The sequence below is a fragment of the Bradyrhizobium sp. AUGA SZCCT0222 genome (assembly GCF_018130205.1).
Lineage (GTDB): Bacteria > Pseudomonadota > Alphaproteobacteria > Rhizobiales > Xanthobacteraceae > Bradyrhizobium.
Genome location: NZ_JAFCLX010000044.1, coordinates 1 through 57,209 on the forward strand (window position 1 = coordinate 1; position 57,209 = coordinate 57,209).

General features: G+C 62.7%; 52 protein-coding genes. 13 read left to right on the forward strand and 39 right to left on the reverse strand.

Annotated elements, in window-relative coordinates; translation table 11 throughout:
• Nucleotides 1–110: 110 nt before the first annotated feature.
• On the reverse strand, nt 111–1,394 hold the full coding sequence (ispG, locus tag JQ629_RS28675; RefSeq protein WP_212415466.1) for a flavodoxin-dependent (E)-4-hydroxy-3-methylbut-2-enyl-diphosphate synthase: 1,284 nt from the start codon (nt 1,392–1,394) through the stop codon (nt 111–113).
• 327 nt (nt 1,395–1,721) lie between these two features.
• On the opposite strand from ispG, the gene JQ629_RS28680 reads away from it, so the two are divergent.
• Nucleotides 1,722–2,588 (forward strand): sulfurtransferase, encoded by an 867-nt coding sequence (locus tag JQ629_RS28680; protein ID WP_212415467.1) that lies wholly within the window; start codon nt 1,722–1,724, stop codon nt 2,586–2,588.
• 161 nt (nt 2,589–2,749) lie between these two features.
• Here the strand turns inward: JQ629_RS28680 and JQ629_RS28685 are convergent, their stop codons facing one another.
• Entirely contained in the window at nt 2,750–3,691 is a 942-nt protein-coding gene (locus JQ629_RS28685; protein ID WP_212415468.1) for a DMT family transporter, read from the reverse strand.
• A gap of 32 nt (nt 3,692–3,723) precedes the next feature.
• Nucleotides 3,724–4,209: a Fur family transcriptional regulator gene (locus tag JQ629_RS28690; RefSeq protein WP_212268782.1), complete on the reverse strand. Its 486-nt coding sequence runs from the start codon at nt 4,207–4,209 to the stop codon at nt 3,724–3,726.
• A 153-nt stretch (nt 4,210–4,362) separates the two neighbouring features.
• Here JQ629_RS28690 and JQ629_RS28695 point away from each other — a divergent pair, with 153 nt between their 5' ends.
• Genes JQ629_RS28695 through JQ629_RS28705 form a run of 3 tightly spaced genes read left to right on the forward strand, consistent with a single transcriptional unit; the run spans nt 4,363 to nt 7,584 of the window.
• Nucleotides 4,363–4,842: a MarR family winged helix-turn-helix transcriptional regulator gene (locus JQ629_RS28695; protein WP_212268781.1), complete on the forward strand. Its 480-nt coding sequence runs from the start codon at nt 4,363–4,365 to the stop codon at nt 4,840–4,842.
• Nucleotides 4,835–6,022: an HlyD family secretion protein gene (locus tag JQ629_RS28700; RefSeq protein WP_212415469.1), complete on the forward strand. Its 1,188-nt coding sequence runs from the start codon at nt 4,835–4,837 to the stop codon at nt 6,020–6,022. Before JQ629_RS28695 ends, JQ629_RS28700 begins: the two co-directional genes overlap by 8 nt.
• A gap of 2 nt (nt 6,023–6,024) precedes the next feature.
• Nucleotides 6,025–7,584 carry an MDR family MFS transporter gene (locus JQ629_RS28705; RefSeq protein WP_212415470.1) on the forward strand — a complete coding sequence of 520 codons (1,560 nt, stop codon included), beginning with the start codon at nt 6,025–6,027 and terminating at the stop codon, nt 7,582–7,584.
• A 3-nt stretch (nt 7,585–7,587) separates the two neighbouring features.
• On the opposite strand, the gene JQ629_RS28710 is transcribed toward JQ629_RS28705, so the two are convergent.
• The 15 genes from JQ629_RS28710 to JQ629_RS28780 all read right to left on the reverse strand — a co-directional run bounded on the left by JQ629_RS28710 (nt 7,588) and on the right by JQ629_RS28780 (nt 22,100).
• Complete coding sequence (locus JQ629_RS28710; protein WP_212415471.1) at nt 7,588–8,511, reverse strand: DMT family transporter; 924 nt, start codon at nt 8,509–8,511, stop codon at nt 7,588–7,590.
• 79 nt (nt 8,512–8,590) lie between these two features.
• Nucleotides 8,591–10,420 (reverse strand): tannase/feruloyl esterase family alpha/beta hydrolase, encoded by a 1,830-nt coding sequence (locus JQ629_RS28715; protein WP_212415472.1) that lies wholly within the window; start codon nt 10,418–10,420, stop codon nt 8,591–8,593.
• A 37-nt stretch (nt 10,421–10,457) separates the two neighbouring features.
• Nucleotides 10,458–11,198: an ABC transporter ATP-binding protein gene (locus JQ629_RS28720; RefSeq protein ID WP_212415473.1), complete on the reverse strand. Its 741-nt coding sequence runs from the start codon at nt 11,196–11,198 to the stop codon at nt 10,458–10,460.
• A gap of 22 nt (nt 11,199–11,220) precedes the next feature.
• Nucleotides 11,221–11,964: an ABC transporter ATP-binding protein gene (locus tag JQ629_RS28725; RefSeq protein ID WP_192736421.1), complete on the reverse strand. Its 744-nt coding sequence runs from the start codon at nt 11,962–11,964 to the stop codon at nt 11,221–11,223.
• Complete coding sequence (locus JQ629_RS28730; RefSeq protein WP_212415474.1) at nt 11,961–12,959, reverse strand: branched-chain amino acid ABC transporter permease; 999 nt, start codon at nt 12,957–12,959, stop codon at nt 11,961–11,963. Before JQ629_RS28730 ends, JQ629_RS28725 begins: the two co-directional genes overlap by 4 nt.
• On the reverse strand, nt 12,956–13,831 hold the full coding sequence (locus tag JQ629_RS28735) for a branched-chain amino acid ABC transporter permease (RefSeq protein ID WP_212268771.1): 876 nt from the start codon (nt 13,829–13,831) through the stop codon (nt 12,956–12,958). The genes JQ629_RS28730 and JQ629_RS28735 overlap by 4 nt, the downstream gene beginning before the upstream one ends.
• Nucleotides 13,832–14,007: 176 nt before the next feature.
• On the reverse strand, nt 14,008–15,147 hold the full coding sequence (locus tag JQ629_RS28740; protein WP_212415475.1) for an ABC transporter substrate-binding protein: 1,140 nt from the start codon (nt 15,145–15,147) through the stop codon (nt 14,008–14,010).
• 56 nt (nt 15,148–15,203) lie between these two features.
• A complete protein-coding gene (locus tag JQ629_RS28745; protein WP_349631335.1) occupies nt 15,204–16,085 on the reverse strand; it encodes a shikimate dehydrogenase in 882 nt (293 codons plus the stop codon).
• Between the two features lie 122 nt (nt 16,086–16,207).
• The gene (locus JQ629_RS28750; RefSeq protein WP_212415477.1) at nt 16,208–17,146 is read right to left on the reverse strand and encodes a LysR family transcriptional regulator; all 939 of its coding nucleotides are present in this window, start codon (nt 17,144–17,146) and stop codon (nt 16,208–16,210) included.
• Nucleotides 17,147–17,222: 76 nt separating this feature from the next.
• On the reverse strand, nt 17,223–18,032 hold the full coding sequence (locus tag JQ629_RS28755; protein WP_212415478.1) for a sugar phosphate isomerase/epimerase family protein: 810 nt from the start codon (nt 18,030–18,032) through the stop codon (nt 17,223–17,225).
• A complete protein-coding gene (locus JQ629_RS28760) occupies nt 18,032–18,685 on the reverse strand; it encodes a hypothetical protein (protein WP_212415479.1) in 654 nt (217 codons plus the stop codon). The genes JQ629_RS28755 and JQ629_RS28760 overlap by 1 nt, the downstream gene beginning before the upstream one ends.
• A 3-nt stretch (nt 18,686–18,688) precedes the next feature.
• Entirely contained in the window at nt 18,689–19,174 is a 486-nt protein-coding gene (locus tag JQ629_RS28765) for a type II 3-dehydroquinate dehydratase (RefSeq protein WP_212415480.1), read from the reverse strand.
• Between the two features lie 26 nt (nt 19,175–19,200).
• Nucleotides 19,201–20,481 carry a TRAP transporter large permease subunit gene (locus JQ629_RS28770; protein WP_212415481.1) on the reverse strand — a complete coding sequence of 427 codons (1,281 nt, stop codon included), beginning with the start codon at nt 20,479–20,481 and terminating at the stop codon, nt 19,201–19,203.
• Nucleotides 20,482–20,503: 22 nt separating this feature from the next.
• The gene (locus JQ629_RS28775) at nt 20,504–21,010 is read right to left on the reverse strand and encodes a TRAP transporter small permease (protein ID WP_212035857.1); all 507 of its coding nucleotides are present in this window, start codon (nt 21,008–21,010) and stop codon (nt 20,504–20,506) included.
• Between the two features lie 73 nt (nt 21,011–21,083).
• Nucleotides 21,084–22,100, reverse strand: coding sequence for a TRAP transporter substrate-binding protein (locus tag JQ629_RS28780; RefSeq protein ID WP_212415482.1), 1,017 nt, complete (start codon nt 22,098–22,100; stop codon nt 21,084–21,086).
• A gap of 250 nt (nt 22,101–22,350) precedes the next feature.
• On the opposite strand from JQ629_RS28780, the gene JQ629_RS28785 reads away from it, so the two are divergent.
• Both JQ629_RS28785 and JQ629_RS28790 read left to right on the forward strand, forming a co-directional pair.
• The gene (locus tag JQ629_RS28785; RefSeq protein WP_249135342.1) at nt 22,351–23,007 is read left to right on the forward strand and encodes a GntR family transcriptional regulator; all 657 of its coding nucleotides are present in this window, start codon (nt 22,351–22,353) and stop codon (nt 23,005–23,007) included.
• A 19-nt stretch (nt 23,008–23,026) separates the two neighbouring features.
• Complete coding sequence (locus JQ629_RS28790; protein WP_349631336.1) at nt 23,027–24,754, forward strand: FAD-dependent oxidoreductase; 1,728 nt, start codon at nt 23,027–23,029, stop codon at nt 24,752–24,754.
• On the opposite strand, the gene JQ629_RS28795 is transcribed toward JQ629_RS28790, so the two are convergent.
• The 4 genes from JQ629_RS28795 to pcaF form a co-directional block, all read right to left on the reverse strand.
• Nucleotides 24,747–25,640 (reverse strand): dioxygenase family protein, encoded by an 894-nt coding sequence (locus JQ629_RS28795; RefSeq protein WP_212415483.1) that lies wholly within the window; start codon nt 25,638–25,640, stop codon nt 24,747–24,749. The genes JQ629_RS28790 and JQ629_RS28795 overlap by 8 nt on opposite strands.
• A 33-nt stretch (nt 25,641–25,673) precedes the next feature.
• The gene (gene pcaG, locus JQ629_RS28800) at nt 25,674–26,285 is read right to left on the reverse strand and encodes a protocatechuate 3,4-dioxygenase subunit alpha (RefSeq protein ID WP_212415484.1); all 612 of its coding nucleotides are present in this window, start codon (nt 26,283–26,285) and stop codon (nt 25,674–25,676) included.
• Nucleotides 26,286–26,987, reverse strand: a complete 702-nt coding sequence (gene pcaH / locus JQ629_RS28805) for a protocatechuate 3,4-dioxygenase subunit beta (protein ID WP_212415485.1) — start codon at nt 26,985–26,987, stop codon at nt 26,286–26,288.
• 102 nt (nt 26,988–27,089) lie between these two features.
• Nucleotides 27,090–28,298, reverse strand: coding sequence for a 3-oxoadipyl-CoA thiolase (gene pcaF, locus JQ629_RS28810; RefSeq protein WP_212415486.1), 1,209 nt, complete (start codon nt 28,296–28,298; stop codon nt 27,090–27,092).
• A gap of 306 nt (nt 28,299–28,604) precedes the next feature.
• Between pcaF and mutS the strand changes: the two genes are divergently transcribed.
• Nucleotides 28,605–31,346: a DNA mismatch repair protein MutS gene (gene mutS, locus JQ629_RS28815; protein WP_212415487.1), complete on the forward strand. Its 2,742-nt coding sequence runs from the start codon at nt 28,605–28,607 to the stop codon at nt 31,344–31,346.
• Entirely contained in the window at nt 31,343–31,636 is a 294-nt protein-coding gene (locus tag JQ629_RS28820; RefSeq protein WP_212415488.1) for a hypothetical protein, read from the forward strand. The genes mutS and JQ629_RS28820 overlap by 4 nt, the downstream gene beginning before the upstream one ends.
• Here JQ629_RS28820 and JQ629_RS28825 read toward each other — a convergent pair.
• The 7 genes from JQ629_RS28825 to JQ629_RS28855 form a co-directional block, all read right to left on the reverse strand.
• Complete coding sequence (locus JQ629_RS28825; RefSeq protein WP_212415489.1) at nt 31,633–32,349, reverse strand: GrlR family regulatory protein; 717 nt, start codon at nt 32,347–32,349, stop codon at nt 31,633–31,635. The genes JQ629_RS28820 and JQ629_RS28825 overlap by 4 nt on opposite strands.
• A gap of 98 nt (nt 32,350–32,447) precedes the next feature.
• Nucleotides 32,448–33,380: a type I pantothenate kinase gene (coaA, locus tag JQ629_RS28830; RefSeq protein ID WP_212268756.1), complete on the reverse strand. Its 933-nt coding sequence runs from the start codon at nt 33,378–33,380 to the stop codon at nt 32,448–32,450.
• A gap of 85 nt (nt 33,381–33,465) precedes the next feature.
• Nucleotides 33,466–34,260 (reverse strand): hypothetical protein, encoded by a 795-nt coding sequence (locus JQ629_RS28835; RefSeq protein WP_212415490.1) that lies wholly within the window; start codon nt 34,258–34,260, stop codon nt 33,466–33,468.
• A 135-nt stretch (nt 34,261–34,395) separates the two neighbouring features.
• Nucleotides 34,396–34,905, reverse strand: a complete 510-nt coding sequence (locus JQ629_RS28840; RefSeq protein WP_192736401.1) for an OsmC family protein — start codon at nt 34,903–34,905, stop codon at nt 34,396–34,398.
• A 66-nt stretch (nt 34,906–34,971) separates the two neighbouring features.
• Entirely contained in the window at nt 34,972–35,757 is a 786-nt protein-coding gene (locus JQ629_RS28845) for an ABC transporter ATP-binding protein (protein ID WP_212415491.1), read from the reverse strand.
• Complete coding sequence (locus tag JQ629_RS28850) at nt 35,757–36,608, reverse strand: ABC transporter permease (protein ID WP_212268753.1); 852 nt, start codon at nt 36,606–36,608, stop codon at nt 35,757–35,759. The genes JQ629_RS28845 and JQ629_RS28850 overlap by 1 nt, the downstream gene beginning before the upstream one ends.
• A 191-nt stretch (nt 36,609–36,799) precedes the next feature.
• Nucleotides 36,800–37,774 carry an aliphatic sulfonate ABC transporter substrate-binding protein gene (locus JQ629_RS28855; RefSeq protein WP_212415492.1) on the reverse strand — a complete coding sequence of 325 codons (975 nt, stop codon included), beginning with the start codon at nt 37,772–37,774 and terminating at the stop codon, nt 36,800–36,802.
• Between the two features lie 197 nt (nt 37,775–37,971).
• Here JQ629_RS28855 and JQ629_RS28860 point away from each other — a divergent pair, with 197 nt between their 5' ends.
• Nucleotides 37,972–40,767, forward strand: coding sequence for a [protein-PII] uridylyltransferase (locus JQ629_RS28860; RefSeq protein WP_212415493.1), 2,796 nt, complete (start codon nt 37,972–37,974; stop codon nt 40,765–40,767).
• 114 nt (nt 40,768–40,881) lie between these two features.
• On the opposite strand, the gene JQ629_RS28865 is transcribed toward JQ629_RS28860, so the two are convergent.
• The 4 genes from JQ629_RS28865 to JQ629_RS28885 form a co-directional block, all read right to left on the reverse strand.
• Nucleotides 40,882–41,286 (reverse strand): nuclear transport factor 2 family protein, encoded by a 405-nt coding sequence (locus JQ629_RS28865; RefSeq protein ID WP_212415494.1) that lies wholly within the window; start codon nt 41,284–41,286, stop codon nt 40,882–40,884.
• Between the two features lie 175 nt (nt 41,287–41,461).
• A complete protein-coding gene (locus JQ629_RS28870; RefSeq protein ID WP_212415495.1) occupies nt 41,462–41,989 on the reverse strand; it encodes a methylated-DNA--[protein]-cysteine S-methyltransferase in 528 nt (175 codons plus the stop codon).
• A complete protein-coding gene (locus JQ629_RS37800) occupies nt 41,970–43,469 on the reverse strand; it encodes an AlkA N-terminal domain-containing protein (RefSeq protein WP_349631337.1) in 1,500 nt (499 codons plus the stop codon). Before JQ629_RS37800 ends, JQ629_RS28870 begins: the two co-directional genes overlap by 20 nt.
• 59 nt (nt 43,470–43,528) lie before the next feature.
• The gene (locus JQ629_RS28885) at nt 43,529–44,002 is read right to left on the reverse strand and encodes a PaaI family thioesterase (protein WP_212268749.1); all 474 of its coding nucleotides are present in this window, start codon (nt 44,000–44,002) and stop codon (nt 43,529–43,531) included.
• Nucleotides 44,003–44,177: 175 nt separating this feature from the next.
• On the opposite strand from JQ629_RS28885, the gene JQ629_RS28890 reads away from it, so the two are divergent.
• Nucleotides 44,178–44,540, forward strand: coding sequence for a DUF1304 domain-containing protein (locus tag JQ629_RS28890; protein ID WP_212415496.1), 363 nt, complete (start codon nt 44,178–44,180; stop codon nt 44,538–44,540).
• A gap of 349 nt (nt 44,541–44,889) precedes the next feature.
• Nucleotides 44,890–46,116, forward strand: a complete 1,227-nt coding sequence (locus JQ629_RS28895) for an ABC transporter substrate-binding protein (protein WP_212415497.1) — start codon at nt 44,890–44,892, stop codon at nt 46,114–46,116.
• 165 nt (nt 46,117–46,281) lie between these two features.
• Here the strand turns inward: JQ629_RS28895 and JQ629_RS28900 are convergent, their stop codons facing one another.
• Nucleotides 46,282–46,707, reverse strand: coding sequence for a DUF1330 domain-containing protein (locus JQ629_RS28900; protein WP_212415508.1), 426 nt, complete (start codon nt 46,705–46,707; stop codon nt 46,282–46,284).
• A 139-nt stretch (nt 46,708–46,846) separates the two neighbouring features.
• On the opposite strand from JQ629_RS28900, the gene JQ629_RS28905 reads away from it, so the two are divergent.
• Nucleotides 46,847–49,105, forward strand: coding sequence for a transglycosylase domain-containing protein (locus JQ629_RS28905; protein WP_212415509.1), 2,259 nt, complete (start codon nt 46,847–46,849; stop codon nt 49,103–49,105).
• 419 nt (nt 49,106–49,524) lie between these two features.
• On the opposite strand, the gene JQ629_RS28910 is transcribed toward JQ629_RS28905, so the two are convergent.
• The 5 genes from JQ629_RS28910 to JQ629_RS28930 all read right to left on the reverse strand — a co-directional run bounded on the left by JQ629_RS28910 (nt 49,525) and on the right by JQ629_RS28930 (nt 55,621).
• Nucleotides 49,525–51,342: a DUF262 domain-containing protein gene (locus JQ629_RS28910; RefSeq protein ID WP_249135339.1), complete on the reverse strand. Its 1,818-nt coding sequence runs from the start codon at nt 51,340–51,342 to the stop codon at nt 49,525–49,527.
• 147 nt (nt 51,343–51,489) lie between these two features.
• A complete protein-coding gene (locus JQ629_RS28915; RefSeq protein WP_212415499.1) occupies nt 51,490–52,341 on the reverse strand; it encodes a M48 family metallopeptidase in 852 nt (283 codons plus the stop codon).
• A gap of 197 nt (nt 52,342–52,538) precedes the next feature.
• Entirely contained in the window at nt 52,539–53,888 is a 1,350-nt protein-coding gene (locus JQ629_RS28920) for a polyhydroxyalkanoate depolymerase (protein WP_212415500.1), read from the reverse strand.
• Between the two features lie 126 nt (nt 53,889–54,014).
• Nucleotides 54,015–54,833 (reverse strand): ABC transporter permease, encoded by an 819-nt coding sequence (locus JQ629_RS28925; RefSeq protein ID WP_212415501.1) that lies wholly within the window; start codon nt 54,831–54,833, stop codon nt 54,015–54,017.
• Nucleotides 54,830–55,621: an ABC transporter ATP-binding protein gene (locus JQ629_RS28930; protein ID WP_212415502.1), complete on the reverse strand. Its 792-nt coding sequence runs from the start codon at nt 55,619–55,621 to the stop codon at nt 54,830–54,832. Before JQ629_RS28930 ends, JQ629_RS28925 begins: the two co-directional genes overlap by 4 nt.
• A gap of 160 nt (nt 55,622–55,781) precedes the next feature.
• Between JQ629_RS28930 and JQ629_RS28935 the strand changes: the two genes are divergently transcribed.
• Entirely contained in the window at nt 55,782–57,131 is a 1,350-nt protein-coding gene (locus JQ629_RS28935; RefSeq protein ID WP_212415503.1) for an ActS/PrrB/RegB family redox-sensitive histidine kinase, read from the forward strand.
• Nucleotides 57,132–57,209: the final 78 nt, after the last annotated feature.

The window sequence follows — 57,209 nt, forward strand, 5'->3', positions numbered from 1 at the left end:
GCCTCGAATACTTCCACGCCGCCGCCGCTGGATGGTGCCTTAGAGATGTGTGCATGCCCTAGGGCGTTCGCCGGGACGACGGAGAGGGTGGGACGACGTGTGGAGAGAGTTTACTCCGCCGCCGTCACCGGCGCCTTGGCATTCGCTCCATAACGCTGATCGATGTAATCGATCACCAGCGCCTTGAAGTCGGCGGCGATGGAGGGGCCGCGCAGGGTGCGGAACTTCTTGCCATCGACGAACACCGGGGCGGCCGGGGCTTCGCCGGTGCCGGGCAGCGAGATGCCGATATTGGCGTGCTTGGATTCGCCGGGGCCGTTGACGATGCAGCCCATGACCGCGACGTTCAACGCTTCGACGCCGGGATATTGCGTTTTCCAGCCCGGCATCTCTTCCCTGATGAAATCCTGGATCGAGCGCGCCAGTTCCTGGAATGTGGTGGAGGTGGTGCGGCCGCAGCCGGGGCATGCCGCGACCAGCGGCACGAAGGTTCGAAAACCCATGGTCTGCAGCAGTTCTTGCGCAACCTGGACTTCCAGCGTGCGATCGCCGCCGGGTTCGGGCGTCAGCGAAATGCGGATGGTGTCGCCGATGCCTTGCTGCAACAGGATGCCGAGCGCCGCGGATGACGCCACGATGCCCTTTGATCCCATGCCGGCCTCGGTGAGGCCGAGATGGATCGCGTAATCCGAACGCTCCGCGAGTACCTCGTAGACCGCGATCAGATCCTGCACGGCGGAAACCTTCGCCGACAGGATCATCTTGTTCTTGGGCATGCCCAGTTCCTGGGCGCGGGCCGCCGACAGCAGCGCCGACTGCACCATGGCTTCGCGCATCACCGCCCGCGCATCGCGCGGGTTCGGCAAGAGCATGTTCTCGTCCATCAGCTTGGTGAGCAGTTCCTGATCGAGCGAACCCCAGTTGGCGCCGATGCGGACCGCCTTGTCGTTCTTGTTGGCGATCTCGATGATGTCGGCAAACTGGGTGTCGCGCTTGTTCTTGAAGCCGACATTGCCGGGATTGATGCGGTATTTGTCGAGCGCTTCGGCGCAGGCCGGATAATCCGCCAGCAGCTTGTGGCCGATGTAATGGAAATCGCCGATCAGGGGCGTGGTGATGCCGCGCTTGCGCAGGCCGTCGCGAATGTGCGGAACGGCGGCGGCGGCCTCGTCACGGTCTACCGTGATGCGGACCATCTCGGAGCCGGCGCGCGACAGAGCGGCAACCTGGGCGATGGTGCCGTCGATATCGGCGGTGTCGGTGTTGGTCATCGACTGCACGACGATCGGCGCACCGCCGCCGACGGCGACATTGCCGACCATGACCTGGGTGGTTTTATGCCGGGCGCTGGGGCCGGCGATGTCGTCTTGCGGCGGTTTTTCGGGCTTGTTCATGGCGTCTCGAATATCAGGTTTTGGTGACATTCACCAAGGGGACGGGAATGGGCCAGCCGGCCGCACCCGAATTTGACTTTTATCTCTGTATTTTCAATGACTTAATCCGGCCATTGCGGTTCGAGGTGGGCGATCAACACTCGGCCTCCCCTGTCAGCTATATTGGACAGGAATCGCCGGATTGAAAGGGCTGCTTGCGCCGGGCAGGGCGGCTTTTCATGTGACGTCGGAGACCCTCTTTTTGTTCAAGCGAGATCTTTTCGGAGAACCGGTTCCCACTTTTCCGGATCCTGCTCTACCATCATTCAAATAACGGGAGGTTTAGGCATGTCGGAGCTGATCAGTACGACGGAACTTGCCGGCATCCTCGACCGGCCCAACCTGCGGCTGTTCGATTGCACGACCTATCTCGAACCGGCGCCCGAAGGCAACAACGCGCCCTATATCGCGGTGCCCGGCGACCAGACCTTCGCGGCCGGCCACATTCCCGGCGCGGATTTTCTCGACCTGCAGGGCGAATTCTCCCAACAGGGCATCGAGCTTCGCTTCATGATGCCTGATATCACGCAGCTCGAGGCGGCGTTCGGGCGGCACGGCGTCAGTGCGGACAGCCGCGTCGTGCTCTATTCGATCGGCACGCCGATGTGGGCGACGCGGTTCTGGTGGATGCTGAGATCGCTCGGCTTTGACAATGTCGCTGTTCTCGATGGCTGCTTCGACAAATGGAAGGCCGAGGAGCGGGAGATCGAGACCGGGCCCGCGAAGGGATATAAGAAGGCCAAGTTCAAGGCAAAGCCGAGACCCGGCTTTTTCGTCGGCAAGGACGAGGTGCTCGCTGCTGTCCGCGATCACAGCGCCGTCGTCGTCAATGCGCTCGGCCCGCAATTCCACCGGGGACTGGAGCCGAGCCGCTATGGCCGGCCCGGACGGATTCCCGGCAGCTGCAACGTATCGGCGGCAACCTTGCTCGATCCCTCGACGCGCGTTTTCGTGCTGCTTGCGGACGCCGAAGCGAAATTCGCGACGCAAGGCCTGCGCAAGGACAAGCAGGTGATCGCCTATTGCGGCGGCGGCATCTCGGCGACCATCGACCTGTTCCTGCTGCACCGGCTTGGTTACGACAACCTCACGCTCTACGACGCCTCGATGGGCGAATGGGCCAAGGACGAGGCGCTGCCGATCGAGACGGATTAGGGATCAGCGATTCTACGTAGTAGCCACGCTCTATCCCCGTCATCCTGAGGTGCGCGCTCTTGCGCGCCTCGAAGGACGACGGCCCGTCTGTGGCCGATTCATCCTTCGAGGCTCGCTACGCTCGCACCTCAGGATGACGGGGATAGAGATTCGTCACCCCATCACACATTAGGATCCGGCGCTACTTCCGCCCTCGCCGCTTCCGGCCGGTTGACGAGATAGAGCCCGGCGATGACCAGCAGCGCTGCGACGCCAAACGCGATCGTCAGCGTGTCGTGCAGGATGAAATACGCGGCCACCACGCCGAACAGCGGCGTGATGAAGGTGAAGGCCGACAATTTGCTGGCCGAATAGGTTTTCACCAGCGCAAACCACAGCAGGAACGTCAGGCCGACCACCCAGAACGCCTGATAGGCCAGCAGCGCCAGCGACAGCGGTCCGGGAACGTGCGTGATGGTTTCGCCTGAAATCCACGCCGCAGCAGCGAGAATCGGGATCGAGATCGCCACCTGATAGCCGAGCCCCTTTTCCGCCGGCGCCTTGATCAGCGCGGTGGCCTTGACGATCAGCGTCGTGGTCGCCCACAGCGCGCCGCCCACGACGATCAGCAGATCGCCCATCAACACATTGGCATCGACATTGGCCTGGGGCACGCCGATCGCCAGCGCCACGCCGGCAAAACTCAAAGCGAGCCCGCCCCATTGCGAGGCGCGCAGCCGTTCGCCGAGAAAGACATAGGAGCCGAGGGCGACGAAGAACGGCGCCGTGTACAGGAACACCGCGGCCCGCGACGCCGACGTCAGCAGCAGGCCGCGATAGATCAGCACGAATTCAATGCCGAAGATCATTCCCGCAATCACGCCCGGCCACAGCGTGCCGTCGCGCTCGAAGAATCTGACGCCGCGAAACCAGCCGATGATCAGCAACACCGGCAACGCGCCAAGCGAGCGGACCAGGGCCTGCAGCATCGGCGGCACATCAGGCAATACCAGCTTCACCGCGATCTGATTGAAACCCCAGCTCAGGCACAGCATCAGCATCAAGGCGATAGCGCCCGGGGTGAGGGCACGCCCGGCGGCAGAGATCACAGGATTGGACGACATTTATCCTCGTAGCCCGGCTTGGCGCCGCGTTCTTATTTCTGACAATGCGCGCAGGTGCCGGCAATCTCGACGACGGAAAGCTTTGGCGCAAAACCGGACGCGCGCGCCGCCGCATTGAGGCTCTGCGCGACCGGGGCCGCGGGAATTTCACCGACCGAGCCGCAATGGTCGCAGATCAGGAACGCCACCATCGCGGTCGCGTCATGGTCGTGCGCGCAGGCGAGAAAGGCGTTGCGGCTTTCGATGCGGTGGACGAGGCCGTTTTCCATCAGGAAATCCAGCGCGCGGTAGACCGTGATCGGCGCCGGCCGCGGCATCGTCTTGGCGAGTTCGTCGATCACCTCATAGGCCCCGAGCGGACGGTGGCTGGACAGCAGCGCCAGCAGCACCTGACGCCGGATCGGAGTGAATTTCTGCGCCCGCTTGGCGCAAACCTGTTCGGCATGCGCGATCGCGTCCGCGGCGCAGCGGCCGTGATCGTGGTCGGGTGCGGGAAAGGTAGGTTTTGCCAGGGTCATTGCGTCAGGTTTGTAGCATTTTGGCGTCCAATCCCAAAGCCCGGTGGTTCCGCAGACACCAGCCATGTTCTGAGGGCGGAGCTGGTAACACTTAACCCGGCATGCGGAATTCATAAGCAAGCTTATAATATCCAAAGCTTATGGAGGCTGGCGATGCGCGGTTCCGTGGATATGAACTTCCTGTTTACGCTCGGCGAGGTGCAGCGGATGATGCGCGCCTATGCCGACAAGCAGGCGGCGCGCTATGGCATCACCCGCGCGCAATGGGCGGTTTTGGCCAAGGTCGAACGATCCGAAGGCCTGAAGCAGACGGAACTCGCCGAACTGATGGAAATGCAGCCGATCACGCTGACGCGATTGATCGACAAGCTCTGCGACAATGGCTGGATCGAGCGCCGCGGCGACGAGACCGACCGCCGCGTCAACCGGCTTTACCTGAAGAAGGCCGCGCGGCCGCTGCTCGGCAAGCTAGCCGGGTTGCGCTCCGAACTCACCGCGACCGCGCTCGAAGGCATCAATCCCGCCGATGCCCACCGCCTGCTGTCGCAACTCGATCTGATCAAGGAAAACGTTCGCAACGCGGTCCAGAATCCGCCCAGCGAACCGCCCAGGAAGGAACAGCGCTATGGCTGATCCCGTGCTCAAATTTCCCCCCGAGCAGAAGGCTGCCGAACAGAAGGGCAGTCCGGATTCGCCGACGCCGCGCCCGAAACTGGCCGCGGAGCCGCGCCGCCGGCTGATGGCCGGCATGCGCCGCTATCGCCGTTTCCTGCTGCTGGTGGTGCTGCCGCTGGTGTCAGCGGTGGCCGGGATTACCTTTTATCTCAATGGCGGCCGCTACGTGACCACCGATGATGCCTATGTCGGCGCGCAGAAGGTGCTGATCACGTCAGACGTATCAGGCAAGATCATCAACGTGACCGTGAAGGAAGGCCAGCAGGTCTCGACCGGCGACACCCTGTTCCAGATCGACCCGGTGCCGTTCCGCCTCGCGGTAGCGCAGGCGCGCTCCAAACTCGACGACGCCAAGGTCAGCCACGACACCCTTGTCGCCAATGTGAAGCTGTACGGACAGACCATCGAACTGGTCAACGCCGGCATCGCGCTCAAGCAAAAGGACGTCGAGCGCAAGAATTCGCTGGTCAAGAGCCAGGCCGGCTCGCAGCTCGATCTCGACAACAGCGCCACGACCCTGGTCACGGCACAGGCGCAGCGCCAGCTGGTCACACAACAACGATCCAACGCCCTCAACCAGCTGCTCGGCGATCCCGAGCTGCCGCTCGAAGCGTTTCCGGCCTACATGCAGGCCAAGGCGGCGCTAGACGACGCCCAGCGTAACCTTGATTTGACCACCGTGCGCGCGCCGATGAACGGCGTCGCGACGCAGGTCGAGCAGATCCAGCTCGGCCGCTTCGTGATGGCGGGCAGCCCGGTGTTTTCCATCATCGACGTCGCCAACCCCTGGGTCGACGCCAATCCGAAGGAGTCCGACTTCACCTATGTGGCGGTCGGCCAGAGCGTCACGCTCGACGTCGACGCCTTCCCCAACCACGTGTTCAAGGGCACGGTCGGCTCGCTCTCGCCCGGCACCGGCGCGCAATTCGCGATCCTGCCGCCGCAGAACGCCACCGGCAATTTCGTCAAGGTGGTGCAGCGCGTTCCGGTGCGGATCTATTTCGACAAGAACGACAGGTTCGTCCGCAAGCTGAAGGCCGGGATGAGCGTCTATGCCAGCATCGACACCAACCATCGCCGCTCGCTCGCGCACCTGCTCGGCTTGACGCCGGCGGCGGCTAACCACGAAACCGACTGACCATGCCGGCGCCGGACTCGTCACCAGCTGCGGTTCCCGGCCTGCGCCGGAACATGGTGACGATCTGCGCCATGACGGCGACGATCATGCAGGCGCTCGACACCACCATCGCCAATGTCGCGCTGCCTTACATGCAGGGTTCGCTGTCGGCCTCGCAGGACCAGATCAACTGGGTGCTGACCTCCTATATCGTCGCGGCCGCGATCATGACCGCGCCGGTGGGATGGATCGCCAACCGCTTCGGCCGCAAGCGCATCTTCATCATCTGCTCGGGCGGCTTCACGATTGCTTCCGTGCTGTGTGGCCTCGCGCAGGACATCAACCAGATGGTGCTGTTTCGCCTGCTGCAGGGCGTGTTCGGCGCGGCCCTGGTGCCGCTGTCGCAGGCGGTGATGCTGGATTCCTACGCGCTGCATGAGCGCGCCAAGGCGATGGCGATCTGGGGCATGGGCGTGATGATGGGTCCGATCATGGGACCTTCACTGGGCGCGTGGCTGACCGAAACCTATTCCTGGCACTGGGTGTTCTTCGTCAACCTGCCGTTCGGCATCTTCACCGTGCTCGGCCTCATGATCTTCATGGACGAGACCAAAAAGGACCAGGCCTTGCGCTTCGACTGGTTCGGCTTCACGGCGCTCGCGGTCGCGATCGGATCGCTGCAGCTGGCGCTCGACCGCGGCGAGCAGCTCGGCTGGCTGGAATCCAACGAGATCATCGCCGAGTTCATCATCGCCGGCATCGGTTTCTATTATTTCCTGGCGCATTCGTTTACGACCTCGAAGCCGTTCATCCAGTTCGCGCTGTTCAAGGACAAGAATTTCGTCGGCGGCTGCGTGTTCATGGCGGTAATGGGCCTGGTGCTGTTTTCGACCATGGCGCTGTCGTCGCCGTTCCTGCAGAACGTGATCGGCTATCCCATCATCACCGCCGGCGTGCTGCTGGCGACCCGCGGCTGCGGCACTTTCGTCGCGATGATGCTGGTCGGCCGCATGATGCGCTTTGTCGAGGCGCGCAATCTGATCATCACAGGCCTCAGCATCACGGCTATTTCGCTGTTCTACATGACCGGCTGGACCGACCAGACCGGCGTCACCGAGATCGTCGTGATCAGCGTGCTGCAGGGATTCGGGTTCGGGCTGGTGTTCGTGCCGCTGTCCACCGTGGCGTTCCTCACGCTGCCCAATCATCTGCGCACCGACGGCACCTCGATGCTGACATTGATGCGCTATGTCGCGAGTTCGGTCGGCATTTCGATCGTGATCTCGCAGCTGACCGAGGGATCGCGGCGGGTCTATGCGGGGCTGTCGGAAAATATCAACCCGTTCAACCACGCCCTGCAGATGCCCAATGTGCGCGGCATGATCGATCTTGGCACCGACACCGGCCGCGCCATGGCGGACGCCATGGTCAAGGCGCAGTCGCAGATCATCGCCTTCTCGCAGGACTACCAGCTGGTGATGTTGTTCGTTCTGGTCTCGATCCCGCTGGCCATCATGATCGGTTCGACCAAGGCGACGCTGCGTGCGCAGTCGGTGGCGCCGGATCATGCTGTCATCGAGTAGAGACTATCGCGCCTCGCCCGGCTTTGACCGCAGGCACAAATACATGCCGCCAAGCGAGAGCGCGCCGCCGATCAGATGGATGATTGTCGGCGCCTCGCCGAGAAAGAGGATCGACAGCACCGCGCTGACGATCGGGCCGAGATAGAGGCTGAGCGAAGTCGATACCGCGCCGAATCGCCCCCCGAGCCAGGCATAGGCCCCGTAGGCAAACAGCCCGGGGACGAGGCCCGCAAAGAGATAGACGAGCGCGGCGCGGCCGGTGAAGGCCGCTGATGGCGTCTGCCAGATTTCATGGACCGCAAACGGCAGCGAGAACAGCGCGCCGGCCGCCGCGAACAGGCCGATCCGCGCCAAAAAGCTGACGCCCTGGCCGACGCGATTTTGCATTAAGGTGTATCCGGCCCAGCCCAGCATCGCGAGCAGCGCCAGCAGATCGCCGGTGGAGAGGCCGGTCCCGACCGAGGCCTGTCCCTTGGTGATGATCAGGAGCGCGCCGGCCAGCGCGACCGCCATGCCGATGATTTGCCTGCGGGCAATGGATTCCCGCCCCGTGGCAAAGGAGAATAGCAGCACGACGATCGGCGACAGCGCCATGATCAGCGCGAGGTTGATCGCCGACGTGGTGATCCCGGCGACATAGACCGGGCCGCCGCAGATGAACATGCCGAGAAAGCCGGCCAGCGCGATGCCCGGCCACTGCCCGCGCAACGCTGCGGGCTTCTCGCGCCGCGCCATCACGACGACCGGCAGCAGGCCGAGCGCCACGATGCTCCAGCGGAAGAACGCGATCGAGAACGGCGGAACGCTTCCGGCCACGCCGCGCGCCAGGATCATGTTGGAGACCTGGGCGGTGGCGACCAGGAGGAAGCCGAACAGGCCCAGCACTTCGTGCGTCCGCGCGCCTGTTGCCGTTTGTGGTTCGCCCATGGTCGATCGCTTCTGACATTCCCGGCGGCGCGGTCCTGCCCCGCCGCCCCTGTCAGCTAGCACATCGATCCGCGTTACTCTACCTGCAGCTGAAGCTGGTGGCCTGCGTTACCGGCCCGCTACCGTTCCAGGTCGTATGTAGCGGATAGACGCAGATCGGATAGCTGACGCTCTTGTCGCGCGAGGTCAGCAGGATGTCGCCGGGCGCTTCGCCCTTCTCGACCCAATCGACCAGCGCGGTGAAGAACTGGTCCTGCTCGCGCGTCGGCGTCTGGTTGGCATTGCCGGGCAGTTTCGGCATTGGCACGGTGTCGTTCTTGCCGCCGACCGTGTAGGCCCGGCCCTGCGAAGAGTGCGCGGCGCCCGGCACCAGATACATCCGCATGAACTTCGCCACCTCGGCGTGCCCGCCCATCGCGGCCAGCACGCGCTCATGATAGTTGATGTTGCCGGCCGGCGGGATCGCATCGTCGACGAGGCCGGTAAAGATCACCACCTTGCGGCCGAGGTCGCGCAGTTTTGTAAGATCCGCCTTGTCGGTGATGAGGTTGCTGAACTGCGTCGGCTGCAGCGCGACGTTCCTGGCGACGGCGTCGGCCAGACCGGCATAATCGAGTTCGAGCCATTTGTTGCGCACGGCCGTCGAAGCATTGCTGATCGGTATGGCCGTTGTCGCGCTGGCGTCGGCGGCATAGCTGACATCCTGCAGCGCCTGGGCCACGCTGTCAGCGCCGGCGCTCGTGATCTGGCCGCCAATCGCGGTCCCGCGGGTGAACCCCCACCAGACCTGTTTGGGGCCGAGCGACTTGCCGCTGCGGCTGTCCGGCGTCTGGGCGGCGTCGAAACTACCGTCCGGTGTGGCGCCGTACCAGATCCGGTTCAGCGCCATCGCCTCCTTTGCGCTCATGCAGGTCGCGGCATCTGGATTGCTGCCGGTCACGCCATCGCCTGTGGCACCAACACACAGCGCCGCGGCGTCACGCGCGGGATTGTAGTTGCAGGCAAAGGGATCGAGCAGGAAGCCGAGCCCGGCGGTGTCGCAGGCGGCGACGGCGCGCTGGTTGGCGGCGGCGACCTTGGCGGCAAAGGCCTTGGCCGCGTCCTTGTCCACTGACGTGAAGCCGAGCTCGGTCTTCATCACGATCTGCGGATACAATCCGGACGTTCCGAACTTTGCGATATTCGGCGCAGGCTGCGCGATCAGATAGCCGTCGTAGAGTTCAGGGTATTCCTGGAAGACCTTCATGCCCTGCCGGCCGCCCTGGGAATGGCCGTCGTAGTAGGTGTATTTGGGCGCCTTGCCGTAATAGAGGCTGGCCAGCGCCTTGGTCTTGTTGGCCTGCTCCACCATCGCGCGCACCGAGAAGTCGCGCAGCGACTCGGTATTGAGCTTGCCGTCGGAGAGGAATGTGAACGAGCCGTCCTGGTACCAGGGCTGCCCGGCATCGGTGGTGCCCGACGCATAGCCGATATTGGCGTTGACGATGGCCGGAACCTTGCTGCCGATCTGATCGGCATAGCGATGTCCGCCGCCGACCCATCCGCCGCCGCCATAATTGCGGATGCGCTCGTTCCAGTTGGCAGGCGCCGGCAGCCAGACCTCGATGCCGATGCCCTCGGAATAGGAGCGCGCGGTCTTGTCCTTTTCCGCGGTGGCGCCGGGGCCCACCAGCAGCTTCACCAGGCAGATGTCCGCCGCCGCCGTCACCGGCTGCGGCGCGTCTGGCGCCTTTAATTCCTCGCCCTTCTTCACCTGGCGAACCGCCACGACCGTGGTGTCGGCGTCGGGCTTGAAGGCCGTCTTGATGCCATCGTCGCATGGAAGTTGCTGCGCCAAGGCTGGCGTTATCTGGCCGCAGGCCGCCAGCAGCAGGACCGCCCAAATGCGCTTGCCCGGTGTGATCGACATCGTTTTCTCTCCCCGTGATTTTTGTGTCGTTATCGCTTTATGCGGATGGCTGATCGATCGCGCCGCCGAGAAAGAGCTGGCCGACGCGAGGATTGCTGAGCACCTTGTCGGCCCTGTCGACGAGGCGGGTCTGGCCGAGTTCGAGCACGATGCCGTAGTCCGAAATTTCCAGCGCCGAGCGTGCGTTCTGCTCGATCAGCAGGATGGAAACGCCGCGGTCGCGCAAATCCTGCAGGATGCCGAAGGTCTGCCGAATCATGAGCGGGGACAGCCCGATCGACGGTTCGTCGACCAGCATCAATTGCGGATTGAGCAACAGCCCGCGCGCGATTTCGAGCTGCTTCTGTTCGCCGCCCGACAGCGTGGACGCCTGCTGCGTTGCCCTCTTGCGCAGAATCGGGAATCGATCGAGCGCCGCTTCGATGCGCGACGGCAGATCGGGGATATCGCGTCCCGCGACCACGGCGCCGAGCTCGATATTGTGGCGCACGGACAGTTCCGGGAAGATGTTGCGGCCCTGCGGCACGTAGCAAATGCCTGTGGTGAGCAGTTCGCGCTGGCTGAGGCCGGTGACATCACGCCCCTTGAACGTGATCGTGCCTTCGCGCAGTTTCAGCAGGCCGAAGATCGCCTTGAACACGGTGGATTTTCCGGCGCCGTTCGGCCCGATCACCGTGGTGATGGTGCCCGCCGGCACCGAAAAACTGGTGCCGTTCAGGATGGTCATCTTGCCGTAGCCGCCGACCAGGCCTTTAACGTCGAGGATGGGTTCGCTCATCTGTGTTCCCTCATCCACCGGTTCAGTGGCCGAGATACGCGTCGATGACGGCGCTGTTGGCACGGATTTCAGCGGGCGTACCGATCGCCAGCACCTTGCCTTCCGCCATCACCACCACGCGCGAGCACAGCGACATCACGAATTCCATGTTGTGTTCGATCACGACGAAGGTGGCGCGCTTCTCGCGGTTGATCTCGGCCAGCCGCGCCTTGAGATCGCCGAGCATCGTCAGATTGACGCCGCCGGCCGGCTCGTCGAGCAGCACCAGCCGCGGCCCGCCCATGAAGGCCATGGCCGCATCGAGCAATTTCTGCTGACCGTAGGACAATCCGCCGGCCAGTTCACCGGCGAGATGGCCGAGCTTGAAAAACTCGATCATCTGATCGGCCGCCTTGCTGAGGCCCGCATCCGATGGACCCAGCAGCCGCGACAGCATGTTGCCCTGGTGCTCCTGGCCGGCGAGGATGAGGTTTTCCCGCACCGACAGTTTTGGAAACACCTGAAGCAATTGGAAGGTGCGGCTGACGCCGAGCCGGTTCAAATCCGACGGCCGAAACCCGGTAACGACCTTGCCATCGACCTTCACCTCGCCGGCGCTCGGCTGCAACTGGCCAAGAATGCAATTGAACAAGGTCGACTTGCCGCAGCCGTTCGGGCCGATCAGGCCGAGGATTTCGCCTTCCTGCACGTCGAAGCTGACGCCATCGACCGCTTTGATGCCGCCAAAATTCTTCTTGATGTCGCTGATTTCGAGAACCGCGGTCATGGCGCCGGCTCCAGTCCTGATTTCGCGACCGCGCGCAGCGCGGAGGCGGCCTTGGTGCGGCGCTCGGTCAGATAGCGATCGAGGATGCCCAGAATGCCGCTCGGCGAATAGATCAACAGCAGGATCACGGCGACCGCATAGAGCATCAGGTAATAGCCCTGGGTGAAGCGCAGCCATTCCGGCAGCAGCACCGCGATCATCGCGCCCAGGAACGGGCCGAAGAAGAACCCCGAACCGCCAACGATCACCATCATCAAGAGATCGAGCGAAAGCGACAGATTGAAAGGAACGGGATCGATGTATTGGGTCAGCGGCGCATACAGCGTGCCGGCGACGCCGCCGAGCGCCGAGCCGATCGCAAACGCCATCAAGGTGTAGCGCCGTGTATCGATGCCGAGCGAGAGCGCCCGCACCGGATTTTCGCGCAAGGCTACGAAGGCGCGGCCCCAGGGCGAACGGATCAGCCACCATGTCGCGAACGACACCAGGGCGAGCGAGCCAAGGCAGACATAATAGAATGGCAACGGCCGGTTGGTCGGATAGCCCAGGATCGTCGGGCGCGGAATGTTGCTGATGCCGTAGATGCCGTTGGTGAGCCAGCTCTCGTTGCGGAACACCAGGAAGGCGAGCGTGGAAAACGCCAGCGTCACGAAGGCAAGATAATGATGCTGCACCCGCAGCGCCGGATAGCCGAGGATCCAGCCGATCGCGAAGCAGAGGACGATGGCAACGCCGAGCCCCGCGATCAGTGGCATTCCGTTCGCGGTCATGATCGCCGCGGAATAGGCGCCGATGCCGACGAAGGCGCCCTGCGCCAGCGAGACCTGGCCGGCATAGCCCAGCGTCAGATTGAGCCCCATCGCGGCGATGGTCATGACAGCCCATTGGCTCAGGATGAACAGGCCGTAGCGATTGAGGTACATCGGCGCGATGATCAGGGCCGCGATCACGACCACACCGAGCGCGACGCGCCAATATCGATTGAGCAGGCTCATACCGTACGCTCCTCGGCGCGGCCCAGCAGTCCCTGCGGACGAAGCAGGATGATCAGGATCAAGAGCACCATCGGCACGGCCGCGCGATATTGCGTCGAAACATAGGCCGCCGCGAGATTGTCCACGACGCCGATCAGCAAGCCGCCGGCGATCGCGCCGCGCACCTGGTTGAACCCGCCGACGATTGCCGCGATGAACGCCGCCTGCCCCAGCACTTCGCCGCTGGAGAATTTGGCGAGATAGATCGGCGTGATCAGCAGCGAGGCCAGCGCTACCAGAAAAGCGTTGATCAGGAACGTCAGCAGGATCATCCGCTCGACGGGAATGCCGATGATGCGGGCGACGGTCGGATTTTGTGCGGTGGCCTGCATCTGATGGCCAATGGACGTGCGGTTCAACAGCATGGTCAATCCGACCACCGCGGCGATGGCGAGCGCGAGCACGCCGACGCTTTGCAACGCGACCTGGCGGCCGAGGATCGAGATATCACCAGCCGGCACGATGGAGGGAAACGGCGAGGCTTCGGCGCTGAAGAACTGTTTCACGGCTTCCTTGATGCCGATCGCCAGCGCCATGGTCGCGATTGCCAGCGGCAACACGCCGTGGCGTAGCATCGGGTCGACCAGCAGCATCTTGAAGCCGAGGCCGAGCAGCAGCATCGACAGCAGCATGCCGATGACGATCGCGAGCCAGAACGGCGCGCCGACGTGCATCGCCGCCAGCATCAGGAACGCCGGCAGCATGACGAATTCGCCCTGCGCGAAGTTGATGGTCTGTGACGTCTGCCACAGCAGCGTGAAGCCGACCGCGACGATGGCATAGATCGCGCCCGTCGCCAGTCCCGCTATCAGAAGATCCAGCAGATTGGACATGCCTTTACCCCGACCTTTACTCCGACCTCATCCTGAGGAGCGCGCTCCTGCGCGCGCCTCTAAGGATGGCCGCGATACCACCTTGCTATCCACCCTTCGAGACGCTTGCGGAGTTTATCATCGGGCCGCGCTTCGCGCGGACCCGGTGGCGAGCGCCTCAGGATGAGGTCCGTACCTTAGTTGAGCTTCGGCAGCACCTGCTTGATGACCTGCTTGCCATCGACGATCTCGACCAGAAAACCCTGGCGATCGATGTCGCCGTTCTTGTCGAAGGTCGCATCCATCAGGATGCCGGGCTCGCTGGCCGCCTTGATGGTGAGGCCATGGAGGTTATCGGCGAACGCCTTGGAATCGACCTTGCCCATCTTCTCGGTGGTGGCCTTGATCATGTAGATCGCCAGATAGCCCTTCAGGCCATTATGGTCAGGGACGTAATTGTACTTCTTGACGAACTTTTCCTTGAACGCCTTGATCAGGTCGACCGGGGCATCGGTGGTGAGGCCGACATGGCCGCGGGCACCGTTCGCCGCATCGCCCGCCAGTTCGACCACCTTCTGGCCGACCAGCGTGGTTTCACCGATCAGGGGCACGGTGACGCTCTGACGCTTCAGCTCTTTCAGGATGCGGGCGCTTTCCTCTTCGTTCAGATAGATGAAGACCGCGTCGGGCGCGGCGGCCTTGATCTTGCTGACGTCGGCAGCGAAATCGGCCTGACCTGCTTCGGTGGAAAGATCGGCGGCGACCTTGACGCCGAGCTTGGCGAATTCCTTGGTGATGACGTCACGTCCGCCGCGGCCGAAATCGTTGTTGACCCAGACGATCGCAACCGATTTCGCCTTCACCTCGTCGTTGATGTATTTGGCGACCTTCGGCATCGAGGATTGCTGACCGAACGAGGTGCGGAACAGGAATTTGTTGCCGCCCTGCGTCAGTTCGGCGGCTTCGCCGCCCATGATCTGGGCGATGCCGGCTTCGGCCGCGAGCGGCGCCGTGACCTTGACCGATCCGGAATAGCCGGGGCCGAGCAGGACGTAGGGCTCGCCGTCGAGCGCCTTCTGGACCTGGGCGCGCGCCACGCCGGGGTTGGATTGCGAATCGGCGTGGGTGACTTCCAGCTTGCGGCCGAGCACGCCGCCCTTGGCGTTGACTTCCTCGATCGCAAGATCGATGCCGTTCTTCCAGTTGGTGCCGACCGTGGCGCCGCCGCCGGACAGTTCGGCCACATTGGCGAGCTTGATGGGAGCACCGGACTGCGCCAACGCCGCCGCAGCCGTCATGGTCGCGAGCAGGATACCTGCCAAAATTCCTTTTTTCATTTCCATCCCCTGTTGTCGTGATCTTTTGATCTTGTCGACGCGAGCCTTGTCGTTGGCTACGCGTCCGATGTCGCAGAGTAGCGCCTTGCCATCACGGCGTCGAATGCATTCCCCATTTCGACAATCGACGGCTTCATTCCCGTGAATAATTCGAAGGCATCCGCCGCCTGATGGATCGCGAGATCGCGCCCGGTCATGACCTCGGCGCCCCTGGCTTTGGCGGCCGTCAGCAGCGGCGTCCAGAGCGGTGAATAGACCGCGTCGGCCACCCAGATGTCGCGGCGCAACAGCGCCTCCGGCACCGGCGTGCCGCGATCCGGCAGCATGCCGATCGGCGTTCCGTTGACCACGCCGACGGCACCGCGCAACGCGTCTTCCACGGTTTGCGCAATCCTCACCGGTTGGCGGCCGCGCAACTGCGCCGCAATCTGTTCGGCCTTGGCGCGGTCGGTATCGCAGATGTTGAGTTCGGCGACACCGAGCGCCGCGAGCGCATGCGCAATCGCCTTGCCGACGCCGCCGGCGCCGATCAGGGCAACGGGGCCATGACCCGATGCCTTCACAAGATTGGCGACCGCACGCTCGAACCCCGTGGCGTCGGTATTGTATCCGACCAGCCGGCTGCCGCGCACGACAACCGTATTGACCGCGCCGATCGCGCGCGCGGCCGGCGACAAATCGTCGAGCAGCGGAATCACGGCTTCCTTGTAAGGAAACGTCACGTTGACCCCGGCAAAACCAATGCGTTTGATGCTGTCGAGCAACGTGCGCAATTCAGCCGAGCCCTGGCCCGCGACCTCGATCAGTTGATAATGACACCGGATACCCAGGGCAGCGGCCGCCTCCTCGTGCATCGCCGGCGACGCCGAATGCGCAATCGGGGCCCCGATCAGGCCGGTGAGAAACTTTTGACCGATCGAAGCTGGGCGTTTGGACACGTCGCTATGGTCTCGCAGTATCAACATGGGATCGCGCGGCTTAGAGCACCAAAACCGCGCAAACGATACCGCCTTCGCCAGATAACACAATTACCCATTTATTCCACAAACATAACTTGATGTTATTTTTTTCGGCCGCGCGATGCCGCCGTCGCCGGACTTTTCCGGCTGGGCTCCAGCGCCCGCATTTCCGACCGCAGGCATTCGATGAAATGCTCGACATGCAGCGAAAGCGAGGCGCCTCTTTTCACCGCGATATACGTGTCGAACCTCGTGGGCTCCACGATCCGAAGCATTTCCACGCCGGGATAACCGCCATGCGCGACGGTAAACTGATCGATGACGGCAATTCCAAGCCCCGCCTTGACCAACGCGCAGACGGTGGTGCCGAACCGCGCCCGGATCGTGATGTCGTAGGACAATTTATTGCGCGCGAAGATCTCGGCCATGATGCGCCCGTAGGGGTCGTTGGGGTCGATGCCGATCAGGGGATAGCGGATGATCTCCGCGGCGGTGACCTGTTTTCGACCCGCCAGTTCGTGTCCCTGCGGCACGATGCAGAACAGTTCACCTGACGCCAGCGGCATGAAATCGAGACCGGGATGGTCGAGCCGATAACTCATGGCGACGCAATCGCCCTTGCCGAGCAACAGATAGTCGATCGCCTCCTCGATCTTGAGGATGTTGATGTCGATGCGCAGATCGGGGTAGCGCCGCCGGATGCGCTCAATCGCGCGCGGCACCATGATCTGGGAAATGCTCGGCACCGAGCCGATGCGCAATTCCGACAACGTGCCGCGCCCGATCTTTGAAATGGTTTCGGTGAGATCGTCGACCTTCTTGTAGACGCCATTGATCTGCTCGAAAATGTTCTGCGCTTCGGAGGTCGGGAAATAGCGCCCGTTCTGGCGCTGGAAGAAGCGGATGCCGAGCGAGCGCTCGGTATATTTCACCAGCCGGCTGATGCCCGGCGCCGACACGTTGAGCAGTTTTGCCGCCCCGCCGATCGTACCCGTGATCATCACGGCCCTGATAACCTCGACCTGGCGCAGCGTCATCATGTGCAGCAACTTTCGAAGGTGAACCTGAGAGATACTCCCATGTTCGATCGGCGCAAATGACCTTATCAACGCCTTCTCAGGGTTTGGCCGCCGCGATCACGGCCTTGGCTGCATCCAGCGCGCGCTGGGCGCGATCCTTATGGCCCATGGTCTTGGCAAGCTCGGCGGTCGGGACTTCGAGGCTGATGGTGATATCCGCCGGCATGGCACGCGCCAGCGACACGAGGTCGATGCCGCCCTCGCCCGGAAACATCCGCTCATGGCGGGCGGCATGGATCAGTTCGTCGTTCGTGGTGGGCCGCTCGGCCGGGCCGTCGCATAACTGCCAGTAATGCAGCCGGTGGACCGGCACGCGCGCAAGTTCGGCGGTTGAACTCCTCGACCGCTCGAAATGCAGCACATCGACCAGGATGCCGGCATTGGCCTGCCCCATCGGCGCGACGATGCTGTTGGCCGTCGCCAGATCCGGGACATAGGTCCAGGGCATGAATTCGAGATCGGCCGTCAGCCCATATGGGGCAGCGGCCTCGCAAAACCTCGCAAAGCTATCCCTGAACCGGGCAAGATCAGGATCGTAACCCGCGACCAGGATGTGCTTGGCGCCGAGCCGCGCACCGGTCTCGAAGAAGGCGGAGAAGCCGGCAATCCCGGTTTCGGGCCTGAGCGCGACCACTTCGAGGTCGGCTACCTTGATGCCGGTCGCGTCCAGCCGGGCCAGCGTTTCGTTCAGGCTCGCTTTGTCATCCAGCGGATAGGCAATGCCGCCGGGCATCGCGGGCAGCAGGCGAATCCCCACGGCGTCATAACCGCAGCTAGCTGCTATGTCGATCAGCGCAGGAGGCGCCAGATCGAGGACGGTCAGCGCGGCGAGCGAGAACGACGGCATTATTCAAAGTCTGCGATACGGGCGTCGAGTGCGAACATGCCCTGATAGACCTCCGGCTCACCGCCACTGAACAAGTCCGGCGCCATTTCAGTTGCTCGACGCAATGCGCCACCAAGCGCCGTCTCGTCAAGCGCCTCGATGATCAGGAGGCCGGCAAAGATGCCCTCATCCTTCCGCATGCCCTTCTCGACCGTCGGCACCGAGGTGCGGGCCAGATCGGTCACCCCGATCTGCACCGCGGCAATGCCGTCGAGCGCGACGAGGGCGTCGGCGAGTTGCCGGGGATTCTCCGGCAGACGTTCGATGCGCAGTGCGGCGATGGTCGATCCCTCGCCGCGACCCGCCCTGACAGCCAGGACGCCGCCGCCGCGAATGAAATTGCCGAGCCGGGGCATGGTGCGCTGCGACCACGGCGTCGGGGCGTTGAGCCGCGCCAGATAAGCCGGCCCGTCGAGCACCTCGGGGGCTTCCAGTTCGTAGAGAATGAAGAACCTGGCAATGTCAGTCCGTGCGGCGCGGAAAACGCGAACGCCCAAAAATCCCTTGGTCGTCACACGCTCGGTGGTGTGCTCCCGCGTCAACCAGTGCCGGTAGTCGGTGAGATGGTCGGGCTCGACATCGCTCCAGATTGCCAGAAAGCCTGCGCCGCGCATGCGCTATCTCCCCTTGAGGCCATGCAACGAGGCGGGAACGGCATCCGGCAGCTTGCCCAGCTTTTGAACGGCAGCCAGCATCGCCGCGATGTATCCGTAAGGACCAAGACCGCAGATCACGGCGGTGGACGCGCTCGACGTGATCGAATGCCGGTGCAATTCGTCCCGCGCATGAATATTGGAGATGTGAACCTCGAACTTCGGGCCCTCGAAGATCTTGAGCGCGTCGATCAGCGCGACCGACGTGAATGAATAGGCCGCCGGGTTCATGATCAGCGCATCGTAGTTTCCGTGCGCCGACTGGATCCAGTTGACCAGTTCGCCTTCGAGGTTGGACTGGTGAAACGAGACCGTGACGCCAAGGTATTTCGCCACCGCCTCGCAGCTTGCTTCAATTTCCTTCAGCGTCGTCGGGCCATAGATATGCGGCTCCCTGATCCCCAGGAAGTTCAGATTGGGCCCGTTCAGGATCATGATCTTGGTGGCCATCGTGGCTCCTTCTCTTTGTATGCGAACTAGCCGGCAAGCCACTTGGCCGGGACCGTCACCAATGCCGGGAACAGCACCAACAGAAACAGCACGATAAGCTGGGCGATCATAAACGGCCAGACGCCCTTGATGATATCTTCCATGCTGATCCTGGAGACGCCGCAAACGACGTTCAGCACGATACCGACCGGCGGCGTAATGAGGCCGATGGAATTGTTGATGATGAACATCACGCCGAAATAGACCGGGTCGATGCCGGCCGCCTTGACGATCGGCATCAGGATCGGCGTCAGGATCAGGATCGTCGGCGTCATATCGAGCGCCGTGCCGACGATGACCACGATGACCATGATCGCGAACATCAAAAGCGTCTTGTTGGCCATGAAGGGCTTCAGCAGGTCGACCACCTGGGCTGAAATCTCCGACACCGTGATCAGCCAGGAAGAGACCAGCGCCGCCGCCACCAGGAACATCACGATACTGGTGGTCAGGGCGGCGGAGACGAAGACGCCGTACAGCTGCGAGAATTTCAGCTCGCGATAAATGCAGGTGGTCACGAACAGCGAATAAACCGCGACAACAACGCCGGCCTCGGTCGGCGTAAAGATGCCGAAACGCAAGCCGACGATGATGATCGCCGGCAACATCAGCGCCCAGAAGCCGTCGATCACGGCGTGGGCAACTTCCTTGAACGATGCCCGCGGCGGCGGCGTCAGGTTTTCCTTGTGGACCACCCACCACCAGGCGACGCACAAGCCGGCACCAATCATCAGCCCCGGAAAGATACCGGCGAGAAACAGCTTGGAGATCGACACGCCGGCGGCGACGCCGAAGATGACGAAGCCGATGCTGGGAGGAATGACCGGACCGATCACGCCGCTCGCAGCCACAAGTCCTGCCGCGTAGATCTTCTTGTGTCCGGCCGCCACCATCATCGGCACCAGCACGGCTGCGAGCGCGGCGGCATCGGCCGCGGCCGATCCCGATAGCGATGAGAGGATACAGGCCGCGAGGATCGTCACATAGCCAAGGCCGCCGCGGAAATGTCCGACCGCAACGAGGGCGACATTGACGATGCGCCTGGCCAGCCCTCCCTTGTTCATGATCTCGCCGGCGAGCATGAAGAAGGGAATGGCCATCAGCGGGAAACTGTCGGCGCCATTGATGATGTTCTGCGCCACGATCTGGGAATCGAACATGTTGATCGTGCTCATCAGCGCGACCCCGCAGATGAGTAGCGCAAAGGCGATCGGCATGCCGAGCGCCATGGCGCCGAGCAACGAGAAGGTGAAGACCGCGATGGTCATGTGCGGCGCCCCCGCGATGCCATCAAATGTCCTCCTCCTTGACAGCGACCAGCTCGGATTCGCTGGCCTGGCCGGAGACGACGCGGAACAAATCATAGAGCAGCATGATTCCGACCGAGACGCCGAAGATCACGCCGACGAAATAGAAGATGCCGAGCGACAGACCGGTCGCCGGCGCGCGATCATCGATGTTGATGATGGTCTGGCGCCAGCTACCCGCCAGCAGCAGCCAGTCGGCATACAGCATCAGGCAGTAGCTGATGACGAAGCAGATGCGTTTTCCCAGGGGTCCCAGCATCCGCACCAGCGTATCGACGCCCAGATGCGAATGCTCGCGCACGGCGACGATGGCGCCCAGAAACGTCAGCCAGACCAGCATCCAGCGCGACAGTTCCTCCGAAATCGTGATGCCGGAATTGAAACCGTAGCGCAGCACGACATTGCCGAACACCAGCACCACCATGACCGCGAGGCACAGCGCGATCACGCCCTTGAGCAACGCGCAATAGAGGTCGAGTATCCGTCCCATCGGCGCCGTCTGGAGCTGGAGTTCGTGCAGGGCCGCTGGATACCGGCCCTGCTTCGCCGATATCAGCGGCGCGTCACTTGACCTCTTTGCGGACGCGATCAAGCTCCGCGTTGAACAGCTTGACCGTATCAGGCTTGAGGGCCGCAGAAATCTTGTCGACCACCGGCTGGACGGCTTTGCGCATGCGCTCCAGCTCTTCCGGCGCCACCGCGTTGTACGTCATGCCCTTGGCCTGCAATTCGGAGAGCGCCTTCTCGGTCTGCAGCCGCGTCTGCTCCTTCTGGTAGGCGCGGCTTTCGTTGTAGGCTTCCTGCATCATCTTCTGTTCGGCCGGCGACAGCTTGTCCCAGAAAATCTTGCTGACGATGATGATGTTCTCGGTGAAGGTATGGCCGGTGGCGGAGACGTATTTCTGGACCTCAAAGAACTTGTTGGACAGGATCACGGTGTAGGGATTTTCCTGGCCATCGACCGTGCGCGTTTCCAGCGCCGAGTAGAGCTCACCGAACGCCATCGGGATCGGGTTGGCCTTGAAGGCGCTGAAGGACTCCAGATAGACCGGGTTGGGGATCACGCGCAGCTTGAGGCCGGCGAAATCTTCCAGCTTGGCGATCGGATGCTTGCTGTTGGTGACGTTGCGGAAGCCGAGCCCCCAATAACCGAGCCCGACCAGTCCGCGCTGCGGCAGCGCGTCGATCATCGCCTTGCCGAATGCGCCCTGGACCAGCGCATCGGCCTGGTCGGTGGTGTTGACGATGAACGGGAAGTCGAGCAGGCCGAATTCGGGAATGACGGTCGCGAGCGAGGTCGTGGACGCCGACAGCATCTCCTGCGTACCACCGCGCAGCGCCGATTGCTGCTGCAACTCGTTGCCGAGCTGGGATGAAGCGAACTCGCGGACTTTCAGCTTGCCGCCGCTCTTGGCGAGCAGGATTTCCGCGAATTTTTGCACGCCGAAGCTGACAGGGTGATCGGTGTTGTTGAGGTGTCCCCAGCGGATGGTCCGCTCCTGGACCTCCTGCGCGGATGCGGTGCCGATCAAAAGCGCCCCGCCGAACACGGCTGCGGACAGAACTGCAAACAGCTTCATCTCATCCTCCCCTGGCAAATCCGGTGCCCAGCCGCAGCTTGTTGCTGCGATTTTTGGTGTCTGGCCGGTCCTTTTCGGTGGAAACCATATAACGAAATGATTGTCAAATGATAGTTATGGAAATATATGATGTTATGTAATTCACCATGTGATCGTAGTTTGCGGCAAGGGGCCGCCATTCGCGGCTATGCTCGCCGGCGAGTCGCGTCAGCCTTTGCAGGCCCAAAAAGCGGGATAGACATTGACGATCATGGAGCAGCAGCAGACCCCGATGTCGGCCGGCGACAGCGGCTATCACCGCATTCGCTCCGACATCATCTTCGGCGTGCTCAACCCGTCGGGACGGCTCAAGCTCGACTCGATGAAGGAGGATTACGGCCTCAGCGTTTCGACGCTGCGCGAGATTCTCAACCGGCTGGCTTCGGAAGGCTTTGTGGTTGCCGAAGGCCAGCGCGGATTCGAGGTAGCTCCCGTCTCGATCCAGAATTTGCGCGAGCTGGCGCAGCTGCGAATCCTGCTCGAACATCACGCGATGACCGAATCGTTCCGGGCCGGCGACATGGAATGGGAAGGCCGCGTGGTGTCGGCCCATCACAAGCTGGCGGCGACCGAGCGCGCGATCCTCACCGCGGGCGACGATCCCGAACTGCGCAAGCGCTATGACGGTGAATTCCACCAGGCCCTGATCTCGAGCTGCGGCTCGCGGGAGTTGATGCAGACTCACTCGGTCGTGTTCGACAAGTACTTCCGCTACGCCCTGCAATACCGCGGCAGCGCCACCATAGCGCAGCACCAGGCGCTGCTCGATTGCGCGCTGAAGCGCGATGTCGAGGGCGCAAAATCGATCCTGACCGATCATATCAACAGCTGCGTGGCACATGCGCTCGCGATCGGGACGCTGAAATGAGCCGTTCGGTCGAGTTGTTGTGACCGGCCGCCAAACAGATAACCGCCGGTGGGATGCCGAGATCGATCTATTGGTGATCGGCGCAGGTGCGGCGGGCATGACGGCAGCATTGGTCGGCGCGCTCGAAGGCCTCAAGGTTATCATCTGCGAAAAGTCCGGCATGGTCGGCGGCACCACCGCGACTTCGGCCGGAACGGTCTGGATACCCGGCAGCCGGCAGAGCGAGGCGGCCGGTGTGCCCGACAGCATCGAGGCCGCGAGAACGTACCTTGCGGCGATATTGGGCGATGACGCCAACGATGCGCGGCTCGCCGCCTTCCTCGCGACCGGGCCCGCGATGCTCGATTATCTCCAGCAAAGAACCAGCGTGGCGTTTGCGCCGCCACCGGTTCATCCCGACTATCACGCCCAGCCCGGCGCCGCGCTTGGCGGCCGGGCGCTCGGCGTCATGCCGTTCGACGGACGAAAACTCGGCGATGACTTTGCGCGGGTGCGGCCACCGCGCCGTGAATTCATGGTGCTCGGCGGCATGATGGTCGGCAAGACGGATATTCCGTCCTTGCTGCACCCGTTTCGCTCCTGGGCTAATTTTTCGAACGCGACGCGCCTGCTGACGCGGCAGGCGCTGGATCGGATCAGGCATCCGCGCGGCACCCGCCTGATCATGGGCAACGCGCTGGTGGCGCGGCTGCTCTACAGTTTAAAGCAACAGGCCATCGACATCCGTTACCAGACGCAGCTCAGCGAGCTGATCGAGGACGACGAGAGAATCGTCGGCGCGGTGTTCACGACAAACGATCGCGAGATCAGCATTCGCGCGCGACGGGGCGTCGTGCTGGCGGCCGGCGGCATTGGCTGGAGCAGCGAGTTGCGCAACCGGCTGTTTCCGGACGACACCCAGCGCTATTCGATGTCGCCGGACAGCAACACCGGCGACGGCATTCTCGCCGGCGAACGCGCGCATGGCGAGATTGCGCAGGACATCAGGAGCCCGGCATTGTGGATGCCGAGCTCGGTGATGCGGCAAGACGACGGCCACCTCTCGGTGTTTCCCCACATCATGCTCGATCGCGCCAAGCCCGGGCTGATGGCGGTCAACAGGTCAGGCGTGCGCTTCGTCAACGAAGCCAATTCGTATCATGACTTCGTCGAGGGCATGCTGCGGGCGCATCAAACAGTGCCGAGCATCCCGTCCTATTTGATCTGCGACCGGAGTTTCGTCGGGGATTACGGCCTTGGCCTGATCCATCCCGGGACCCGCGACCTCACGCGCTTCCTGAAGTCGGGCTATCTGTTCCAGGGCGACAGCATCGCGAAACTGGCGCAGGCCATCGGCGTTGATGGCGGCGCTCTGGCCGGCACCATCGAACGGTACAATCGCTTTGCCGAGACCGGTGTCGACGAGGATTTCGGCCGCGGCACCAGCGACCTCAACCGTTTCAACGGTGATCCCACGAACAAGCCAAATCCCTGCCTGCGCAAGATCGGCCCCGGTCCGTATTTCGCAGTCGCAGTCTGGCCTTCCGACCTCGCCAGCAGCGCGGGATTGCGCACGGACAGCAACGGCCGGGTGCTGACGTCTACAGGACAGCCGATTGCCGGCCTCTATGCCGCCGGCGCCGACGCCGCCTCGATTTTTCGCGGCACCTATCCCGGTCCGGGAACCATGATCGGCCCGGCCATGGTGTTTGCATGGCGCGCGGCGATGGATATCGCGGGCAAGTCGAACGAGCTGGGTGTTACTTGATCGGCGGCCGCGGTAGCACGGCCTCACCTGCTTCCATCCGGTAGACATAGTCGAGCGAATACCAGGGCGAGCCGACATCGGTTGCAGTCGGATGCGCCTCGTCATGCCGCACGAATTCGCCGATCAGCGCCTTGGTCACGCCGAACTGCACGTCGCTGTCGATATGCGGATCGGCGGGATCATAGACCTGGGAAATCAAAACCTTGAATCCTGGCTTGAAGATCAGCGCGTGCAGATGCGCCGGCCGGTAGGGATGCCGGTCCTGCGCCTTCAAGAGCCGTCCGACCACGCCATTGGTCGGGATGGGATAGCCGACCATCATCACCGAGCGAAACGCAAAGCGCCCGTCGGCGTCTGACGTGAACTTGCCGCGCAAATTCATCTCGGCCTGTTCAGGATCCTGGTTCTCGTACAAACCGACCGGCGAAGCATGCCAGATATCCACCTCGGCGTCCGCAATCGGATGGCCGGCGGGATCGACGACGCGGGCGGTGACGAACAGCGCCGCGCCCGGCGTGTCGGACCGGACGATCGAGCCGCCGTTTGCAATGCGCGGAGAATTCAGCCGCCAGAACGGCCCGAGCAGCGATTGCGCCGTCTCGGTGTTGCCCTGATCGCCATTGTTGAGCAGGCACACCAGCGAGGAAACGCCGAGCGAGCCGGCTATCAGCACGACTTCATTGTGGGTGTCGGTCGATTGCTTGCCCAGTTCGGCAAGGACGGCGGTGGCTTCGCGGAATTCGGCTTCGGTCAGCCTGACGTCACGGACAAAGCCGTGCAGATGCTTGACCAGCGACACCATGATCTCGCGCAGCCGCGGATCGGAGGTCCGCTCCATCACGGCAGACGCTGCAACCGTGACATCCTGCTCGCGCCCGATGATCATTCCGCGCTCCTTGCGGCCGCGACGGCGCCGCGCTTAGACGTCGAAGAACACGGTCTCGTCATCGCCCTGCAAATGGACGTCGAACCGATAGACTGCGCCGGGATTGCAATTCGCACGCTGGGCGATCAGCGTGGCGCGGCGGTCGATCGGCACCAGCGCCAGCACGGGATCGGCGGCATTGGCAGCCTCGCCGTCGAAATAGATCCGCGTGTAGAGATGCAGCAGCATGCCGCGCGCGAACACCGCGAGCACGAGATGCGGCGCCTGCGGCTTGCCATCGGGATCGGGCACCGTGCCCGGCTTGATGGTGTCGAAGGCATAGCCGCCGTCGGCATCGGTGCCGCAGCGGCCGAATCCCTTGAAGGATGAGTTGGGCAGCGCCCGCTTGTCCTGCGGGTCGGAGAAGCGGCCTTGCGCATCGGCCTGCCAGATCTCCAGCATGCAATCCACCATCGGCTTGCCGTCACCGTCGAACACGCGGCCCTCGACGCGGACGCGCTCGCCCGACGTATCCGCCGTCACGAGATTGCTGGAGAAGGCGTCGTTCCAGTCATACTTGCCGTTCGATGTCAGGCCATACGCGAAATACGGGCCGACGGTCTGTGACGGGGTAACGCCTTCCGGCTTGCTCTGGGCCTTGGACACTTACTTGGTCTCCATCGGCGTGGCGTTGCGCCCGCGCAGTACAATGTTGAAGCGGTAGCACAGCGCCCAATCCGGCTTGGTGTTCTCAAGATCGAAATCGGACACCATCCGGTTACGCGCCTTCTCGTCGGTCACCGAATTGAAGATCGGATCGAACGGGAATAGCGGATCGCCGGGGAAATACATCTGCGTCACCAGCCGCGAGACGAAGGAATGCCCGAATACCGAGAAATGGATATGGGCCGGGCGCCAGGCGTTGTGATGGTTGCCCCAGGGATAGGCGCCGGGCTTGATGGTGACGAAGCGGTAATAGCCTTCGCTATCCGACTGCGTGCGGCCCGCGCCGGTGAAATTCGGATCGAGCGGCGCCGGATGCTGATCGACGACGTGGACATAGCGGCCGCAGGCATTGGCCTGCCACAGTTCAACCAGCGTGTTGGGCACGCCGCGGCCGTCTTCATCGAGCACGTGGCCGTGCACGATGATGCGTTCGCCGAGCGGCTCGCCCTTGCCCTGGAGCGTGAGGTCGTTGTCGTTTTCGCGCACCGTCTCGTGGCCGTAGACCGGGCCGGTCAATTCCGACAGCGTATGCCGCATCGGGATCAGCGGCTTGGTGGGCGAGCGCTTCACCGTGCTCTTGTAACCGGGTGACAGCCGCGGCGGATGCGCCGTCAAGCTTTGCAGCGGATAGGATAATGTCATGACTTCCTCTCTGGCATCGCGATCGCAGGCTGCGCCACCGGATCATTATATGACATAACTAATTTGGGGAAGGGTCGTTTTTGACCCTCCCAAATCATTGTCCTAGTTCAACTTTTCGATCGCCATCGCGACGCCTTGGCCGACGCCGACGCACATAGTTGCCAAGGCAAGCTTGCCGCCGCGCTTCTCCATGCCGTGCACCGCCGTCATGGCCAGTCGCGCGCCGCTCATGCCGAGGGGGTGACCGAGCGCGATCGCGCCGCCATGCGGGTTGACGAAGTCGGCATCGTCCTTGACGCCGAGTTGCCTGAGAACGGCGATGCCCTGCGAGGCGAAGGCTTCATTGAGTTCGATCAGATCGAAATCGCTGATCTTGATGCCGAGCCGCTCCATCAGCTTCCTGGTCGCCGGCACCGGGCCGATGCCCATGATGCGCGGCGGTACCGCGGCCGAAGCCAGCCCAAGGATGCGCGCCCGCGGCGTCAGGCCGTGCTTCTTCACGGCAGCTTCCGAGGCGAGGATCATCGCGGCCGCGCCGTCATTGACGCCGGACGCATTGCCCGCCGTCACCGTGCCGGGATTGCGCACGATCGGCTTCAGTTTGGTGAGGCCTTCGAGCGTGGTTTCGGGACGCGGATGTTCATCCTTGTCGACGACGATCGGACCCGCCTTGCCGCCGGGCACCGACACCGGGGTGATTTCTTCGGCGAAATAGCCGGCGGCGATCGCAGCGCCCGCACGCTGCTGCGAGCGGATTGCCATCGCGTCCTGATCGGCGCGCGACACCTGGAATTCCTCGGCGACGTTCTCGCCGGTCTCCGGCATCGCATCGACGCCGTATTGCGCCTTCATCAAGGGATTGATGAAGCGCCAGCCGATCGTGGTGTCGAAAATATCGGCCGAGCGCGAAAACGCTTCCGGCGCCTTGCCCATCACGAACGGCGCGCGGGTCATCGATTCCACGCCGCCGGCAATGGCGAAATCGATCTCGCCTGCGCGGATCGCGCGGCCGCCGGCGCCGACCGCATCGAGGCCCGATGCACAAAGACGGTTGAGGGTCTGGCCGGGAACCGAGTCCGGCATGCCCGCGAGCAGCAGCGCCATGCGCGCGACATTGCGGTTGTCCTCGCCGGCCTGGTTTGCGCAGCCGAAAAACACCTCGTCGACCGCTTTCCAGTCGAGATTGGGATGCTTCGCCATCAGGGCCTTGATGGGGGCGGCGGCCAGATCGTCAGCACGCACCTTGGCAAGCGAACCGCCAAAACGGCCGATCGGGGTCCGTACGGCATCGCAAATGAACACATCACGCATTGAATCTCTCCCTGAATGCCGCGTTTGGGCCGTTGACCCCACTGAATTGATGGCGAGTTTTAGGAGCGACGCTGCGAGAGGTCAATTGACACTCGTCGTCCCGGCGAACTCAGATGCGCAATTGCGCATCGGGGGACCCATACTCTGCGGCGGAAATTGTTGGAAAATGGCGTCTGCCACCATTGTCCCACCGAGAGACCGCGGCGTATGGGTCCCGGCTCAAGGCCGGGACGACGGGGGAAAACGTGGATTCTCGGGGCAAAGCAATAGGATCAGACGCCGGAATTTTGTAGTTTCCGCCCCGCAATGACGATCCAGCAAAACATCTCCGCACCCCCGCCCCCCGAGGCAACACCGGCGACCGACGCGACAGCGCGCGTTACGCCGATGATGGAACAATACCTTGAGATCAAGGCCGGCCATCCCGGGTTGCTGCTGTTCTACCGGATGGGCGATTTCTATGAGCTGTTCTTCGAGGACGCCGAGATCGCCTCCAGGACGCTCGGCATCGTGCTGACAAAACGCGGCAAGCATCAGGGCATGGATATCCCGATGTGCGGCGTGCCGGTGGAGCGCTCCGAGGATTATCTGCATCGCCTGATCAATGCCGGTCATCGCGTCGCGGTGTGCGAGCAGACCGAGAATCCCGCCGCCGCACGCGCGCGCGGCAACAAGAGCGTGGTGAGCCGCGGCGTGGTGCGGCTCGTCACACCGGGCACGCTGACCGAAGACACCCTGCTCGACGCAAAGACCAATAATTACCTGCTGGCGATCGCGCGGGCGCGGGGATCAAGCGGCGGCGACCGCATTGGCCTTGCCTGGATCGATATCTCGACCTCCGAATTCATGGTCACGGAATGCTCGACCGCCGAGGTCGCAGCCACCTTGGCGCGAATCAATCCGAATGAAGTCATCGTCACCGACGCGCTCTACGGCGATGCTGATCTCGGCGCCCTGCTGCGCGAACTGCCGGCGGTGACGCCGCTGACCCGCGACGTGTTCGACGGCGCCACCGCGGAACGGCGGCTGTGCGATTATTTCGCGGTCGCCACCATGGACGGCCTTTCCGCCATGTCGCGGCTGGAAGCGACCGCGGCGGCCGCCGCCGTGACCTATATCGACCGTACGCAAGTTGGAAAGCGTCCGCCGCTGTCGCCGCCGTCGCGCGAGGCCGCCGGCACCACGATGGCGATCGATCCGGCGACCCGCGCCAATCTCGAATTGACCCGCACGCTGGCCGGTGAGCGACGCGGCTCGCTGCTCGATGCGATCGACTGCACGGTCACCGCGGCCGGATCTCGGCTATTGGCGCAGCGCCTCGCCGCCCCGCTGACCGACAGCGCTGCGATCGCGCGGCGGCTGGATGCCATTGCCACTTTCGTCGCCGACAGTTTTGCGCGTGACGATATCCGCACCACCTTGCGCGCCGCACCCGACATGTCGCGCGCGCTGGCGCGGCTGTCAGTCGGTCGCGGCGGCCCGCGGGATCTTGCAGGCCTCCGCGACGGCATCCTCGCCGCCGATTCTGCGCTGGCGCGGCTGTCACAACTGGATGCGCCGCCGCCGGAGATCGCTTCCGTAATGGAGGCGCTGCGCCGTCCCTCGCGCGATCTTGCGCGTGAATTCGAACGGGCGCTCGCCGAGCAATTGCCGCTGATCAAACGTGACGGCGGCTTCGTCCGCGAAGGCTATGAGCCCGCGCTCGACGAGAGCCGCAATCTGCGCGATGCCTCGCGTCTCGTCGTGGCCGCGATGCAGGCCCGCTATGCCGACGACACCGGCATCAAGGGCCTCAAAATCCGACACAACAATGTGCTGGGCTATTTCGTCGAGGTGACGGCGCAGCACGGCGACAAGCTGATGACCGCGCCCTTGAACGCGACCTTCATCCATCGCCAGACGCTGGCGGGCCAGGTGCGCTTCACCACCTCCGAGCTCGGCGAGATCGAAGCCAAGATCGCCAATGCCGGCGACCGCGCACTCGGACTGGAGCTAGAAATCTTCGAGCGGCTGTCGGTCATCGCGCTTGCGGCCAGCGACGATTTGCGCGCCGCGGCGCACGCCTTCGCGCTGCTCGATGTCGCAACCGCGCTGGCAAAACTTGCGGTCGACGACAATTACGTGCGGCCCGAGGTCGATGGCTCGCTCGGTTTTGCCGTCGAGGGCGGCCGCCATCCCGTGGTCGAAGCCGCGCTGAAGCGCGACGGCCAGCCGTTCATCGCCAATGCCTGCGATCTTTCGCCCGGGCCGGGCCAAAAATCCGGCCAGATCTGGCTGATTACCGGCCCGAACATGGCGGGTAAATCGACCTTCCTGCGCCAGAACGCGCTGATCGCGCTGCTGGCGCAGATCGGCAGCTACGTGCCGGCCTCGCGGGCGCGGATCGGCGTCGTCGACCGGTTGTTCTCGCGCGTCGGCGCCGCCGACGACCTCGCACGCGGGCGTTCGACCTTCATGGTGGAAATGGTCGAGACCGCCGTGATTTTGAATCAGGCCAGCGAGCGCTCGCTTGTGATCCTCGACGAAATCGGCCGCGGCACCGCGACCTTCGACGGCCTGTCGATCGCATGGGCCGCGATCGAGCACCTGCACGAAAGCAACCGCTGCCGCGCGCTGTTCGCGACTCATTATCACGAGCTGACCGCGCTCTCGGCCAAGCTGCCGCGGATGTTCAACGCTACGGTGCGCGTCAAGGAATGGCAGGGCGACGTCGTCTTCCTGCACGAGGTGCTGCCCGGTTCGGCCGATCGCTCCTACGGCATCCAGGTCGCGAAACTCGCCGGCCTGCCGCCGGCCGTGATCGCGCGCGCCAAATCGGTGCTGGCAAAACTCGAGGCGCAGGACCGCGGCCAGACCGCGCGCGCCTTGGCCGACGATCTCCCGCTGTTCGCGGTGCCCTCGCGCGCGGCTGCCGAACCCGCACCGCCGAGCGAGGCCGAGCAATTGCTCGCCGCGGTGAAGGCGCTGCATCCGGATGAGATGTCACCGCGCGAAGCGCTGGATGCGCTCTATCGGCTCACGACGCTGGCGAAAGAACGCAAGGCTTGAGGCGCGCCGCGAAAGCATTCGCATGGATTGCGCTGGTGTACGGCGCGCCGCCCGTGCTGCTGTTGATCTCCGGGCTGTTTGAAGGCGGCTGGCGGATAATCGTGTTTCTCGGATTGATCGCGCTGCCGCTGTTGCCGCTGCTCCTGTTGCAGTATTCACGGAGTTGGCGGACGCCGCCGCCGAGCGTGCCGCTGGCGGTGGCATTTGTCTCGCTGGCGGCGACAACGCTGCTGTATTTGCGCCTGTTCGGCGTCATTCAATGGCGATTGCCCTGGGGCGCAGCGGGCTAGCGGCCCAATTCGGCGAACGGCTGGATCAACTTCAGCGTGGCGGCGAGGCGGATGCTGCGCTTGCCGGCCAACGCGGTTGCCCCCATTTCAGCACCGTTGGCGTCGCAGCGGCCTGAGAAACCGATGCCGACTTCATAACCGCCGAACAGCGGATGCTCGGCCTTCGCCGGGGTATGTTCCTGATTGACGAACTCGCCCTTCCAGCTGCCGTTCGCCGAACTATAGGCCCCGAGATAATAGAAAAATGCGTCGCCGCCGAGAATGCGACCGTCATGCAGCAGCATCACCCCGGTATGCCCGCCGGCCAGGCCGTCCAGCATCCGGATGTCGATCGAGTAGAGTCCGCTGACGATGCCGCCGTCGCCGACCATACCGGGCGGCGGAACGTCGTCATTGCTGAGCGGCGTCATGAGCGCGCGAAACACCGAGCCGGCGTCCTCCACCACTTCACCCGCGAAGCGATAGGCCTGGCCCTCTGCCCTGCCGCGTATACTGAGCGTGACCTGGTCGGAACTGACGAGCGATCTGGGGCGGGGCGACGGGCTGTGGCGGCGGGTCCTGAGCCTGGCGACGATTTCGCCGTCCACGATCTGGTAGCTGCCGAAATGGGCGAATGCCGTATTGCCGCCAAGCATCGTTCCGGCATTGGCGTACAGCACGCTGCGGCCGGAGCCCTCATTGATGTCGTATTCGACCTTGTACAATCCCTCCACCGCACGCCCCAGTTCTGCTCTGCCGCCAACTTAGCGGGTCTGCCGGTAGTGGTAACTAGCAATCTTCAGTTCAGCGACGAAATGCCTGATACCGCCGCCTATGTCTCTCGCAACCAGACCTCACCAACCGAGTGATCGGAACGCTTGCGGAGCACGACATCGGCACGTGTGCGGGTAGGCAGAATGTTCTCACGGAGATTTGCGCGATGATGCTCACGCCACAGCCTGTTCGCGACCTCGCGCGCATCGCTTGGTGGCAAATCCCTGTAGTGGTGGAAATATGAGGCGGGCTGCTGGAAGGCGGTCCGCTGCAAACTGAGAAAGCGCTCGACGTACCACGACTGGATGTCGACCTCGTCAGCATCCAGGTAGATCGAAAAGTCGAAGAAGTCAGAGACGACCATGGGCGCCGTGCCGCGCGCATGCAGCACGTTGAGGCCCTCAAACATCAAGATGTCCGGATGCCGAACGACCTGATGCTCCGAAGGCACGATATCCCCGATCAGATGCGAGTACCCTGGCAGTTCAAGATCGCCCCTGCCCGCTTTCACCGCCGACAGGAACCGCAGCATTCTCGGCAGGTCGTAACTCTCAGGAAAGCCCTTCCGTCGCATCAGCCCTCGTTCCTCCAGAACCCGGTTGGCATGCAGGAACCCGTCAGTGGTAACGAGTTCGACCCGGCGATGGTCCGGCCACCGCGCTAAAAGCGCGCAAAGCACGCGGGCAAACGTGCTCTTGCCAACGGCAACACTGCCCGCCAACGCGACGATATAAGGCGCGCTGTGCGGTGCGCGACCCAGGAACGCACTCTTGACATGTGCAAGGCTACGCGCCGCGGTGAAATGGAGGTTCAGCAGCCGAGCTAGCGGCAAGTATATGTCGGCGACTTCGTCTGACGTGATCGGCTCGTTCAGGCCGCGAAGCGCCGTGAGGTCCGCTTCGGAGAGCGTCAGCGGTGTGTTGAAGCGTAACGCTGCCCACTCGCTTCGTCCGAAGGTCATATATGCCGAAAGCTCCTCGGATTGGCTCATCGGTTCCGCTCTCGGCAAAGGTGGACGCACTCACCAATTTGGCCGCAGTAAATCCATGTTGCAACTCGGATTACAGAAGGGATCGTCACCGCACAGCCTTCCTTCGCCCCTTCCACCACAGCGCCAGATTCCACGAGACGCAGGTCGCAAGGCCGAGGCTCAGCCCGATCACCGAGCCGAACTGCAACGCGGCGATGTGCAGGACCGCAATGGCAAGGCCCAAACCGATCAGGCCCCAGGCACTGTTGGCGAGCACGGCCGCGGTCGGCGGGCCGCCGATGCGCGGATGCAGGATCAGCATCATGGAGGTGAACACGATCGGAAACAACGCAATGATGCCGCTGATTTTCGGACCGACCCAGCCTGACGTCGTGACCACGGTCGCGACCAGTGTCGCAACCAGCGAGGCGCGCAGGGGGATGTCGTACCAGCGCCGCGCGACCGGCGGCATCTTGACGTGACGGTAGCGCGCCAGCAGCGGCACGCAGATCGCAAAGGCGATGGCGTTTGCGATCAATCCACCGGCCAGCGTCCAATGTACCGCGCGAATGATCGAGGCAAGCGCGATCCACACCGCGACCGCGGAAAGGCAACTGACGACCGCGCTCCGGCGCTGCGCCAGCACGACATAGGTCAGCCCCATAAAGATCGTCGCGGCGTTGATCGGCAGGCTCGCGAGCGCACCTTCGGCGATGAAGGCCGCGTCATGATCGAGCGCGAGGAATACGTAAGACGGCCCCGCCGAAATCGGCAGTGTCGCGATCAGCGCGCCGATCACCGGGCCTGACTTCTCGGTGATGATCGACGCCGTCACCACGAACGCCGCGGTGATGACCATGCGCAGGACGAGCGTCAGGAGGAAGATGGATTCGGGGGACATTTTATGCCGTCGTCCCGGCGAAGGCCGGGACCCATAGCCACAATTATTGGTGTGGCGGGAAAGTCGTCGAACAGCATAGCTTGAAACGAGAGTGCACGGCGTATGGGTCCCGGCCTTCGCCGGGACGACATGAAATCACACCCGCTTCATCGACACCGCGACCTTCGGGCCGTTGCGGATGGTTTGATAAACCACGCAATAGCGCTCGGTGAGCTTCAGCAAGAGATCGAGCTTGTCCTGCGGCGCATCGGTTTCGACGTCGAAGCGCAGGCGGATTTCGGCGAAACCGACCGGAGCTTCCTTGTCGACGCCGAGCGTGCCGCGGAAATCGAGATCGCCCTCGGCGATGACGTGGCCGGATTTCAGCGGAATTTCGACCGCGGTCGCGACCGACTTCAGCGTCACGCCGGCGCAGGCGACGAGGGCTTCCAGCAGCATGTCGCCGGAACACAGTTCAAGCCCGGAACCGCCGGTGGCGGGATGCAGGCCTGCAACGGCCAGCGCGCGGCCGGTTTCGACCTTGCAGGTCAGGCCTTCATTGTCGATCGAGCCTTTAGCCTTGAGCGTGATGACGGCGGCTGAGGGATCGGACTTGTAGCGCTCCTTGATCGGGGCCTGCATCGCACGGAGTTCGGCGGCGTCCATTTTTTTCTCCCGGATTTTTGTACATCCGGATTTAAAGCCTTATGGAGCCCAAGTCACCACCCAATGTCACCACCACATCGCCTCGCCGGTGGTCGATTTGGCATCGGCATCCGGCACATTGCGGTCGAGCGAACGATCCAGCGCGGTCAGCACACGGCGCTTGAAATTGTCGAAGTGTGGCGAATTACGGTCGCGCGGCCGCGCCAGATTGACCTTGATCTCCTCGAACAGCCGGCCCGGCCGCGGCCGCATCACAAGCACGCGATCCGCCAGCACCACGGCCTCATCGACGTCATGCGTCACCAGCATGAGCGTTGGCCTTGTATCGTTCCAGAGATCGAGCAGATGGTCCTGCAGATCCCGTCGCGTGAAGGCATCGAGCGCCGAAAACGGCTCGTCCAGCAGCAGCACTTCCGGCTGCGGCACCAGCGCGCGGGCGATCGCGACCCGCTGCGCCTGCCCGCCGGACAATTCGCGCGGCCAGGCGCTTGCCTTGTCCGCGAGGCCAACCCGATCCAATGCACGCGCGACCTTTTCGCGTCGCGCGGCGGCGGACAACTCAGAAAGGCCGAAACCGATATTGTCGGCGACGCTGAGCCACGGCAGCAGCCTGGGCTCCTGGAAGATGATGCCGATTTTTGCGTGCGGGGCGGTAATTGCAATGTCGTCCAACGTCACCGTGCCCGTGGTGGCGCGGTCGAGGCCGGCGATGGCGCGCAGCAGGGTCGACTTGCCACAGCCGGAGCCGCCGATGATGGCGACGATCTCGCCGAGCTTGATGTCGGCGGAGAACCGCTCCAGCGCGTGGACGCCGTTCGGATAGGTTTTTCCAACGCGATCGAGTGCGAGCATCAGGCCGCCCCGCTCTTGCCGCCGAATGCGTCCTGCCAGCGCAGCAGCGGCGCGGTGGCGATCTCGATCAGCCAGTCGGTGGTCTTGCCCAGGATGGCGAAGATCACGATCGCGGCGACGATCTGCGCCGGCTTGCCGAGTTGCTGGCCGTCGATCAGGAGATAGCCGAGCCCTTCGGAAGCGCCCATGAATTCGGCGGCGACGACGAACATCCAGCCGAGGCCAAGGCCGACGCGCAGCGCCACGACATAGGCGGGCAGCACCGCGGGCAACAGGATGCGGCGGATCATCGCCGGGCCACTGAGCCGGAACGTGCGGCCGACCTCGACGATCTTGCGGTCGACCGAGAGGATTGCGCCCATCACGCCGAGATAGACCGGAAAGAACACGCCGACCGCGATCAGCGCAACCTTCGAGGTTTCGAAAATGCCAAGCCAGAGGATGAACAGCGGCACCCAGGCGATCGACGGAATCGCGCGCAGCGCCTGCACGGTCGGATCGAGCAGCCGCCGCGCCAGGCCCCAATAGCCGGAGATCGCGCCAAACAACGTGCCGGCGACGACACCGATGACAAAACCCGAGGCGACGCGGCTCAGCGTCGCAATGATGTGGCGCGAGAGTTCGCCGCTCCTGGCGAGTTCCACCATGGTGGCGAAGATTTTGGTCGGCGGCGGCACCAGCCGGCCGTTGGAAAAGCCTGCCCAGACCGCGATTTCCCAGGCCAGCGCGAGTCCCACCGGCAGCAGCAGCCCCAGCGCCGGCCCCGCATAACGCCGCAGCCGCGCCGACGACGCTTTTGGCGTCATCGCATCGGTCCGTTCCAGCGCTGGCAGTTCAACGGTCATGGCCATAGCAAGAACGCGTCTTTCGAGGGATTGCAAGGTGGCGGATGGGAGGGCGTGAACTCATGTCCCCGTCGTCCCGGCGAAGGCCGGGACCCAAACGCCGCGGCGGAAATTGTCGAAAAAGGAAACAACGACCGGCGCGCACAAACAATGTCCGCTGGTGGTTATGGGCCCCGGCCTTCGCCGGGGCGACGATGCTAATTCGTCGGCAGCGGGACCTGATCGTCGATCAGCGCATCCAGCGTCGCCTTGACGTCGACGGTGGCGGCAACGACCCCGGCCTGCTGCAAAGCGAGGCCGGCGGCGAGGATGGATTCGCGCTGCGGTGCGCCGATGCGGCTGTGGGTCAGTTCGGTGCGCTCCTTGAGCTGCTTGTCGACGACCGCGTCCGGCAGCTTGGTGATGCCGATGAAAGTTTTCTTCAGGTCGTCGTAATTGGCCAGCGAGTATTTGCGCGCCTCTTCGTATACCGCGAGCACGCGGCGAACCGCGTCCGGATGGTCCTTCAGGAACTGCTCGCGCACATTGAGGATGCCCCAAGTGTTGGCGTCGGGCTTGCGGAAGAACAGTTTGGCGCCCTCCTCGACTTCGGCCTGCGCCATCATCGGATCGAGCCCCGCCCAGGCGTCGACGTCGCCGCGGATCAGTGCGGTCTTGCCGTCGGCGTGCTGCAGCAGCACCGGGGTGATGTCTTTTTCGGAGAGGCCGGCGCCGAGCAGCGCACGCACCAGGAAGATGTGCGGATCGGTGCCGCGCGTCACCGCGACGCGCTTGCCCTTGAGGTCGGCAATGATGGCGATCTTGGAATCCTTTGATGTCACCAGCGCGGTCCATTCGGGGCGCGAATAGACATAGATCGACTTGATCGGATTACCGTTGATCTTGGCGACCAAAGCGGCCGAGCCCGCGCTCGATCCGAAGTCGATCGATCCGGCGTTGAGGAATTCGAGCGCCTTGTTGGAACCGGCCGACTGCACCCAGACGACGTTGATGCCGTCCTTGGCGAATTCCTTTTCCAAGAGGCCCTTCTGCTTGAGTATCATCGACACCGGGTTGTAGGTCGCCCAGTCGATGCGAATTTCCTTGAGCGGGTCGGCGGCGAAGGCCGCACCGGGCAGCAAGGTCGAGGCTGCGATAGCAGCAGCAAACGCGCGCCGTGAAATCCTGGACATTCCCTGGTCTCCTCATATCTCAAAAAACTGTCTTTTATTTCAATGAGTTAAACCGCAAGGTCAACCAGAAAATAGCTGCCGCGAAAGCTGCGCCCTGAGAACAGGTTTGCCCAAAGCAACGCGAATCCAGCATAGAACTACTGTTGCCTCACAATCGCCAGTGACAGCGTCTGCGCCGTCCGATATCGGGATAGATCATGGACAGCGTTGTGACCGAGGACCGCCCGGTGGCGGATGATCGTTTTGACACCGCGCGGATCACCGCCGCGATCGATGCACTCGCCGAGAAAAATGCCGGCCGCGAGGACGTGTTTCGCACGGCGATGGCGCAATTGCTCAAAGCCGAGATGATCGCGGCACGCGCCACCGCGCAGGCCGTGCTGCTGAAGGACCGTCACGGGCGCCGCTGCGCCGAGCGATTGTGTTTCGTGCAGGACGAAATCATCCGCATTCTCTATTCCGCCGCGACGCGGCACCTCTATCGCTCGCATGTCCGATCGGGCGAAGAGCGGATGTCTGTCGTCGCCACCGGCGGTTATGGCCGCGGCCTGATGGCGCCGGAATCCGACATCGATCTGTTGTTCATCCTGCCCTACAAGCAGACGGCCTGGGGCGAGCAGGTCGCCGAAGCCATTCTCTATTGCCTGTGGGACATGGGGCTGAAGGTCGGCCACGCCACGCGTTCGGTCGACGAATCAGTCCGGCAGGCGCGCGGCGACATGACGATCCGCACCGCCATCCTCGAGACCCGGTTCCTGACCGGCGACCAGCCGCTCTACGACGAACTGGTCGCGCGCTTCGACAAGAACGTCGTGCAGGGCACCGCGGCGGAATTCGTCACCGCCAAGCTCGCCGAGCGCGAAGAACGCCATCGCCGCGGCGGGCAGTCGCGCTATCTGGTCGAACCCAACGTCAAGGACGGCAAGGGTGGCCTCCGCGACCTGCACACGCTGTTCTGGATCGCGAAATATGTCTATCGCGTGCGCGAGACCGATGAACTGGTCGAGCGCGGCGTGTTCGACGCGCAGGAATACCGCACCTTCCGCCGCTGCGCCGACTTCCTGTGGTCGGTGCGCTGCAATTTGCATTTCGTTTCCGGCCGCGCCGAAGAACGGCTGTCGTTCGACATGCAGCGCGAGATCGCGGTCCGCCTCGGCTATACCTCGCATCCCGGCATGCAGGATGTCGAACGCTTCATGAAGCACTACTTCCTGGTCGCCAAGGACGTCGGCGACCTCACCGCGATCCTGTGCGCCAAGCTGGAAGACGAGCAGGCCAAGCCCGCGCCGGTCTTGAGCCGCGTGGTGGCCCGGTTCCGGCCCAGCATCAAGCGCCGGCGGGTGCCCGACAGCGATGACTTCATCATCGACAACAACCGCATCAATCTCGCGGCGCCCGACGTCTTCAAGCACGATCCAGTCAATCTGATCCGGATCTTCCGTCTCGCACAGAAGAACAACCTCGCCTTCCATCCCGATGCGATGCGCACGGTGACGCGCTCGCTGAAGCTGATCAACACCGGCTTAAGGGAAAATCCGGAAGCCAACCTTCTCTTCATGGAGATCCTGACGTCCGACAACGCCGAGACCGTGCTGCGGCGCATGAACGAGACCGGCGTGCTCGGTCACTTCATCCGCGCCTTCGGCAAGATCGTGTCGATGATGCAGTTTAACATGTACCACCACTACACGGTGGACGAGCATCTGATCCGCTGCGTCGGCTTCCTGCAGGACATCGAGCGCGGCGGCAACGACGAGTTCACCGTCGCCAGCGACCTGATGCGAAAAATCCGCCCCGAGCACCGCGCGGTGATCTACATCACCACGCTGCTGCACGACATCGCCAAGGGGCGGCCCGAGGATCATTCGATCGCCGGCGCCAAGGTGGCGCGGCGGCTGTGCCCGCGGCTCGGCTTCAACGCCGCCGATACCGAGACGGTGGCGTGGCTGATTGAAGAGCATCTGACCATGTCGACGGTGGCGCAGTCGCGCGATTTGTCGGACCGCAAGACGATCGAGAATTTCGCCGCCGTGGTGCAATCGGTCGAGCTGATGAAGCTGCTGACGATTCTCACCACCGCCGACATCCGCGGCGTCGGTCCCGGCGTGTGGAATGGCTGGAAGGCGCAATTGCTGCGCACGCTGTATTACGAAACCGAGCCGGTGCTGACCGGCGGCTTCTCGGAAGTGAACCGCGCCCAGCGCATCGCGGTGGCGCAGTCCGAATTCCGCGCCGCCTTCACCGAATGGCCGGAGCAGGAGCTCAACGCCTATATCGCGCGGCATTATCCGGCGTACTGGCTCAAGGTCGAACTGCCGCGAAAAATCCGCCACGCGCGTTTCCTGCGGGCCAGCGAACAGGCCGGCCACAAGCTTGCGATCAATGTCGGCTTCGACGAAGCGCGCGGCGTCACCGAACTGACGATCCTGGCGACCGACCACCCCTGGCTGCTGTCGATCATCGCGGGCGCCTGCGCGTCCGCGGGCGCCAACATCGTCGACGCGCAGATCTACACCACCACCGACGGGCGCGCGCTCGACACCATCGCGATATCGAGGGAATACGACCGCGACGAGGACGAGGGACGCCGCGCCACGCGAATCGGCGAGATGATCGAGCAGGTGCTGGAGGGCAAATTGCGCCTGCCCGAAGTGGTGGCGCGCAAGGCGGCCGCGCGCGGCAAGGTACGGCCCTTCGTGGTCGAGCCTGAAGTGACCATCAACAATCAATGGTCGGACCGCTACACCGTGATCGAGGTCTCCGGCCTCGACCGCCCGGGCCTGCTGTACCAGCTGACGACGGCGATCTCGAAGCTCAACCTCAACATCGCCTCCGCCCATGTCGCGACCTTCGGCGAGCGCGCCCGCGACGTGTTCTACGTCACCGACCTGCTCGGCGCGCAGATCACCGCGCCGACGCGGCAGGCCGCGATCAAGAGCGCGCTGCTGCATCTGCTCGCGAGCGAGGACAACGCCGCCCAGCCGGCGGCGTGAGGCTCTCGAAAATCGTAGGGTGGGCAAAGCGAAGTGTGCCCACCATCTTATGCACGCTTCAACGATAGATGGTGGGCACGGCGCAAGAGCGCCTTTGCCCACCCTACGCGGCTCTCAGAACTGCGTGATCGGTTCCAGCTTCTCGCCCTTGCGGAACGCGCGCAGCGGCGCGGTGTCGGTATAGACCCGCTCCTCGATGATCTTGCCATTTTTGATGCGGAACTTGTCGACGCCGCGCCATTCGAACCTGACGCCGCCCACGTTGCGCGTGGTCTGCCATTCGATGATCACGACGTCGCCGCGCGAGGTCCAGTCCAGCAATTGCCAGACGAAATCCGGCGCCGCCGCGGTCTGCACCTCCATCAGCCGGTCGAGTTCGTTGCCCGACACGCGCCGGCCCACCAGCGGCGTATGCAGCGAGCCTTCGGGGTGCCAGAGATCGAGAAATGCCTTTCCGTCCCGCGCCGCCCAGGCGGCGGCAAATCGCGTCACAAATTCCTGAATTTCCGCGTCCGTCATTGGTCGTCTCCTTGTTGGAATGTGGGGAGACGCTAGGGGCGTCGCGGCAGACTGTCTGGCGGTTTACGGACGTGACATGTGCATCGTCATTGCGAGCGCAGCGAAGCAATCCATCTCACCGCGGAAAGAAAGAATGGATTGCTTCGTCGCTTCGCTCCTCGCAATGACGGCGCGGTTACTTTTTGAGCATCACACCCTCATGCTCCAGCAACCACCGCTTCCGCTCCAGCCCGCCGCCATACTTGACCAGCGCACCGTTGGCGCCGATCAGGCGATGACAGGGCACGACGACGCTGATCGGGTTGGAGCCGTTGGCATGACCGACCGCGCGCATGGCTTTTGGCGCGTTCAGCCTGGCTGCCAGTGCGCCGTAGCTCATCGTTGTGCCGGCAGGTATCTTCGGCAATGCGGTCCAGACCCTTTGCTGGAACGGCGTACCCGCAACGCGCCACTTGATCGCGTTGAGGCGATCGAGATCGCCTTTGAAATACGCCGTCAGCGCCGACCTCAACTCTTTCGGTGACCGCGCCTCCTCGAGATCGACCGGGCCATATTGCAGCCGCAGCAACTCCTTCATGCGCGGCCCGTGCTCTTCCCAGTCCAGCGCACGCAGCACGCCGCCGGAATCGGTCACCAGCAACGCGGTTCCGATCGGCGTTTGCAGCCGGTCTAGATTGAAGGTTTCAGGCGGCTTCGCGCTCATCGCTTTTTCCGGACAAGGCGGGATGCGGTACGCCCGCGGCCCACAGATGCAACGCCGCGTAGGCGCGCCACGGTCGCCAGCGCTCGCTGCGAACAAGCAATTCCGCAGGCGACGGCCGCCGACCTTCGCCGTCGGTCATCGCGCGGAGTAAACCGATGTCGGCGGCGGGGAACGCATCGGGTTCGCGGAGCTCGCGCATGGCGATGTACTGCGCGGTCCATTCGCCGATTCCCGGGAGCGCCCTCAATTTCACGATCGCATCCTCAAGGCTGGCGCCGCGGCTGAAGATCGCGGGATCAGCCGAGATCGCCTGCGCCAGCGAGGTCACCGCCATCGCCCGCGCACCTGATATCCCGAGCGTTGTCAGATCGGAGCTCGCAATCCGCGCCGCAAAGGGGAACAGATGGCTGAGACCCTCGCTGTCTGTCATCGCAGGCGGCAGCGGCTCGCCAAAGGCCTGCACCAGTTTGCCGAGCAGTTTGGTCGCGGCAGGAACCGTGATTTGCTGGCCGAAGATCGCGCGCACCGCGAGTTCGAAACCGTCCCATGCCCCGGGGACGCGCAGGCCCGGCCGGGCCGCGACCAGCGGCGCCAGCCTCGGGTCGAGCGCGAGATGCGCGCCGATCGTATCGGGATCGGCGGCGAGATCGAACACCCGGCGGACCCGCGCGATGATCTGCGGCAAGACGGCCATGTCGGGAAAGCGGACGCGGACGTCGATCCGGTTCTTCGGCGCGGGTACGACGCTGATCACGCCGCACTTGCCGCCGATCGCAATCGTGCGTCGATAGCTATCGCCGGCGACGATCTCGACACCGGGAATGGCGCGGGCGCTGAGGAACGACAGCATCGCGTCCCAATCATAGGGCGGCCGATAGGGAAGACGAACCGACAGCGCACCGGCTTCACGCCTGGTCTTGTCGCGGGAACGCCGCAACGCGGCCGGCGGACGTCCGAACAGTTCCAAAAAGGTTTCGTTGAAGCGGCGCACGCTGTTGAAGCCGGACGCCAGGGCGACCTCGGCCATCGGCAGCGATGTTTCGTGAATCAACTGCTTGGCAAGCAGCACCCGTCGGGTTTGGGCAACTGCAATCGGCGAAGCGCCGACGTGCTGACGGAACAGCCGCCGCAATTGTCGCCCGCCGACGCCGAGCCGATTAGCCAGACCTTCTACATCGTCACCATCGAGCCCGCCAGATTCGATCAATGCCAGCGCGCGCGAAACCGTGTTGGAGCTGCCGCGCCAGAACGCGAGATCAGGCGACACTTCCGGCCGGCAGCGCAGGCAGGGACGGAAGCCGGCCTCCTGGGCTGCGGCCGCCGAAGCATAGAACGACACGTTCTCGAATTTCGGGGTGCGCGCCGGACAGATCGGCCGGCAATAGATGCCGGTGGTTTTGACACCGACAAAAAGCCGCCCGTCGAACCTGATATCCCGGGTCGAAATCGCGCGATAGCAAGCGGTACGGTCCATATCCATCAGGAAATCTTCCACCATCGTGCAGGGCTTGTCCCGCGCTTTGCGCGCGGATGCCCGGCTCAGTTCTCGAAAATCAGGCAGGTCGTGGTGCCCTGGGCAAGCAAACGTCCCTTGCTATCCGTGATGCGTCCTTCCGCGGTGCCGACCCGCCGGCCGCTGCTGAGCACAATGCCCTCGGCCCTGATCGTGCCGGTCTCGGGCGTAATCGGTCGCACCAGCGAAATCTTGAACTCCAGCGTCGTCGATCCCAGACCTTTCTCCAGGGTCGACTGAATGGCCAGCCCCATGCAGCTGTCGAGCAGCGTGGCCGAGAAGCCGCCATGCACGGTGCCGGCTGGATTGAGATGGTCGTCACTCGGTTCGGCGGTGATGACCACGCGCCCGCTCGCGGCTTCGGTGACATCGTAACCCAATGTGCGCGCGATCGTGTTGAGGGGCAGCGTGCCATCCGCGAGCCCCTGGACAAATTCCAGGCCGCTCATTTCCTTGCGCCTGATGACGCTGACGGTGCCGTATGTTCTGTCGGTACGCATTCCCGTTGATTCCTCGCGCTGTCGCTCGATCGAAGCATCTGATATCGCGTCCCGCCTGTCTCGCGGTTTTCGGACCTCATCATTCTCTGCAAAATATCGGCACGCCGCCGCACTTTTCACGCTGAGCGTGCTAGCGTCCACCCGAATTCCGCTGTCGGTTTTGGGGGGCCGCCACATGATGCTTATCGCCAATTGTCTGGTCGCGGTGGTCGCCGCGCTGCATGTGTATTTTCTGGTGCTGGAGATGTTTCTCTGGACCAAGCCGCTGGGGCTGAAGACCTTCCGCAACACGATCGAGAAAGCAACGGAATCGGCGGTGCTGGCCGCCAATCAGGGGCTCTATAACGGCTTCCTCGCCGCCGGCCTCGTCTGGGGCCTGGTCCATCCAAACCCGGGCTTCGCGTTCCAGATCAAGGCATTCTTCCTGCTCTGTGTGATCGTGGCAGGCAGCTACGGCGCCGCGACCGTCAGCCGTCGAATCTTGTATGTGCAGGCGGCGCCCGCGGCGCTCGCATTGATCCTGCTCTGGTTGGCGTAAACGCCTGGCCGTTCTGGCTGGGCCGCTTCGTTCAGCGAGGAACTGGCGATGTCGTCTTCAGCACGCCATCGTTGTCCGTTTTTGGTATCCGGTGCGGGCTCCAATGCCCAATGTGGTGTCATTCCGAACGTGAACATGCCGATTGGATTCTTTTTGGGCAGCCACCAATTGCCGCCCTCGAATTAACCTTGCCCTCGCCAGCCAGAAATCCCGGACCGTTTCAGCTTGCATCGCCTTGCATTGCAGCATCCGTTCCGCCACTATTCCAACCAGCGATGGCGTCCACCGGGTCATATTGGGTCCCAAGACAAGATCATCGGCTCAATCAACACATGAGGAAACGAGCAATATGAAGAATGGTATTTTCCATTTGATCACCGGCACGGCGCTCGCGGTCGCCCTGTCGGCTTCGTCGGCCTACGCACAGAAGAAATACGACACCGGCGCGACCGATACCGAAATCAAGATCGGCCAGACCGTGCCGTTCTCGGGCGCCTATTCCGTCTATGCCAATATCGGCAAGACGCAGGCCGCCTACATGAAGATGATCAACGACCAGGGCGGCATCAACGGCCGCAAGGTCAACCTGATCCAATATGACGACGCCTACAGCCCGCCGAAGACGGTCGAGCAGATCCGCAAGCTCGTCGAGAGCGATGAAGTCCTCCTCACTTTCCAGATCATCGGAACCGCGGCAAATGCCGCCGTGCAGAAATATCTCAACAGCAAGAAGGTGCCGCAGCTGTTCGCCGCCACCGGCGCTTCGAAGTTCACCGACCCGAAGAACTTCCCCTGGACCATGGGCTACAACCCGAACTACTTCGTCGAGGGCCGCATCTACGGCAAGTACATTCTGAAAGAACATCCGGATGCCAAGATCGGCATCCTCTACCAGAACGACGATCTGGGTAAGGACTACGTCAACGGGCTGAAGGCGGGCCTCGGCGACAAGGCGGCAAAGATGATCGTGGCCGAGTCTTCCTACGAAGTCTCCGACCCGACCATCGATTCGCAGGTGTTGAAGATCAAGGACGCCGGCGCGACCCTGTTCTACAGCGCCTCGACGCCGAAGCAGGCGGCGCAGGCAATCCGGAAGATCCACGAACTCGCCTGGAAGCCGATCCACATCCTCGACATCAACGCCAGCCCGGTCAGCGCCACGCTGCAGCCGGCAGGCCTCGAAGCGTCGAAGGGCGTGATCAGCGTCAACTATGGCAAGGATCCGGCCGATCCGACCTGGAAGGGCGATCCGGGCCTGCAGAAGTATCTCGACTTCATGGCGAAGTACTTCCCGGAAGGCGACAAGATGAACACGGTGAATACCTACGGCTATTCGACCGCTCAGCTGCTCGTGCAGGTGCTCAAACAATGCGGCGATGACCTGACCCGTGAAAACGTCATGAAGCAGGCGGCCTCGTTGAAGGACGTCGTACTCGACCTCGGCCTGCCGGGCATGAAGATCAACACCGGTCCCGACGACTACCGCGTCAACAAGCAGTTGCAGATGATGAAGTTCAACGGCGAGCGTTGGGAACTGTTCGGCCCGATCCTCGAGGACGCCGGCCCGGCGGGCTAGCCTCAACTTCCATCGATACGAATGATCGGCGGCCTCTCGGGGCCGCCGATTTGTTTTTGAGAGCTTCGTAGGGTGGGCAAAGCGAAGCGTGCCCACCACAAATCTTAATGCGAATGAATGGTGGGCACGGCGCGAAGAGCGCCTTTGCCCACCCTACAAGTTCAATTACTTCGGGATTTCGCCAAACGTCTTGCCAATCGGCAACACAGCGTGCCGGATCAGCCGCGAATCCTCGACCGCGGCCTGGCGATGTTTCACCGCCTCGCGATACACAGGGTCGCGGATCATTTCGGCGAAAGCGGCGACACTTGGATATTCGGCGATGAAGCAATGATCCCAGCGCTCTTCCGCCGGCCCGATCAGCATCAGTTCGAACCGTCCCTGCCAGACGATCCGCCCGCCGAGCCGTTCGAACACCGGTCCGCTTTCCCGTCCGTACGCCGCATAGGCTTCAGCCCCTGACGCCTTGCGGCCGTCGGGATAGGCAGCTTGTTCGCGCAGACGGACCAGATTGAGCATGTGGATCGGGCCCGGCCGGTCGTTGGCCCGAAATTGCGCGAACACTTCCTTGGTCGGATCGATGTGGCCCATGGCGGCTTCCCTTGCTGACATATGCTGTTCCTTTAGCACGCGCTGCCGCACCTCCTAATCCCGCGTTAACCTCTCCGTAACCGACCCTTAAACTGCGGACGTTAGCTTGCTGCGGGCGGGATGTGAGCAGCGTTTGCGTATGGCGTGGGGACGGAAAAAGAGCGGCGGCCGCAAGGAACCGCAATTCGGGCTCGCCGCCGCGCTGAGCGAATTGCGGCTGTCGCCGCAGGACCGCGTCACTGTAAGCGAAGACAAGCCGAAGAAATCTTCTGCGAAGCGCAAATCCGAGAACGAAGACGACGAGCCGCCGCGTGAACGCAAGCCACGCGCAGGCCGTAGCGGCGCCAAGCGCCGGTCGACATCACGCGGTGGATTCCGGATCGGACGGCTGTTCTATTGGGGCGCGGTGCTCGGCCTGTGGGCCGCGATCGCGGTCGTCGGCGTCGTCATCTGGGTCGGCGCGCATCTGCCGGCGATCCAGTCGCTGGCAATTCCGAAACGTCCGCCGACCATTCAGATCGTCGGCCTCGACGGCAGCGTGCTGGCCTCGCGCGGCGAAATGGCCGGCGCCAATGTCTCGCTGAAGGATCTGCCACCCTATCTGCCGAAAGCGTTCATCGCCATCGAGGACCGCCGGTTCTATTCGCATTACGGCGTCGATCCGATCGGCATCGCGCGGGCGGCGGTCACCAACGTCATGCATCGCGGCGTCTCGCAGGGCGGCTCGACACTGACGCAGCAGCTCGCGAAGAACCTGTTCCTGACCCAGGAGCGCACCATCGCGCGCAAGCTGCAGGAAGTGGAACTCGCGATCTGGCTGGAGCGCAAGCATTCCAAATCGGAAATCCTCGAGCTCTATCTCAACCGCGTCTATTTCGGCTCCGGCGCCTATGGCGTCGAGGCCGCGGCGCAGCGCTATTTCGGCAAGTCCGCCAAGAACGTCACGATCGCGGAAGCCGCGATGCTGGCGGGCCTCGTCAAGTCGCCGTCGCGGCTGGCGCCGAACCGCAATCCGGAAGGCGCGGAAGCGCGCGCCCAGATCGTGCTCGCTGCGATGGCCGATGCCAAATTCATCACCGATGCGCAGGCGCAGGCCTCGATCGGCCACCCGTCCTATAATGTGAAGCCGGTCGGTGCCGGCACCGTCAACTACGTTGCCGACTGGATCGGCGAAGTGCTCGACGATCTGATCGGCCAGATCGAACAGAGTATCGTGGTGGAGACCACGATCGATCCCAAACTGCAAAGCGTGGCGGAAGCCTCCATCATCGACGAACTCGCCGCCAAAAGCGTGAAGTTCAACGTCACCCAGGGCGCGCTGGTGGCGATGACGCCTGACGGCGCGGTGCGCGCCATGGTCGGGGGGAGGAACTATGCCGAGAGCCAGTACAACCGCGCGGTTACCGCCAAGCGCCAGCCCGGCTCGGCCTTCAAGCCGTTCGTCTATCTCACCGCGATCGAGGCAGGCTTGACGCCGGAAACGATCCGGCAGGATTCGCCGGTTGATATCAAGGGCTGGCGGCCGGAGAACTACACCCATGAATATTTCGGATCGGTGACGCTGACCCAGGCGCTTTCGATGTCGCTCAACACGGTGGCGGTGCGGCTCGGCATCGAAGTCGGCGCCAAGAGCGTGGTGCGGACCGCGCATCGGCTCGGCATTTCCTCCAAACTCGACGCCAACGCCTCGATCGCGCTCGGCACCTCGGAAGTCTCGGTCATCGAGCTGGTCGGCGCCTATGCGCCATTTTCCAACGGCGGGCTCGGGGTTTCCCCGCATGTCGTGACCAAAATCCGCACCAATGAAGGCAAGGTGCTGTATGCGCGGCAGCCGGATCAGCTGAGCCAGGTGATCGAGCCACGGCACGTCGCGATGATGAACACCATGATGCAGGAGACGCTTCTCTCGGGCACCGCGCGCAAGGCGGAGCTTCCGGGCTGGATGGCCGCCGGCAAGACCGGCACCAGTCAGGATTTCCGCGACGCCTGGTTCATCGGCTACACCGCAAACCTCGTCACCGGCGTCTGGCTCGGCAATGACGACAACTCGCCGACCAAGAAGGCCACCGGTGGCGGCTTGCCGGTCGAGGTCTGGACCCGCTTCATGCGATCGGCCCACCAGGGCGTGCCGGTTGCGAACCTGCCGAAATCACAAGCCGGCGGCGGTGGCCTGCTGTCAAATCTGTTCCCCGCCTCGCAAGTCAACGCGCCGCCACAGCCATCGTATCAGCCATCCGCACAAGCGCCGGTGCCGCTTGCACCGATCCCCTCAGGCGGCGGCTATCGCCAGCCACCGACGCGCACGTCGGCGCCGCCGCCCAATCCATCGGCCCGCCCTGAGGCGGCCGCTGGACTGGATGGATGGCTGATGGACCGGGTGTTCGGCGGAAATCGCTAGGCATTGCTGTTTGGCGCAACGTGTAGATGGAAGTACACCTCTGGAATAGTGGACTCCCTCGCGGTCTCACGAGAGGGCCTCCCACCTGATCTCTCCCGCAGAGATCAGGTTCACTTGCCCGCTCAGCTCACCTCGCATGCGTAGCAAGAACCCCTTCTGAAGATATCCTTCAATTTCATCGGCGCGAGCCGCTATTTGGTTCGCGGCGTGATGCTTTTTCCGCCCGAGCGCCGGGTCTGCCACACGATAGAGGCCGTCCCGAAAGCGGTGAGGAAAATACCTTTCACCGTCTTCAGCAATGCGCACAATTCCGTGTAAGACATCGCGGTCTTGAGATTGAATCTGATCGGACAGTATGCTGATCGTCGTTTCGGAAATCGCGGTGGCGTCATCTTGCGGATTGATCTCGCCACCGCTGATTAGTTTCCCGCGACGGCTTCCTTTACGATCTGATTAGGCGGCATGCCATCATCGACCGGCCTGAGGTTCAATCGCCGAAGGCGCCCCCGGATCAACTCTTCGCGCGCTTCGACAAACTTCGGAAGTTCTGTAACTTCCCAAAGAGCGCGATTTGTTGGAATAAGATGACGGTCAAGAAATTCGTTGTCGCGAGATTGAATCCATTCCGCAAATGGAATGTTACTTTTCTCGAGGTTCTCACGCCCTAACAGAAGTTGCAGGTTCCCCAACCGGTTCACGCTATCAACGATGTCGGCAATTGCTTCCGCGGATATTCCCGCCCGCTGTAAGGTCTTAGGATCGGTCAGTGAGCGCGGGATGATGTGATCTATGTGGTGAGGTGTCGCGCCCCAAAGGTGAGAGTCGTAGAGCAGGGAAAGCGCGAGGAAGCAGGTTCGTTTGCCATAGCTAGCGTCAAGAACACCTTCGATGTTGTTCTCGTCAAAGGCCGTCACACGGCCGCGGGCGGCTAACCCCTGGACAAGAGATCGATACGGAAAATCCTGTTCAGTCTTGAGGGCTTCGTGAATGATCGACCTAGCGGTACCGATTGTCTGGTCTGAGCTACCGCTAAATACACCGTTCAGCAAACTACCGAGAAGCCAGTGATGGATACGTTTTGCGTTCGTCGCTTCAAATTGGGTCGAGCCATCCAAGCCTCCTCGTTCGACATGGTACAGATAATATGCAATCGGGAGTAGCGCATTAACTGAGGTGAGCACTTCTCGATCAATACCGAACCTATTCACGAGCCGTAACGTTGCTTCTAAACTGGCTTTGATACCACGCCAGTTTGACTCGATCAGTTTCAAATTCGCTGTTGTAAAATTCTGGACCTTGTAGCGCTGATCAAGGCCCGAAAGGACGAGACACGATTTCATCACAAAATCTTTGTCTATCTCATTGCGAGCCTCGAGACCGTCATTCAAGAAGTCGACAAAATCATAGATCGCTTGACGCGCGCTGCCTCCCTCCCACTTGGAGGTGATCATTGAGAGCAGAAGGTCCGATTTGCTCAGCTTGGTGCCGCCGTCATTTGCGCGAATGAAGATATCAAGCACCCGGTCATATGATTGATCTTTTTCGGTGTAGTAGGCGATTACTCCATCCTTCCAGACGGTACGATACAGTCGATCCAAATTACGTTCCGCAACTCTCTTCATCGAGCGCGGGGTGTCAGGGGGGAGCTTCGCCAGCATTTCGTCCGCGAGCCGATCAAGGACGTCATCGCTGGTGCAATCCAGAATCCGCCCAACCTTCAACCAGAGATGATCTGGGTCGTTCTTAGGTTCCTGTTCGGAAAAACGCAGACCGTAAGTGACACCGAGCTCCTCTCGACCACTGTCCTCCGATTCGGTTGATGGATCCTTCAAAAGATCGATATATAGGCGCTGCCTACTCCAAGCATCCGGGTTGTTTCGCCGTCCGTGCTTCGCCCGAGCTGTAAATGTGCCTCGCAGCCCTATCAGTAACGACGTAAGGCGTTGTTGACCATCGAGTACAAGCACAACATCACGTCCGTCAGTTTCCGCCATCTCGTTATGAGTGTCCCCAAAACGGAAGTTCTCAATGAATTTGTAGATTTCCCAATCGGAGCGACGATCCGGCTTGATCTCCCAAAACAGGAACGAGCTGATGGGATAACCCTTCAGAAGCGAATCGAAGAGTGCAATAATCTGATCAGGTTGCCAGACGAAGGGGCGCTGAATGGCCGGAAGAAAGTATGTTCGATTAATCTGATCGAGGACGCGACCTATTGTTGACGAAACATATGACAAAACCAGTCGCTCCCCCGTCGAACGTTCTTTCTTACGTTTGACTAGCATAACGGTTGACGGCCGGTCGATACCACCTTTGTTTGAATTTCGTAAAGCTGACAAAACGACTGAGCTGACGTTCGCACATCCACGTCAGGGCGCGAATGGTCAGTCCTCGACCCCGTAACGGTGCAGATCGTTGCCGTGGGTGTCGAGCCAGGACTTCGCGCGCTCGACATGGCCGCAGACTTTCGCGACGACCCGCCAGAATCGCGCCGAGTGGTTCATCTCGACCAGATGCGCGACCTCATGGGCGGCGAGGTAGTCCAGCACATAGGGCGGCGCGAGGATCAGCCGCCAGGAGAATGACAATGATCCGGCCGACGTGCAGGAACCCCAGCGGCTCGATTGATCGCGGATCGACACCCGCTTGACCCTGACGCCGAGTTCTTCCGCATAGGCCAATGATGCCTTGTGCAGATCCTTGCGCGCTTCACGCTTGAGGTAATCATGGACGCGGCGGTCCATGTGCTCGGCGCCGCCGGCGACGCAGAGAACTTTCTCCCCGCTGTCGCGGGTTTCGGTCCACACCGTGCCGCGCTCGCTGGATCGATGTACGATGCGGTGCGGAACACCGCGCAAGGGCACCACTGTACCAGCTTGAAACGGCGCCGCCTTCGGCAGGCGTCCGAGACGCGCGGCGATCCAGCCGCCATGCAGCTGCGCAAAGTCCTTTGCTTCCGCCAGCGTGCCGCGCGGCGGCATGGTCAGGATCGCCTCGCGATCGGTCGGATGAATGCGTAACGTGTAACGGCGCGCGCGGCGGTGCCGGCGCAGCCGAATCGCAAAGAATTGCGAGCCGTGTTTGACCAAAAGAGTCGCGGGTTCGGCGGGCCGCCGATAGAGGAGGGCGCGAGTAGCCATGTCTGACAGTCCGGGGGGCAAGAGTTCGCCCGGATTCTGCCATAACCGCTGCCACTCAAGCCGCCACTGAAACCGTTCGGCGCAAAAACAAATCATTTGCCCAATATACAGGGGCTGGACTCTATTCCGCCCCTACCGGCAGGGGCTGGAACCGAAATTTTTTGGCTGAATCCAGGCTCACTCTTCGTTGAAAAAATGAAATATTACTCATTCCTTCAGCGCTGCGCGAATCCTGATTCTTTTAATCGATTCAGCGACTTAGTTGAGCCGTCAAATCGATGCTGAAATCGACACTATTCAGCAGCCCCAACCAATTTGTCTGATGCTGCGACCAATTTCGGCTTGGTATTGGCCGAAGACAACATGAAATCGGAAATGCGCGGCACGATCTCAGAGCGGAACCGCGAACCGTTGAACACACCGTAGTGCCCGACGCCCTTTTGCACGTAATGGACGCGGCGATGATCGGGAATCGACGTGCACAGGGAGTGCGTCGCTTCGGTTTGTCCAAGACCGGAGATGTCGTCGTTCTCGCCTTCGACCGTCATCAACGCGACGCGGCGAATCTTGGACGGATCGACCAGCTTGCCGCGATGAATCATCTCGCCCTTGGGCAACGCGTGCTTGACGAACACGACGTCGACGGTCTGCAGGTAATATTCTGCGGTCAAATCCATCACCGCGAGATATTCGTCATAGAATTCGCGGTGCTTGTCGACCAGATCGCCATCGCCCTTCACCAGGTTGCTGAACAGCGCCTTGTGGGCGTCGGTGTGGCGATCGAGATTCATCGTGATGAAGCCCGAAAGCTGCAGGAAGCCAGGATAGACGTCGCGCATCACGCCGGGGTGCGGGAACGGCACCTTAGTGATGACGTGGTTGCGGAACCATTCGATACCGCGCTCGGCGGCGAGATTGTTCACGGAGGTCGGATTACGGCGGGTGTCGATCGGGCCGCCCATCAGCGTCATCGACAGCGGCACGAAGGGATCGTTGGCGCCTTCCATCACGGAAACGGCTGCCAACACCGGCACCGAGGGCTGGCACACCGCGATGACATGCATGTTGCCGCCGAGCACGTGCAGCATCTCGATCACGTAGTCGACATAGTCGTCGAGATCGAAGCGGCCTTCCGCCAGCGGCACCATCCGCGCGTCGGACCAGTCGGTGATGTAGACTTCATGCGTCGGCAGGAAGGCTTCGACGGTGCCGCGCAGCAGCGTCGCGTAGTGACCGGACATCGGCGCCACGATCAGCACCCGCGGCTGCGGACTGCGCAGCGGCCGCGTCAGCTTGCGATCGAAATACAGCAAGCGGCAGAACGGCTTTTCCCAGATCGAGCGAACCTCGACCGCGGTGCGGACGCCGTTCACTTCGGTCGTGTCGAGACCCCAGTCGGGCTTGCCGTAACGGCGCGTGGTGCGCTCGAACAATTCGCAGGCCGCGGCGATCGATTTGCCGAATTCGGTGTGCGACCACGGGTTAAGCGGGTTCTGAAACAGGATCTTCGTGGCATCAGTCACGGCGCGTGCCGGATTGAGCGACGCGTGGCCCATTTCGTACATCCAGTACATCGGCGTCGTAAGTGCCGGACTGCCTTCGGCCACCAGTGGCGGTGCTCCGCCAAACTCACCAATCGGCATTGAATTCTGATCCCTCTTTTGCGCCGCAACACAGTGCCGAATGCGCAATAATGCGTCAATGCACACCTCAGTATATATACGTAGAGAAATGGCTAAAAACCTCAGCAATACACGGCAATTTGTGACTTATTCGCCACCCCCGAGCAAAGAACCGTGATGTTTGGCGCTGCGCAAAAGGGCAAGAAAGATCGCAAATGACGCGATAAACAGCACCGCGTTGATCGCGAGCGACCACACCATCAGGTCGGTCCGGAACACGTGGTCGATCAACAGCGCGCGCATGCCCTCGAACACGTAGGTCGGCGGCAGCGTCCAGGCGAGATATTGCAGCCAGACCGGCAGCACCGACACCGGGTAATAGATGCAGGCGAGCGGCATCACGCCGAACATCAGGGTCCAGACGATGCTCTCGGCGCCCAGCCCGTTGCGCAGCACCAGACCCGACACGAAGATCCCGATCGACCAGCTGGTGAAGATCAAATTGCAGAAGAACGCGATCAGCGGCAGGCCGATGGCGAAAAAATTGAAGTCGAAGCAGAACAGCGCCAGCAGCGTCATCGGGATCACGCCGATCGCAAGCCGGATCAGGCTCATCACCATCAGCGAGATCAGGAACTCGATCGGCTTCAGCGGGCTCATCATCAGATTGCCGAGGTTGCGCGCCCACATTTCCTCGAGGAACGAGATCGAAAAGCCGAGCTGGCCGCGAAACAGGATGTCCCACAGGATGACGGCGCCGATCAGCGACCCGCCGGCCTGGGCGAAAAAACTCGACGTCTGTGAAATGTAGTTCTGCAGGAAACCCCAGGTGATGATCTGCAGCACCGGCCAGTAGATCAGCTCCAGAAGCCGCGGCCAGGACGACATTAAAAGATACCAATAGCGCAGCACCATCGCGTTGATGCGATGCACCGAAATTCCGTGATGGACTGCGATCCCGCTCATGGCGCGCCTTCCCTCACCCGCCCGCGCGCGACGTCGAGGAACACTTCTTCCAATGTCGCGCGGTTGTAGCGCGCCATGATCTGATCGGGACTGTCGTCATCCTCGATCCGGCCGCGCTTCATGATGATGACGCGATCGCACAGCCGCTCCACCTCCAGCATGTTGTGCGATGCCAGCAATATCGTCGCGTCATAGGCCTTGCGGTAATCCTGCAGATGCTGCCGCACCCAATCGGCCGTATCAGGGTCGAGCGAGGCCGTCGGCTCGTCCAGCAGCAACAGTTCAGGCTGATTGATCAGCGCTTTCGCCAGCGCAACGCGGGTCTTCTGGCCGGCGGAGAGTTTGCCGCTGGCGCGGTCGAGGAATTCCTCGAGATCAAGATCGGCGGCAAGCTGAGCGATGCGCTCGCGCAGGTTCTCCACCGCATAGAGCCGGCCGAAGATGGTGAGATTCTGCCGCACCGTGAGCCGCATCGGCATGTCGACATAGGGGCTTTCGAAATTCATCCGGCCCAGCACCTCGGCGCTCTGTTCGGGCATCGGATGTCCCAGCACCTGGATGCGGCCCGACGTCGGCAGCACCAGCCCCATGATCATCGCAATCGTCGTGGTCTTGCCGGCGCCGTTGCCGCCGAGCAGGCCGGTGATGCTGCCGCGCGCGATGCGAAACGAGACATCGTCCACCGCGCGGGTGGTCTTGTAGAGTTTGATCAGATGCGCGACCTCGATCGCGGATCCTGCCGGATCGGCTGCGGGCAGCGGCATTGGCGCGGCGTCATTATTGACCATTTGGCCCTGTTCATTGGGCTATTGCAGCGGCTAGTGCAAGAAGGTCGTCATGCCCGGGCACAGCCGTCCTTCAGACCGCTACGCCCGGCCATGACGGAGAAATACCGACGGAATCGGGCGCGAATTTGTGATCGCGGCGCCACGCGGCTAAAGTTGCGGAATGACTGAAATTTCCGGCTCCGATTTTCGCCATCCACTCCGCCACGTCCGTCTCGATACGATATTGCGGCTGCGCTGGCTGGCGGCGCTCGGCCAGCTCAGCGCGATCTTCATCGTGGCGCACGGGCTGGAATTCGACGTTGCCATTATTCCTTGCGTCGCCATTGTCGGCCTCTCGGCGCTGGTCAATCTCGCACTGCAGATCGCGTTCAATCCGATGCAGCGGCTGGAACCGGTCTATGCGGCCGCATTGCTTGCGCTCAACATCGTCGAACTTGCGGCGCTGCTGTTCCTCACCGGCGGGCTGCAAAATCCGTTCTCGTTCCTGTTCCTGGCCCCCGTCCTGATCTCGGCGACGGCGCTGCCGATCCGGCTGACCATTGCACTTGGTGTGCTCGCGGTCGCCTGCGCCTCCGCACTGGTGTTTTTCCATCTGCCGCTGCCGTGGGACAGCGACGATCCGCTGGTGCTGCCGCCGATCTACCTGTTCGGCGTCTGGCTCTCGATCCTGGTCGCGATCGGCGTCACCTCGCTCTATGCGTTCCAGGTCACCGAGGAGTCCCGGAAACTGTCTGACGCACTGGCCGCCACCGAACTGGTGCTGACCCGCGAGCAGCACCTTACCCAGATCGACGGCCTTGCCGCCGCTGCCGCGCACGAGCTCGGCACGCCGCTGTCGACGATCTTCCTGATTTCGCGCGAACTCGAAAAGACGGTTGACGGCAACGAACAGCTCGCCGGCGACCTCAAAACCCTGCGCGAGCAGGCGCAACGCTGCCGCGAAATTCTGGCCAAGATCACCCAGCTCTCCTCCTCCGGCGCACCGTTCGATCGCATGCCGCTGTCGACGCTGATCGAGGAAACGGTTGCACCGCACCGCGATTTCGGCGTCGCCATCAAGGTGCGGCTAGCGGTCGCAGCGACGCGTGAGCCGGTCGGCGCCCGTAACCCCGCCGTCCTCTATGGCGTTGGCAACATTCTGGAAAATGCGGTCGATTTCGCCCGGACCACGGTCGAGGTCAACGCCTGGTGGAACGCCGATACGGTCGAGATGATCATTTCCGACGACGGCCCGGGCATTGCCCCCGCCATGCTGAAACGCATCGGCGAGCCCTATTTATCGCGCCGGCGCAGCACCGATGAGGACCAAAGCGCGCGTGCCGGCCTTGGGCTCGGCATCTTCATCGCCCGTACCCTGCTGGAGCGCACCGGCGCCAAGGTCTCGTTTACCAACCGGACCTTTCCCGATCACGGCGCTGTGGTACAAATCGTCTGGCCGCGCGAACGCTTCGAAGCGGACGACACGTCGGCCGATGATGCCTCCTGGAATGGTTCCAGGGATGCGGAATGACGGCCTGTTCGACTTTTGAGGCCTTGGCAGCGCCTTCGCGTCACGCCATATCATGTTGAACGCAACCCGGGGGATACC

Coding starts and splice junctions, on each gene's coding strand:
- ispG (WP_212415466.1), bottom strand. CDS start 1,394: ATGAACAAGCCCGAAAAACCGCCGCAAGACGACATCGCCGGCCCCAGC.
- JQ629_RS28680 (WP_212415467.1), top strand. CDS start 1,722: ATGTCGGAGCTGATCAGTACGACGGAACTTGCCGGCATCCTCGACCGG.
- JQ629_RS28685 (WP_212415468.1), bottom strand. CDS start 3,691: ATGTCGTCCAATCCTGTGATCTCTGCCGCCGGGCGTGCCCTCACCCCG.
- JQ629_RS28690 (WP_212268782.1), bottom strand. CDS start 4,209: ATGACCCTGGCAAAACCTACCTTTCCCGCACCCGACCACGATCACGGC.
- JQ629_RS28695 (WP_212268781.1), top strand. CDS start 4,363: ATGCGCGGTTCCGTGGATATGAACTTCCTGTTTACGCTCGGCGAGGTG.
- JQ629_RS28700 (WP_212415469.1), top strand. CDS start 4,835: ATGGCTGATCCCGTGCTCAAATTTCCCCCCGAGCAGAAGGCTGCCGAA.
- JQ629_RS28705 (WP_212415470.1), top strand. CDS start 6,025: ATGCCGGCGCCGGACTCGTCACCAGCTGCGGTTCCCGGCCTGCGCCGG.
- JQ629_RS28710 (WP_212415471.1), bottom strand. CDS start 8,511: ATGGGCGAACCACAAACGGCAACAGGCGCGCGGACGCACGAAGTGCTG.
- JQ629_RS28715 (WP_212415472.1), bottom strand. CDS start 10,420: ATGTCGATCACACCGGGCAAGCGCATTTGGGCGGTCCTGCTGCTGGCG.
- JQ629_RS28720 (WP_212415473.1), bottom strand. CDS start 11,198: ATGAGCGAACCCATCCTCGACGTTAAAGGCCTGGTCGGCGGCTACGGC.
- JQ629_RS28725 (WP_192736421.1), bottom strand. CDS start 11,964: ATGACCGCGGTTCTCGAAATCAGCGACATCAAGAAGAATTTTGGCGGC.
- JQ629_RS28730 (WP_212415474.1), bottom strand. CDS start 12,959: ATGAGCCTGCTCAATCGATATTGGCGCGTCGCGCTCGGTGTGGTCGTG.
- JQ629_RS28735 (WP_212268771.1), bottom strand. CDS start 13,831: ATGTCCAATCTGCTGGATCTTCTGATAGCGGGACTGGCGACGGGCGCG.
- JQ629_RS28740 (WP_212415475.1), bottom strand. CDS start 15,147: ATGAAAAAAGGAATTTTGGCAGGTATCCTGCTCGCGACCATGACGGCT.
- JQ629_RS28750 (WP_212415477.1), bottom strand. CDS start 17,146: ATGATGACGCTGCGCCAGGTCGAGGTTATCAGGGCCGTGATGATCACG.
- JQ629_RS28755 (WP_212415478.1), bottom strand. CDS start 18,032: ATGCCGTCGTTCTCGCTCGCCGCGCTGACCGTCCTCGATCTGGCGCCT.
- JQ629_RS28760 (WP_212415479.1), bottom strand. CDS start 18,685: ATGCGCGGCGCAGGCTTTCTGGCAATCTGGAGCGATGTCGAGCCCGAC.
- JQ629_RS28765 (WP_212415480.1), bottom strand. CDS start 19,174: ATGGCCACCAAGATCATGATCCTGAACGGGCCCAATCTGAACTTCCTG.
- JQ629_RS28770 (WP_212415481.1), bottom strand. CDS start 20,481: ATGACCATCGCGGTCTTCACCTTCTCGTTGCTCGGCGCCATGGCGCTC.
- JQ629_RS28775 (WP_212035857.1), bottom strand. CDS start 21,010: ATGGGACGGATACTCGACCTCTATTGCGCGTTGCTCAAGGGCGTGATC.
- JQ629_RS28780 (WP_212415482.1), bottom strand. CDS start 22,100: ATGAAGCTGTTTGCAGTTCTGTCCGCAGCCGTGTTCGGCGGGGCGCTT.
- JQ629_RS28785 (WP_249135342.1), top strand. CDS start 22,351: ATGGAGCAGCAGCAGACCCCGATGTCGGCCGGCGACAGCGGCTATCAC.
- JQ629_RS28795 (WP_212415483.1), bottom strand. CDS start 25,640: ATGATCATCGGGCGCGAGCAGGATGTCACGGTTGCAGCGTCTGCCGTG.
- pcaH (WP_212415485.1), bottom strand. CDS start 26,987: ATGACATTATCCTATCCGCTGCAAAGCTTGACGGCGCATCCGCCGCGG.
- pcaF (WP_212415486.1), bottom strand. CDS start 28,298: ATGCGTGATGTGTTCATTTGCGATGCCGTACGGACCCCGATCGGCCGT.
- mutS (WP_212415487.1), top strand. CDS start 28,605: ATGACGATCCAGCAAAACATCTCCGCACCCCCGCCCCCCGAGGCAACA.
- coaA (WP_212268756.1), bottom strand. CDS start 33,380: ATGAGCCAATCCGAGGAGCTTTCGGCATATATGACCTTCGGACGAAGC.
- JQ629_RS28835 (WP_212415490.1), bottom strand. CDS start 34,260: ATGTCCCCCGAATCCATCTTCCTCCTGACGCTCGTCCTGCGCATGGTC.
- JQ629_RS28840 (WP_192736401.1), bottom strand. CDS start 34,905: ATGGACGCCGCCGAACTCCGTGCGATGCAGGCCCCGATCAAGGAGCGC.
- JQ629_RS28845 (WP_212415491.1), bottom strand. CDS start 35,757: ATGCTCGCACTCGATCGCGTTGGAAAAACCTATCCGAACGGCGTCCAC.
- JQ629_RS28850 (WP_212268753.1), bottom strand. CDS start 36,608: ATGGCCATGACCGTTGAACTGCCAGCGCTGGAACGGACCGATGCGATG.
- JQ629_RS28855 (WP_212415492.1), bottom strand. CDS start 37,774: ATGTCCAGGATTTCACGGCGCGCGTTTGCTGCTGCTATCGCAGCCTCG.
- JQ629_RS28860 (WP_212415493.1), top strand. CDS start 37,972: ATGGACAGCGTTGTGACCGAGGACCGCCCGGTGGCGGATGATCGTTTT.
- JQ629_RS28865 (WP_212415494.1), bottom strand. CDS start 41,286: ATGACGGACGCGGAAATTCAGGAATTTGTGACGCGATTTGCCGCCGCC.
- JQ629_RS28870 (WP_212415495.1), bottom strand. CDS start 41,989: ATGAGCGCGAAGCCGCCTGAAACCTTCAATCTAGACCGGCTGCAAACG.
- JQ629_RS37800 (WP_349631337.1), bottom strand. CDS start 43,469: ATGGATATGGACCGTACCGCTTGCTATCGCGCGATTTCGACCCGGGAT.
- JQ629_RS28885 (WP_212268749.1), bottom strand. CDS start 44,002: ATGCGTACCGACAGAACATACGGCACCGTCAGCGTCATCAGGCGCAAG.
- JQ629_RS28890 (WP_212415496.1), top strand. CDS start 44,178: ATGATGCTTATCGCCAATTGTCTGGTCGCGGTGGTCGCCGCGCTGCAT.
- JQ629_RS28895 (WP_212415497.1), top strand. CDS start 44,890: ATGAAGAATGGTATTTTCCATTTGATCACCGGCACGGCGCTCGCGGTC.
- JQ629_RS28900 (WP_212415508.1), bottom strand. CDS start 46,707: ATGGGCCACATCGATCCGACCAAGGAAGTGTTCGCGCAATTTCGGGCC.
- JQ629_RS28905 (WP_212415509.1), top strand. CDS start 46,847: ATGGCGTGGGGACGGAAAAAGAGCGGCGGCCGCAAGGAACCGCAATTC.
- JQ629_RS28915 (WP_212415499.1), bottom strand. CDS start 52,341: ATGATTTGTTTTTGCGCCGAACGGTTTCAGTGGCGGCTTGAGTGGCAG.
- JQ629_RS28920 (WP_212415500.1), bottom strand. CDS start 53,888: ATGCCGATTGGTGAGTTTGGCGGAGCACCGCCACTGGTGGCCGAAGGC.
- JQ629_RS28925 (WP_212415501.1), bottom strand. CDS start 54,833: ATGAGCGGGATCGCAGTCCATCACGGAATTTCGGTGCATCGCATCAAC.
- JQ629_RS28930 (WP_212415502.1), bottom strand. CDS start 55,621: ATGGTCAATAATGACGCCGCGCCAATGCCGCTGCCCGCAGCCGATCCG.
- JQ629_RS28935 (WP_212415503.1), top strand. CDS start 55,782: ATGACTGAAATTTCCGGCTCCGATTTTCGCCATCCACTCCGCCACGTC.